This is a genomic window from Thermomonas sp. (assembly GCF_035369645.1).
GTDB lineage: Bacteria > Pseudomonadota > Gammaproteobacteria > Xanthomonadales > Xanthomonadaceae > Thermomonas.
This window is the reverse complement of sequence record NZ_DAOOUM010000014.1, coordinates 1,300-47,191: the sequence shown is the minus strand read 5'-3', so window position 1 is coordinate 47,191 and position 45,892 is coordinate 1,300. Positions and strand designations below refer to the sequence as shown.

General features: G+C 61.6%; 37 protein-coding genes and 4 pseudogenes. 18 read left to right on the top strand and 23 right to left on the bottom strand.

The window, feature by feature from the left end; translation table 11 throughout:
• The 7 genes and pseudogenes from gltB to PK789_RS04365 form a co-directional block, all read right to left on the bottom strand.
• Positions 1–555: pseudogene (gene gltB / locus PK789_RS04395) on the bottom strand (glutamate synthase large subunit); the annotation flags it as partial.
• 177 nt (positions 556–732) lie between these two features.
• Entirely contained in the window at positions 733–1,284 is a 552-nt protein-coding gene (tsaC, locus tag PK789_RS04390; RefSeq protein ID WP_324307282.1) for an L-threonylcarbamoyladenylate synthase type 1 TsaC, read from the bottom strand.
• Between the two features lie 4 nt (positions 1,285–1,288).
• Positions 1,289–3,835: a DNA topoisomerase I gene (locus PK789_RS04385; protein ID WP_324307280.1), complete on the bottom strand. Its 2,547-nt coding sequence runs from the start codon at positions 3,833–3,835 to the stop codon at positions 1,289–1,291.
• A gap of 142 nt (positions 3,836–3,977) precedes the next feature.
• Entirely contained in the window at positions 3,978–4,850 is an 873-nt protein-coding gene (locus PK789_RS04380; RefSeq protein WP_324307278.1) for an RDD family protein, read from the bottom strand.
• A 22-nt stretch (positions 4,851–4,872) separates the two neighbouring features.
• Positions 4,873–5,364 (bottom strand): DUF494 family protein, encoded by a 492-nt coding sequence (locus tag PK789_RS04375; protein ID WP_324307277.1) that lies wholly within the window; start codon positions 5,362–5,364, stop codon positions 4,873–4,875.
• 49 nt (positions 5,365–5,413) lie between these two features.
• A complete protein-coding gene (dprA, locus tag PK789_RS04370) occupies positions 5,414–6,544 on the bottom strand; it encodes a DNA-processing protein DprA (RefSeq protein ID WP_324307275.1) in 1,131 nt (376 codons plus the stop codon).
• 76 nt (positions 6,545–6,620) lie between these two features.
• Entirely contained in the window at positions 6,621–7,784 is a 1,164-nt protein-coding gene (locus PK789_RS04365) for a LysM peptidoglycan-binding domain-containing protein (protein WP_324307287.1), read from the bottom strand.
• 177 nt (positions 7,785–7,961) lie between these two features.
• On the opposite strand from PK789_RS04365, the gene def reads away from it, so the two are divergent.
• The 5 genes from def to PK789_RS04340 are packed head-to-tail and all read left to right on the top strand — an operon-like array spanning position 7,962 to position 13,183.
• A complete protein-coding gene (def, locus tag PK789_RS04360; RefSeq protein ID WP_324307274.1) occupies positions 7,962–8,474 on the top strand; it encodes a peptide deformylase in 513 nt (170 codons plus the stop codon).
• Positions 8,475–8,478: 4 nt separating this feature from the next.
• The gene (fmt, locus tag PK789_RS04355) at positions 8,479–9,396 is read left to right on the top strand and encodes a methionyl-tRNA formyltransferase (RefSeq protein WP_324307272.1); all 918 of its coding nucleotides are present in this window, start codon (positions 8,479–8,481) and stop codon (positions 9,394–9,396) included.
• On the top strand, positions 9,393–10,676 hold the full coding sequence (gene rsmB, locus PK789_RS04350; RefSeq protein WP_324307271.1) for a 16S rRNA (cytosine(967)-C(5))-methyltransferase RsmB: 1,284 nt from the start codon (positions 9,393–9,395) through the stop codon (positions 10,674–10,676). The genes fmt and rsmB overlap by 4 nt, the downstream gene beginning before the upstream one ends.
• Before the next feature lie 23 nt (positions 10,677–10,699).
• A complete protein-coding gene (locus PK789_RS04345) occupies positions 10,700–12,427 on the top strand; it encodes an ArnT family glycosyltransferase (protein WP_324307270.1) in 1,728 nt (575 codons plus the stop codon).
• 3 nt (positions 12,428–12,430) lie between these two features.
• On the top strand, positions 12,431–13,183 hold the full coding sequence (locus PK789_RS04340; protein WP_324307269.1) for a glycosyltransferase family 25 protein: 753 nt from the start codon (positions 12,431–12,433) through the stop codon (positions 13,181–13,183).
• Positions 13,184–13,229: 46 nt separating this feature from the next.
• On the opposite strand, the gene PK789_RS04335 is transcribed toward PK789_RS04340, so the two are convergent.
• From PK789_RS04335 to ttcA, 4 genes are read right to left on the bottom strand one after another with little or no spacing between them, the layout of a single operon-like run.
• Positions 13,230–14,000, bottom strand: a complete 771-nt coding sequence (locus tag PK789_RS04335) for a glycosyltransferase family 2 protein (protein ID WP_324307267.1) — start codon at positions 13,998–14,000, stop codon at positions 13,230–13,232.
• A gap of 24 nt (positions 14,001–14,024) precedes the next feature.
• Positions 14,025–14,945 carry a lauroyl acyltransferase gene (locus tag PK789_RS04330; RefSeq protein WP_324307266.1) on the bottom strand — a complete coding sequence of 307 codons (921 nt, stop codon included), beginning with the start codon at positions 14,943–14,945 and terminating at the stop codon, positions 14,025–14,027.
• Between the two features lie 34 nt (positions 14,946–14,979).
• Complete coding sequence (locus tag PK789_RS04325; protein ID WP_324307264.1) at positions 14,980–15,882, bottom strand: recombination-associated protein RdgC; 903 nt, start codon at positions 15,880–15,882, stop codon at positions 14,980–14,982.
• A gap of 46 nt (positions 15,883–15,928) precedes the next feature.
• On the bottom strand, positions 15,929–16,873 hold the full coding sequence (ttcA, locus tag PK789_RS04320; protein ID WP_503011895.1) for a tRNA 2-thiocytidine(32) synthetase TtcA: 945 nt from the start codon (positions 16,871–16,873) through the stop codon (positions 15,929–15,931).
• A 43-nt stretch (positions 16,874–16,916) separates the two neighbouring features.
• Between ttcA and PK789_RS04315 the strand changes: the two genes are divergently transcribed.
• Together PK789_RS04315 and PK789_RS04310 are read left to right on the top strand one after the other, a co-directional pair.
• A complete protein-coding gene (locus PK789_RS04315) occupies positions 16,917–17,135 on the top strand; it encodes a YdcH family protein (protein ID WP_324307260.1) in 219 nt (72 codons plus the stop codon).
• A gap of 83 nt (positions 17,136–17,218) precedes the next feature.
• Positions 17,219–18,886 carry an RCC1 domain-containing protein gene (locus tag PK789_RS04310; protein ID WP_324307259.1) on the top strand — a complete coding sequence of 556 codons (1,668 nt, stop codon included), beginning with the start codon at positions 17,219–17,221 and terminating at the stop codon, positions 18,884–18,886.
• Between the two features lie 57 nt (positions 18,887–18,943).
• Here the strand turns inward: PK789_RS04310 and plsB are convergent, their stop codons facing one another.
• The 5 genes and pseudogenes from plsB to PK789_RS04285 all read right to left on the bottom strand — a co-directional run bounded on the left by plsB (position 18,944) and on the right by PK789_RS04285 (position 26,315).
• A complete protein-coding gene (plsB, locus tag PK789_RS04305) occupies positions 18,944–21,676 on the bottom strand; it encodes a glycerol-3-phosphate 1-O-acyltransferase PlsB (protein ID WP_503011894.1) in 2,733 nt (910 codons plus the stop codon).
• A gap of 229 nt (positions 21,677–21,905) precedes the next feature.
• Positions 21,906–22,274 (bottom strand): annotated as a pseudogene (locus PK789_RS04300) (TonB-dependent receptor plug domain-containing protein); the annotation flags it as partial.
• Positions 22,275–22,284: 10 nt separating this feature from the next.
• Entirely contained in the window at positions 22,285–23,211 is a 927-nt protein-coding gene (locus PK789_RS04295) for a hypothetical protein (protein WP_324307255.1), read from the bottom strand.
• 203 nt (positions 23,212–23,414) lie between these two features.
• The gene (locus PK789_RS04290; protein WP_324307254.1) at positions 23,415–24,248 is read right to left on the bottom strand and encodes a DUF2608 domain-containing protein; all 834 of its coding nucleotides are present in this window, start codon (positions 24,246–24,248) and stop codon (positions 23,415–23,417) included.
• 57 nt (positions 24,249–24,305) lie between these two features.
• Positions 24,306–26,315 carry a UvrD-helicase domain-containing protein gene (locus PK789_RS04285; protein WP_324307253.1) on the bottom strand — a complete coding sequence of 670 codons (2,010 nt, stop codon included), beginning with the start codon at positions 26,313–26,315 and terminating at the stop codon, positions 24,306–24,308.
• A gap of 61 nt (positions 26,316–26,376) precedes the next feature.
• On the opposite strand from PK789_RS04285, the gene PK789_RS04280 reads away from it, so the two are divergent.
• A complete protein-coding gene (locus tag PK789_RS04280) occupies positions 26,377–26,997 on the top strand; it encodes a thymidine kinase (protein ID WP_324307252.1) in 621 nt (206 codons plus the stop codon).
• Here the strand turns inward: PK789_RS04280 and PK789_RS04275 are convergent.
• The 3 genes from PK789_RS04275 to mutM form a co-directional block, all read right to left on the bottom strand.
• Positions 26,936–29,794 (bottom strand): serine/threonine-protein kinase, encoded by a 2,859-nt coding sequence (locus PK789_RS04275; RefSeq protein ID WP_324307250.1) that lies wholly within the window; start codon positions 29,792–29,794, stop codon positions 26,936–26,938. The genes PK789_RS04280 and PK789_RS04275 overlap by 62 nt on opposite strands.
• Positions 29,795–29,822: 28 nt before the next feature.
• Positions 29,823–30,404 carry an ECF-type sigma factor gene (locus PK789_RS04270; protein ID WP_324307249.1) on the bottom strand — a complete coding sequence of 194 codons (582 nt, stop codon included), beginning with the start codon at positions 30,402–30,404 and terminating at the stop codon, positions 29,823–29,825.
• Positions 30,405–30,467: 63 nt separating this feature from the next.
• Positions 30,468–31,280, bottom strand: a complete 813-nt coding sequence (gene mutM / locus PK789_RS04265; protein ID WP_324307248.1) for a bifunctional DNA-formamidopyrimidine glycosylase/DNA-(apurinic or apyrimidinic site) lyase — start codon at positions 31,278–31,280, stop codon at positions 30,468–30,470.
• A 93-nt stretch (positions 31,281–31,373) separates the two neighbouring features.
• Between mutM and PK789_RS04260 the strand changes: the two genes are divergently transcribed.
• The 4 genes from PK789_RS04260 to aceE all read left to right on the top strand — a co-directional run bounded on the left by PK789_RS04260 (position 31,374) and on the right by aceE (position 36,371).
• Entirely contained in the window at positions 31,374–32,573 is a 1,200-nt protein-coding gene (locus PK789_RS04260; protein WP_503011893.1) for a DesA family fatty acid desaturase, read from the top strand.
• Entirely contained in the window at positions 32,570–32,905 is a 336-nt protein-coding gene (locus PK789_RS04255; protein WP_324307247.1) for an EF-hand domain-containing protein, read from the top strand. The genes PK789_RS04260 and PK789_RS04255 overlap by 4 nt, the downstream gene beginning before the upstream one ends.
• A 68-nt stretch (positions 32,906–32,973) precedes the next feature.
• Positions 32,974–33,522 (top strand): DUF2058 domain-containing protein, encoded by a 549-nt coding sequence (locus PK789_RS04250; protein ID WP_324307246.1) that lies wholly within the window; start codon positions 32,974–32,976, stop codon positions 33,520–33,522.
• 158 nt (positions 33,523–33,680) lie between these two features.
• Entirely contained in the window at positions 33,681–36,371 is a 2,691-nt protein-coding gene (aceE, locus tag PK789_RS04245) for a pyruvate dehydrogenase (acetyl-transferring), homodimeric type (protein WP_324307245.1), read from the top strand.
• Between the two features lie 64 nt (positions 36,372–36,435).
• Here aceE and aroB read toward each other — a convergent pair whose 3' ends face one another.
• Both aroB and PK789_RS04235 read right to left on the bottom strand, forming a co-directional pair.
• The gene (gene aroB / locus PK789_RS04240; RefSeq protein WP_324307243.1) at positions 36,436–37,530 is read right to left on the bottom strand and encodes a 3-dehydroquinate synthase; all 1,095 of its coding nucleotides are present in this window, start codon (positions 37,528–37,530) and stop codon (positions 36,436–36,438) included.
• Positions 37,527–38,060, bottom strand: a complete 534-nt coding sequence (locus PK789_RS04235) for a shikimate kinase (protein ID WP_324307242.1) — start codon at positions 38,058–38,060, stop codon at positions 37,527–37,529. The genes aroB and PK789_RS04235 overlap by 4 nt, the downstream gene beginning before the upstream one ends.
• Before the next feature lie 46 nt (positions 38,061–38,106).
• On the opposite strand from PK789_RS04235, the pseudogene pdxH reads away from it, so the two are divergent.
• Positions 38,107–38,712, top strand: a pseudogene (gene pdxH / locus PK789_RS04230) (pyridoxamine 5'-phosphate oxidase); the annotation flags it as partial.
• A 3-nt stretch (positions 38,713–38,715) separates the two neighbouring features.
• Positions 38,716–38,970: pseudogene (locus PK789_RS04225) on the top strand (ABC transporter substrate-binding protein); the annotation flags it as partial.
• A 17-nt stretch (positions 38,971–38,987) separates the two neighbouring features.
• Here PK789_RS04225 and proC read toward each other — a convergent pair.
• Positions 38,988–39,806, bottom strand: coding sequence for a pyrroline-5-carboxylate reductase (gene proC, locus PK789_RS04220; protein ID WP_324307240.1), 819 nt, complete (start codon positions 39,804–39,806; stop codon positions 38,988–38,990).
• Positions 39,803–40,468 carry a YggS family pyridoxal phosphate-dependent enzyme gene (locus PK789_RS04215; protein WP_324307238.1) on the bottom strand — a complete coding sequence of 222 codons (666 nt, stop codon included), beginning with the start codon at positions 40,466–40,468 and terminating at the stop codon, positions 39,803–39,805. The genes proC and PK789_RS04215 overlap by 4 nt, the downstream gene beginning before the upstream one ends.
• 161 nt (positions 40,469–40,629) lie before the next feature.
• Here PK789_RS04215 and PK789_RS04210 point away from each other — a divergent pair, with 161 nt between their 5' ends.
• The 4 genes from PK789_RS04210 to PK789_RS04195 all read left to right on the top strand — a co-directional run.
• Positions 40,630–41,667 carry a type IV pilus twitching motility protein PilT gene (locus PK789_RS04210; RefSeq protein WP_324307285.1) on the top strand — a complete coding sequence of 346 codons (1,038 nt, stop codon included), beginning with the start codon at positions 40,630–40,632 and terminating at the stop codon, positions 41,665–41,667.
• Positions 41,668–41,691: 24 nt separating this feature from the next.
• The gene (locus PK789_RS04205) at positions 41,692–42,822 is read left to right on the top strand and encodes a PilT/PilU family type 4a pilus ATPase (RefSeq protein WP_324307237.1); all 1,131 of its coding nucleotides are present in this window, start codon (positions 41,692–41,694) and stop codon (positions 42,820–42,822) included.
• Positions 42,823–42,990: 168 nt separating this feature from the next.
• On the top strand, positions 42,991–44,109 hold the full coding sequence (locus PK789_RS04200) for an efflux RND transporter periplasmic adaptor subunit (RefSeq protein ID WP_324307236.1): 1,119 nt from the start codon (positions 42,991–42,993) through the stop codon (positions 44,107–44,109).
• Positions 44,110–44,112: 3 nt separating this feature from the next.
• A partial coding sequence (locus PK789_RS04195) for an efflux RND transporter permease subunit (RefSeq protein WP_324307234.1) occupies positions 44,113–45,892 on the top strand: 1,780 nt, incomplete at its 3' end.

Below are 45,892 nucleotides of genomic sequence, written 5' to 3'. Positions count from 1 at the left end.
CGACGTGATGTAGAACTCGGGGTACTCGCGCAAACGTTGCTCGCAGTGTTTGCGCGCCAGAAACAGCGCGCGTTCGAATGCCTGCGCGTCGGCGCCATCGCTTGCTACAAACACTTGTTCGATGCGCGGACACGTGGCCCTGGCGAGGGCGCCACACACTGCGGTATCCACCGGCACTGTGCGCCAACCGGCCACCTGCACGCCACTTCGCACAAGCGCGGCTTCCAGCGCTTCGCGGCACTGCGCAGCAGCCACGGCTGCTTGCGGCAAAAACACATTGCCCGCCGCAAACTGCGCGCTCTGCAAGGCGATGCCGGCCTCTTCGGCCAATGTGCGCACGAAATTTTGCGCGCCGTGCAGCAACACCCCGCAGCCATCGCCCGACAAGCCATCGGCGGCCACACCACCACGATGCGCCATCCGTGAGAGTGCTGCCAACGCACCTTCGACAATCGCCCGTGACGGTTTGCCATCGACCTGTGCAATCAGGCCAAAACCGCAAGAATCATGTTCGCTGGCAGGGTCATACAAACCCCGAGTCGGGCTGCGCCGCATCGTAGTGTCCAAAGTGATTGAAAGTGGAGAACACCGCGCGCCAACAATCCCGGTTTGACGCAGTGCACAACCCGACTAAAGCACACTTTGTGCGCCGCAGCAAGGGGTCGGCAAAGAAATTTTTTGTTGCGCTTGAAACTGCCTCAATGGCCCGCAAACACAAGACCGTCGCGGGTTTCAGCGCAGCGTGCTGCCACTGCGCGCATCACGAATGGTGCTGGGTTGCTGGCGGCCTAGGGTTTCACCATCGCACACTGCATCGACACCGGTCACGATGCGCGGATCGAGTTCGGCGCGGCTGCGCGGCGAGGGTTCGCTGGCGATATTGGCGCTGGTGGACACCAGTGCGCCACCGAAGCCATCGCAAAGTGCACGCACCAGCGGGTGCGCCGTCACGCGCACGGCGATGCCGTCGTGATGGCCTGTGATCCAGCGCGGCGCAGTGGCGGATGCCGGCATGATCCACGTATTGGGCCCCGGCCAGCTGGCACGGACCTGCGCAAGCTGTGCTTGGCGCAATGGCGATGTCTCGATGAACGGCGCCAACTGGGCTTCATCGCTGGCAATCAGGATCAAGCCTTTGGCCACATCGCGCTGCTTGAGCGCCAGCAATCGCAAGACCGCCGCTTCGTTGCGCGGATCGCAGCCCAAGCCCCACACGCCCTCGGTGGGGTAGGCAATCAAGCCGCCTTGTTGCAGCAAGGCGGTGCTTTGCGCAAGCGTGAGCATGGGCTTAGAACGGTGCGTCCTCGCGTGCGGCTTTTTTCACCACGCGCTTTTTACCGGTTTCCACTTTGGTGGCGGTCAGCAAGGATTTTGCGGCCTCATGGGGCGCCACGGCGGGTTTCGTCACCTTTTTTGCGGCTTTTCTTGCCGGTGCTTTTTTAGCGGCGGCTTTCTTTACGGCCTTCTCAGCGGGTGCTTTTTTCACCGTGGTTTTCTTCGCGGCAGATTTCTTGGCTGTCTTCTTGGCACCAAAGCCCTTGCGTACCGGCTTGCCGGTGTCCCCCAAAAATTGCAGTGCCTCTTCCAGGCTCAGTGATGACGGCTCGCGGTCTTTGGGGATTTTGCCATTGAGCACGCCATCGGACAGATACGGCCCAAAGCGGCCATTGAGCACCTGCACATCATGCCCATCCCACTGCTTGATGATGCGGTTACGGGCGATTTCTTCTTTTTCTTCGATCAGGAAAATCGCGCGTGCCAAATCGATGGCGTAGGGGTCATCGTCCTTGGTCAGCGAGGCATAGGTGCTGCCGCGCTTGGCAAACGGGCCGAAGCGGCCAATACCCACGCTGATCGCTTCACCATTGGTGTCTGCGCCCAGCTGACGCGGCATTTCAAATAATTTCAGCGCCTCGGGCAGGGTGATGCTGTAAATACTTTGGCCGGGGCGCAAGGAAGCAAAACGCGGCTTTTCTTCGTCTTCCACCGTGCCGATTTGCACCAGCGGGCCGAACTTGCCGATGCGCGCGCTCAGTGGTCGGCCACTGTCCGGGTCCGCGCCCAGCACCCGCACACTGCCGGCATCGGCCTTGTCCAAACTGGCTTTTTTATCGTCCACCAATTCTTTGAACGGCCCCCAGAATTTCTCCATCAAGGGGATCCAGTGTTCTTCACCACGGCTGACTGCATCCAACTCGTCTTCCAGATTGGCGGTGAAGTCGTAATCGACATATTTGGGGAAGTGGTTGGACAAGAATTTGCTCACCGCACGGCCAATATCGGTGGGCTTGAAGGCGCGTCCTTCCAGCAGCACGTACTGCTTGCCCAGCAAGGTCTGGATGATGGCCGCATAGGTGGAAGGACGACCGATGCCAAACTCTTCCAGCGCTTTCACCAGTGCCGCTTCGGTAAAGCGCGGCGGTGGTTGTGTGAAATGTTGATCGGCATGGATACGGTCCAGCGGCACGTTGTCGCCCAGCTTCATCAGCGGCAATTTGCGGCCTTCATCCTCGTCATCCTTACTTTTACTGTCTTTGCCTTCTTCATACACCGCCAGAAAACCGGGCACGACCACGGTGGTGCCGCTGGCGCGGAAGGCGTGTGCATTACCAGCGGCCAGTTCTACGCTGACGGTGTTGAGGGTGGCCGGAATCATCTGGCAGGCAACGCTGCGTTTCCAAATGAGTTCATAGAGCTTGCGCTCGTCATCGCTCAAAAACCGCGCCACTTGCGCCGGGGTGCGCAGCGCCGAAGTGGGGCGCACGGCTTCGTGCGCTTCCTGCGCGTTCTTGGCTTTGGTCTGGTAGAAATTGGGTTTGTCAGGCAGTGCGTCGGTACCAAAATCGCGTGCAATCACGTCGCGGATTTCCGCCAAGGCGTCCTGCGACAGGCTCACCGAGTCGGTACGCATATAGCTGATCAAGCCGACGCTGCCTTCATCGCCCAAGGCCACGCCTTCATATAATTTTTGCGCCACCTGCATGGTCTTGCGGGTGGTGAAGCCCAGCTTGCGCGAGGCCTCCTGCTGCAAGGTGGAGGTGGTGAACGGTGGCGACGGCCGGCGCTTGCGCTCTTTGCTGGTGACATCGGTGACATGCAGTTTGCCGGCGGCGGCCTGCTGGATGCGCAGCCGTGCCGCCTCGGCAGTCTTGCCATCGGTGATGGTGAATTGTTCAAATTTTTTACCATCCAATTTAACCAGCTTGGCGGTAAAGGTTTGCGATGGATGCGCGCACTCGGCTTCCACCGACCAGTATTCTTGCGCGACGAAGGCTTCGATTTCCTCTTCGCGCTCCACGATCATGCGCAGCGCTGGCGACTGCACGCGCCCGGCCGACAGCCCGGCCTTGATCTTGCGCCACAGCACCGGCGACAGATTGAAGCCCACCAGATAGTCCAACGCGCGCCGCGCCTGCTGCGCATCCACCAAGTCCGAGGCGATATCACGCGGCTGGGTCATCGCCTCCTTGATCGCCCGCGGAGTGATTTCGGTAAACACCACGCGCTGCAAGCTCTTGCCTTGCAGCAGGTTGCGCTGTTTCAGAATCTCGGCGATATGCCAGCTGATCGCCTCCCCTTCGCGGTCCGGGTCGGTGGCCAGAAACAAGTGGTCGGCGGATTTAGCGGCTTTGGCAATCGCATCGACATGGCGCTCGTTTTTCTCGATGGTCTCGTAACGCATCGCAAACCCATGCTCGGGATCCACCGCACCTTCCTTCGGCACCAGGTCGCGCACATGGCCATAACTGGCGAGGACGGTGAAGTCCTTGCCGAGATATTTATTGATCGTCTTGGCCTTGGCGGGCGATTCGACGATAAGCAGATTTTTGGCCATGACAGAGCGGGTTTCCGGTAATGCGGTGAGGCCGAAGCACGGCCGATGAAGATGCCAACGCCCGGAGCAAGGGCCCCGGGCGCTATTTATAGTGGAATCATGAATGCATGGCCCGTGTCAAGCGCCGTGCGCCGCAGTACGTTCAGTGCCAGCCCTTGGCGGCCATGAATATTGCGGCGGTAATTGCCAACATGGCGATGACAGCGAGCAACCCAAAAAGGACCAAGACGATGATGGTCAGCGTCCCCAGCTCCCGGTGCTGGCGTTCTGGATACGGGGTAAATGCCCATTTATCCACCACGACGGTGTCGCACAACATGTCGTGCAGGGCGCGCTTGCGTTCGGTGAAGCCAGCCATGGCAAATCCAATACCGAGCGGCAACGAACTGACAATCAGCGCGAAATAGCGGCCCACGCCGCGCATAAAACTGATCCGCTCGCCATTTTCTCGCACCACCTTGATCCCGATCGCCATCTTGCCCAACGTGGCCATCGTGCTGGAGGCGTGCATCCATGCAAAATAGGTCACCCCAAGCACAAGACCCAGCACATTGGCGACGCCTTGAATCAGCAGAAGGCCGCTTGCGTTTGCGCTACTGTTGCCGGTACCAAGCAGCAGCATCCCCAGCACCGCACCGATGGTGCCGCCAATAATTGCACCGACGATGCCAACGAGGATGGCGTCAATCGCGTAGGCCGCCACCCGCTTCCAAAACCCGGCGTACACCACCTCGCCGCCGTTGACGATGGGCGCCTCGCCCAGCACGGCTGCGGTGGGGGGCAGATAGGGTGAAGGGTCTGTGGTGACCGCCTGCATGGGGGGCACCGGCGGCGGTGGGTCACGCAGGCCTAATTCCTCGAAGCTGCGCTGCAATGGCTGCCAACCATCCAAGCCGGCACGCCAGACCAAGGTGTCGTGGGTGATGGCACCCGATTGAAACAACGCTTGCAGCTGCGTTGCAGGAACGGGGCCGATTTGCTCGGAGCCTCCGCCCGCGTAATACCAATCTGTCATGTATTCCCCCGTGGGTTAAGTTTCAGTGTAGCGGCTCGGGGTCATCTAAATACATCTGGGTTTCCATCCACGCATAGGCCGCTTCGCTGCCGGGCTGATTGAACAGCACCAATAACACCACCCATTTCAAATCATCCAAATCCAGGGTGTCTTGATCCAGCGCCATCGCCCGATCCAGCACCAATTCACGCTGGTTGGCATCCAACACGCTGTGCTGTTCCAGGAGCAGTAAAAATCCACGGGCATTCACGTCTAACTTGGCCAGTTCGGCGCCGTGAAACACCCGAATTGGTCCACGCAGGGGGATGGGTTGGGCGGCGGGGCGCTGGCTGGCCAACACGTCCAGCCAGTCGAATGCGCGATGCACTTCATCGGCCGAGAAGCCAGCGTCGATCAATTCACCCAGCAAGGTGCTGTCCTGCGTCCCTGGATCATTACCGGGCACCAACGCGATGTCGTTGGCGAAATAGTGCTCGAACAGGTACAGCAGGACGTCCAGAATGCTTTCTTTCATGCCCCTCTGCCTGCGCCGCATGGGCGCGGTTGCTGCGATGCACTGGTCTTTAGCCACCTATCCGGCAGTAGCGACCGTGTTCCGCCGCCACATGCCCTTCCAGTTCCAGCGTGAGCAGCATGGCTGACAGTTCGGCCACCGTCAATCCGGTGCGCTCCTCCAGTGCATCCATACCGGTTGGGTCATGACCCAGCGCCTGCCACAACCGGTTGTAGTTGGTTTGGGCCAGAAGTGGGGATTGCGCGGGAGCTACGGATGGCAGTGGCGATGCGCACAGTTCACCTTGCAAGGCGCGGGCGAGGTCCAGGACGAGGGGAGTCAGGGCGTCGATAACCTCCTGCGGCGTCTCTACCAGCGTGGCACCTTCGCGAATCAGCCGGTGGCAGCCGCGCACCATCGGGTTATGAATCGAGCCGGGCACCGCGAATACCTCGCGCCCAGCATCGATGGCTTGATGGGCAGTAATCAGCGCACCGGAACGCAGCGCAGCCTCGATCACCAAGGTGCCCAGACTCAATCCCGCCAAAATGCGGTTGCGGCTGGGGAAGTGCTGGCGCAGCGGGCCGGTACCGGGGGGATGCTCGGACACCACCGCACCGGTGGCCGCGATGCGCTCCAGCAGCGTCTGGTGGCGCGCAGGGTAGGCGATATCCGGGCCCGTACCCAACACCGCAACGGTGACCCCGCCCGCCTCCAGCGTGGCACTGTGGGCAGCGGCGTCGATCCCGGCAGCCAGCCCACTGGCGATGCAGAGCCCGGCCTTGGCCAGCTGCCGCGCAAACTGCCCAGCATTGGTGCAGCCGCCGGCGGTGGCAGTCCGGCTACCGACAATGGCAACCGCAGGCCGCCACAACTGGGCCGGGTCGCCAGCCACGAACAACATCGCGGGCGGCGAGGCGATGCGCCGCAACAGTGGGGGGTACTCGGCATCGCGCCAGCCCAACAGATGGTGTCCCGGCGCTTGTAGCCACTCCGCCGCATTGCGCAGCGCCGCCGCATCCGGTGTGCGGATGGCATTGCAGACCGGTGCGGTTAGGCCGTGGCTGGCCCAATCGCGTGCGCCAGCGACCACGGCCGCCTGCGCGGTGCCATGCGAGTCCAGTAGGCGGCGCAGCCCGGAGGTAGGTGCGCCGCTGAGCAGCAGGCGCAGGAGGGGCTCATGTTCGCAAGGATATGACATGCCTTCAGCATCGCGCACAAACAACAACGGCACCCTCAGGTGCCGTTGCGGTATTGGGTCAGAAAACCCTGAAAAATCAGTAGGTGGCGTCTGGGTGTTTGAGTTCGTAGCCGGTGTGCACCGGCTTGACGCTGCTCATCACCAGCGCATAGCTGACGTTGTCAAACGTGCGGAACACCATTGCATGGCCGGCAAACTCATCCGGCACGCGGACACTTTTACCACCCGGACGGAAATCTTCATCCCGATCCAAGCCGCTCGCAACTTTGTCGGAAACCGCCTTGCCGCGCTTCCACAGCGAGAACACGGTGCCGTTGTCGATGCCTTCGCGGGCGCCGCCGGAAATGGCGATAACGTCACGGGTGCCGCCAAATTTATCGTGATCGGCCACTGCCATCACCGTCACCCGGCCATATTTGGCCTGCTGCTTGGGTGGGTGAGGGAAGAACTGCAGGTCGTAGGGTTGCGCTTCGACCGGAATCAGACGATCGCCTACCCGCACATCGCGACCCTCGGCATCCAGTAGCAGGGTGGTGGCCTTCACTCCTTCCACTTCGCCACGAGTCACTGTGCCTGCGGTCTGGGTCATCAACTCATAGCCCAGGAAGTCACTGCTGGTGCTGGCGTAAGCGCCATTGCTCCACAGGCTGTCGTCCAAGCCGGTACGGCCACGGGCATCCAAGTCCTGACTTTGGAACACGTCGCAGCAGGCGTCGGAGCGTTCTGCCATGCGGAAGCGCTTTTCAGGGCGGACCACCAGATAGCGCTGCCCCGCCGGTGCGCCTTCCAGGCCACGTACATAGGCCACTTGGCCACGTGCGGCGCGCAGACGGCCGTCTTCCAAGCTCACCACGTAGGGCAAGTTGGCGATGTCGGACACAATGCGCAGATCTTTCAGGAACGGCTCGATCTCGGCCAGCGGCACCGCGTTGACCGGGCTTTCGGTGCGCGCACCAGGTTGGACGGCAACGCGATCCAGATAGGCCAAGCTGACCACATCACCCGGGTAAATCAGGTGCGGGTTTTTGATCTGCGGATTGGCCTGCCAAATTTCTGGCCATAACCACGGCTTCTTCAAGAAGCGCGCAGAAATATCCCACAGCGTGTCGCCACGCTTGACGACGTAGCTGTCTGGATGGTCGCTGCGCATTTGTGCGGCAGCCGCATATGTGGCCACCGTCAGCAACGCTGCGGCAAGCATGGTGCGTAACCCGCGCGAACGCGGCACATTAAAACGCATCAGGTTGGAAACCCGTTCAAGCATGGTCGCTATCTCCCCGCAGCCCTTGGCAAAATCCCCTGTAGCCCGCTCAATATAGCTCACAACCCAAGGCGTCTGGCAAGCAATGATGCAGGTTTGACCAGATATAATCGATTGTCGATAGCCAAACAGGCTGTCAAATCTCGGATTTTTGCCATGGCCTTGCTCCCGATTCTTGAATTTCCAGACCCGCGATTGCGCACCAAGGCCGCCGAAGTTTCGGCGGTGGAACTGGCCGCCCCGGCGATGCAGGCGCTGTTCGATGACATGTTCGAAACCATGTACGCAGCCCCGGGCATTGGTCTTGCCGCCAGTCAGGTGGATGTTCACCAGCGCTTCATGGTGATTGACGTGACCGAGGACAAAAGCCAGCCGCTGGTATTCGTGAACCCACGTATCAGCGCACGTGATGGCGAGCAGGTGTATCAGGAAGGCTGCCTGTCAGTGCCGGGGATTTATGCCGATGTCACCCGTAGCAATAGCATCACGGTGGAGGCGCTGGATCGCCACGGACAAGCGTTTTCGCTAACGGCCGATGGTGTGTTGGCGGTGTGCGTACAGCATGAAATGGATCACTTGGACGGCAAATTGTTTGTCGATTACCTGTCCCCGCTCAAACGTGAGATGGTGCGCAAGAAGTTGCTGAAGGCCAAGCGCAGCGCGGCCTGAACCCATGCGTATCGTGTTTGCCGGCACCCCCGAATTCGCCGTGCCCTGCCTGCGCGCCGCCGCATTGCGTGGCGAAGTGGTAGGGGTCTATACCCAGCCTGATCGCCCCGCCGGGCGTGGACGCGGGCTGACGCCTTCGCCGGTCAAACTGGAAGCGGTGCAGCGCGGCATCCCCGTGTTTCAGCCAGACAATTTCCGCAGCGCCGAAGCCAAGGCGAGCTTGCGCGCACTGCAACCCGATGTGATGGTTGTGGTGGCGTATGGCCTGCTGCTGCCGCAGTCGGTGCTGGACATCCCGGTGCATGGCTGCTGGAACGTGCACGCCTCGCTGCTGCCGCGCTGGCGCGGTGCGGCGCCCATCCAGCGCGCGATTGCAGCCGGCGACCGTCAAACTGGCGTTTGTTTGATGCAGATGGAGAAAGGCTTGGACACCGGCCCGGTGCTGCTGTCACAAGCCATCGACATTGGCCCGGAAGAGACCGGCGGCCAGCTGCACGACCGCCTGGCCGATCTTGGCGCGCGTGTGCTGGCCGACGCACTGGGCTTGTTGCGTGCCACCTTGCTGCTGCCGCCGCAGTCGCAGCCTAGTGCGGGCGTGGTGTATGCGCACAAATTGGACAAGGCCGAGGCCAAGTTGGATTGGGCGCAGCCGGCCGCCGTGCTGGCCAACAAGGTGCGTGCGTTCAACCCGTGGCCGGTGGCCGAGGCGCAACTGGCGGGTGAGCGTGTGCGGATTTACGCGGCCACAGCACTTGCCACAGCGCATACCGCCAGCCCCGGACAAGTGCTCGACGCCAGCCGCGCCGGCATCGACATCGCCTGCGGGCAAGGTGTGCTGCGGCTACTACGGTTACAGCGCGAAGGTGGCAAGCCGATCACCGCGCAGGATTACCTGAACGCCCGCCACAACCTGCTGGCATGACCGCCGCAATCACTAGCCGGGTCACGGCCACCCATGTGCTGCAAGATGTCTTGCATCGCGGGCGATCGCTGAAGGCCGCACTCGGCAGCGCCTTGCCAACACTGCCCGATGCGCGTGATCGGGCCTTGGTCGAGGCCATCGTGATGACCGCATTGCGCCAGCGCGCGGCTTTTGATGCGGCCTTGGCGCACTGGCTGCAAAAGCCGCTTGGCGCACGTGATCACGACCTGCATGCGTTGCTGCTGGTTGGGTTTGCGCAACTGGCGCTGGGCCTGCCCGCGCACGCGGCGCTGGCGGAAACCGTGGAGGCTGCACGCGCGCTGAAGCGCACGCATCAGGCAGGCATGGTCAATGCATTGCTGCGACGTGCCACCCGCGAGGCGTTTCCGGTGGTATCGGCGGAAGCGACATGGCCGGCATGGTTGGCGCAACAAGTCCGCAGCGATTGGCCGCAACAGGCGGATGCAATTTTTGCCGCCAGTGCCGATATGCCGCCGTTGTGGCTGCGGGTCAACCGGCGCTGGATCTTGCGCGATGATTATTGGGACTTGCTGCGCGAAGCGGGGATCGAGGCTGCCGCCGACCCGGACTTGGCCGATGCGCTGCGTCTGAATGTCGCCGTGCCGGTGCAGCAGTTGCCGGGGTTTGACGCCGGGCTGGTGTCGGTGCAAGACGCTGCCGCACAGGCCATCGCGGATGCGCTGGCACCTGCACCAGGCGGCCGGGTGCTAGATGCCTGCGCCGCCCCCGGCGGCAAGGCCGCGCACCTGGCCGAACGCGATGCGTCTTTGCACATCACGGCGCTGGATGTGGATGCCCGCCGCGTGCGCCGCATGCAAGACAGTTTCGCCCGCCTGCGCCTGACAATCGACACCCGTACCGCCGATGCGCAGCAGCCGCAGACGTGGTGGGATGGGCAGGCGTTCGATGCCATCCTGATCGACGCCCCATGCAGTGCCAGTGGCATCGTGCGGCGGCAGCCGGATGTGTTGCTGCACCGTCGCCCCGCCGACATCACGGCGCTGACCAAGGTGCAGGCCGCATTATTGGAGGCGCTGTGGCCCTTGCTCGCGCCCGGTGGCACCTTGGTGTATGCCACCTGTTCGATTTTGCGCGCCGAAAATGCCACGCAAATCGAGGCGTTTCTTGCCCGCCACGCCGACGCGCAGTTGATCCCACTGGCGTATCGCTTCGGCCACGACACTGGCGCAGGGCATCAGCGGTTACCCGGAGACGCTGGCAGAGACGGCTTTTTTTGCGCACGATTGCGCAAATCCTAACGGCATCGCACGTCCGCATCCGTATGACCCACACCCGTCGCGACCTCTGGTTGTTTTGGCTGTTTGCCTGCTTGGTTCTTGTCACCGGGCTGGGCTTGCGTGACCCGTGGCCAGCCGATGAGCCGCGTTTTGTACTGGTGGCCAAACAGATGTTGGAAAGTGGCGACTGGCTATTTCCACATCGTGGCAGCGAGCTGTATTCAGACAAACCACCGCTGTTCATGTGGATGCAAGCGGGTTTGTGGTGGCTGACCGGCGAAATGCGCATCGCATTTTTGCTGCCCTCATTGCTGGCGGCATTGGGCACGCTGTGGTGCGTGGTGGACCTAGGCAAGCGGCTGTGGACGCCACGGGTCGGCGTGTATGCCGGCTGGGCGGTGCTGCTGACTTTGCAGTTCACATGGCAGGCCAAGAAAGCGCAGATCGACCCGTTGGTGGTGTTCTGGATCACCCTGTCTTGCTACGGCTTGTTGCGGCATGTCCTGCATGGGCCGAACTGGCGCATGTGGGCGCTGGGCTGGGCGGCGGCAGGCTTGGGTACCATCACCAAGGGGGTGGGCGTCATCGCGCTACTCATGCTGATACCTGCCGGGATGGCATCGCTGCGCGGCTGGCCCGATGTGCGCGTGCACGCACGTAACCCAAAATTCTGGCTTGGCCCGCTGGCGTTTCTGGCGGCGTGCGGGGTGTGGCTGGTGCCGATGTTGGTGGCCGCGGCGGGTCATGGTGGCGCGGACTACCGCGCGTATGTCGATGATATTTTGCTGCGGCAAACCGTCACCCGCTATGCCAATTCCTGGCATCACGGGCAGCCGTGGTGGTACTTCATCGAGGTGATGCTCACGGCGTGGTTGCCCACCGTGCTGGTATTGCCATGGGCAATCCCGGCGTGGCGACGTCGCCTGCAACGACGCGACCCACGCTATCTGCTGCCGCTGGCATGGGTGCTCCTGGTGCTTGTGTTTTTCAGCATCCCGTCGGGCAAGCGCGATATGTACATCCTGCCTGCGCTGCCGATGTTGGCGTTGGCATTGGCGCCGTTATTGCCCGGTTTACTGCGCAACATCAAGGTGCAGCGCGTGCTGCTGGGCTTTGTCTGGGCGTTGGCATTGGCGGCATTGGCGGCGGGGCTGACGATGTTGTTGAGTGATCCCGGGTTTGAGCTGAAATTCATGCAAGGCCGCGACCCGGGCGTGTCGCAGGGTTTGGCATGGATGTTCATGGCATGTGGCGGCATTGGGCTGGCGGCGGCGCTGTGGTGTGGTCGTCGCCGTGCGCCGCAGGCATTGGCCGCGCAGTTGGTTGCGTTGTGGGTGTTGTATTCGCTGATTGCCGCGCCACTGCTCAATGATGGCTCGTCCTCACGCGGCTTGATGCGGCATGTTGGGCAGACTATCGGCCCGCATGCGCAATTGGGCTTGGTCGGCTGGCGCGAACAACAACTGTTGATGGCCGACCGACCTGCTGCTGATTTTGGTTTCAAGCGCGAACCTGCCGACCAGTTTGCTGCGGGTCTGCGCTGGCAACACGCCAGCCCAGCCACACGTTGGCTATTGGTGGAAGAGGGCGACGGCTTGCCGGCCTGCATCGACAAAACCCAAGCGCGGGATATGGATATCGCCAATGGCCGACGGTGGTGGTTGGTGGCGGCGGGTGCCACACGCAATTGCAATCGCCAAACGACACATCAAGCGGCAAATGCACAGTTGCAATCAAGCGAATCGCGCACGACGCGCGCACAAGACGATTGACGTATGACCCCCCCAGTTTTGCACATCATCAACTTGCCCCGATCCACCGATCGGCGTGCCTCGATTGCAGATCAAGTCGCAAAGCTTGATCTTCCTTTTGTTTTTTTTGATGCCATCGATGGGCATGTGCCGCATCCTCTGTTTGCGAATATCGATCTAAACCAGCGTCTCGCACAGAAGGGGCGTCCATTTCGGCCCGGTGAGATGGGTTGCTGGGCCAGCCACTACCTACTTTGGCAGCATTGCGTGGAAGGTGGCGTGCCGATCATCGTGCTTGAAGACGACATCGTTCTAGATCCACGCTTGCCGGAGGTATTGCAGGCACTGCCCGCACTGCCCGAGGACGTGGGCTATTTCCGCCTGCACGCCGCGGATTGCCCAAGCACGCCGTGGCGACGCTTTGGTGATTTTGTATTGCATCGCTACTGGCGCAGCCCGATGTGTGCATTCGGTTATTACCTTGCGCCCTCCGCCGCGCAGCGCTTGTTACAGCATGCAAAAAACTGGGTGCTCCCGGTTGACGATTACATGGATCTAGCGTGGCTGCATGGGGTGGAATGTTTGGGCTTGAAGCCGGCGGTGGTGTCCTGCGAGGAGGTGTTTGATTCCACCATCCGCGCCGGTGGCAAGCAGAAAGCGACGGTTGGTGCGGCGGGGCGGATGGGGCGCGAAATCCGTCGGGCTTGGCTCGACCTGCGCTGGCAACTGCACAATGCGCCCGCACGTTTGTGGGGACGTGGACGCAACCCGGTTTAGCAGCGCGCAACGCGTGATGTTTGCCATCGGCAAAATTGCGATTGCCTCACAATAAACGGTATTTCAACGCCGCATACTTGGCGTGCAACCAATGGAAATGCCAAGCCTTGGGCCCATCCAAGAGTCCACCGCGCAGCAGTAGGTTTTTCAGCAGGTAAGCCAAGGCCGCCAGTGCGCCACGCCCGGTGTGGTGCTTGCGTCCGCGTGCCCGTTGCTGGTCGGCCCAGAGCTGCGCGTAGCGTTGCAATTTTTTCCAGTATTCGTCGGCGCTGCGTGCGGTGTCGTGCTCCACGCGGATACGGCAACGCAGCACGCGCTGCCCACGGACATCCAGGTATTCGTGCACGGCTTGCGGTGCATAGCGCAGTTGTGGCCGGAACAACCGCTCGACGGGTTCCTGCGCGAAGCTTCCAAAGCGCATCGCGCATCCTAAAAAATGCGTTCTGCGCAATAGCTGCCAAACATCGGCACGCGCCAGCTGCGCATCGGCAAACAGGCTGCGTAGCTCCGTTTGTGCTGACGACGGTAACCATTCATCGGCGTCCAATAGCAACACCCAAGGTTGTGTGGCCTGCGCAATGGCGGCATTTTTTTGTGCGGCAAACCCAAGCCATGGCTGGTCGATGACGGTGGCACCCAAGGCGCGCGCAATCGAGACCGTATCGTCGGTGGAGCCTGAATCCAGCACCACCACCTGCGTACACACCGACAGCAGTGAGCCGACGCAACGGGCAATGCGGTCGCCTTCGTTGAAGGTGATGACGACACCCGACAGCGGCAAGCGCTGATTGGTATTGGTGGCATCGAAATTAGTCATGCGCCAACACGCAGGTTGCAAACATCATGGGGAGGCATCCCAATACGGGTTTTCTTCGCCACTGCCGTCAGGCCGCTGGCTGTAGCGTTTGTACGTCCATTGGTATTGCGCAAAATCGCGCTGCGCCACCGCCTCCACGCCGGCGTTGAGTGCGGCAACCGCGCGCTGGGGGTCGGCATCGGCAATACCTGCGGGGGCAGGCGCAATATGCAAGGCAAAGCGCGGTGCGCCGTTGCCGGGCAGGCGCTGGCACCAGCACAGCAACACTTGCGCGCCACTGCGGTTGGCCAGCCGCCCCAACAGGGTCATGGTCAGTGCTTGTCTGCCGAAAAATGGCGCGAATTCGCCCTCGCCGGCCTTGGGTTGTTGATCCGGCAAAATGCCCACCACACCGCCTTTTTGCAGGCGTTTTAGTAGGGTGCGTACGCCAGAAGCCTCGGCGCGCACTTGCTCGACTTCACCGGTCACATTGGCGCGCACGCGGCGCAGAAAAGCTTCGCCAATGGCCGATTCCGGCGGCCGGTACAAAATGGCCAGTGGCGTTTTTTTCGCCAGCCACTGATTGAGCAATTCCCAGTTGCCCATATGCGGCGCAGCCACGATCAGGCCGCGCGGGTCGGCCAGTGCGGTATCGAATAAAGCTTCACCGTGGATCGCCACGATATCGGCCAAATTGCGTGGTGATGGGCGTGTCCACAGGCGCAGTGTTTCAAATGCTTGCCGCGCAGTGGCGCGCAAGATGGCATGCAGCAAGCATGTGCGCGCGTGGTCGTCCAAATCGCCACGGATCAATTCCAGGTTGCGGCGTGCGACCCGTGCCTCGCGCGCGTTGCGGGCCACCCACAGCCGCGCAAGCGCATCGGCAAGCGCGCGCAACAGCGGCCACGGCAACCGCGCCACGCTCCAGGCAAGGGCGTATAGCAAGGTGGCGGCGAGGTTGGTCATGCCGCGATTGTAGGCGCTGACCACCGCACCTAACTCACTCCGCCTTGCTGAGTTTGAAGGCCGCTTCCAGCACCGTAAACAGGCGTTTGAATTCACCGGCCATCAGTGCAAAGCGGGCATTCAATTCCGCCACGATGTCATCGCCATCGCTGGCTTCCAACTGATCCACCGCGCCATCGAGTAATTTGAATTTACGCACGATCAAATCTTCGCCGATGACAAAACTGACATGGTCATCTAGCACCAATGCCAAGCGCGTGGCTTGTTTGCCGGCTTCCAAATGTTTGCGGATTTCATCACCCGACAATTCCATGCGCTGAATTTTCACCACCGCACCGGTGTCGGTGGGGTCACGCAATTCGCATTCGTCGCCCAAGCTCAGGCCGTCGGGCATGGGGTCGCCAGCAATCCAGCCGGTAAGAATGGCGCGCGGGGCCACTTCGGCATTCAACGGCAACGCCGGAAAGCTGCCCAGTGCGCGGCGCACTTCCGACACCACGCTTTCGCCACTCTTGCGCGAGGAGGTGTCCACCGCGATCACACCCAACTGGGTGTCCATCAGCGCATCGGTGCGCACCGGGCGCACGAAGGCACGCGGCAGCAGCTCGGTAATCAACTCGTCCTTGAGCCGCTTGCGGGTGCGGCCACCGGGTTTGCGGCCTTCTTTTTCTTCTATCGATGCCAACTTTTTTTGCAGCAGATCATTGACCACTGCGCCGGGTAGCAATTTATCTTCGCCGCCGATGGCCAGCCACAACGCCGCGTCTTGCCGTTGGCAGAACTGGTCGCCGTGTTGGCCCAACGGGGTGATGAAGCCGCGCGAGGACAATTCCAGCGGGCCCACTGGTTTGAGTGCGCATTCGGCCAGTTGGCTTTCAAGGTCAGACACATCGAGTGAGGAGGGAAACCGGAACAGCGTGAGGTTGCGAAAAAACATCAAAAATCCTTGATGAGAAACGTGCAGGCGCAAAGGCAGTGACGGGTCAGCCTTTCAAAATATCCAACCCGTCGTGGTTGCGAATGGGGCGCGCGGGGAGCGCCAGGGGGGTGTGTTCGGCCGGCGCGCCGGCCAGCCACGCATGCGCATCGGGCAACGCCGCGTCGCCACGTTGGCCCAAGGTGCGAAAGTCGAACAACGCCGTGTCGCTCAATTGCGAGGGGCGAATATCACCCAGCGCGCGCGCCATGGTTTCAATGCGGCCGGGGCTGTCTTTTTCCCACTGCGCCAGCATTTTTTTCACCTGCTTGCGTTGCAGATTCTCCTGCGAGCCGCACAAGTTGCAGGGGATGATCGGGAAGCCTTTGGCCTCGGCATACGCCTCGATGTCGGCCTCGCGCACATAGGCCAGCGGGCGAATCACCACATGCTTGCCGTCATCGGACAGCAGCTTGGGTGGCATGCCACTGAGTTTGGCGTGGAAAAATAAATTCAGAAAAAACGTGTTGACCAAATCATCGCGGTGATGGCCCAGCGCAATTTTGGTGTAGCCATGTGTTTGCGCATAGGTGTACAGCGCGCCACGGCGCAGCCGCGAGCACAACGAGCACATGGTCTTGCCTTCCGGAATCACCCGGCTGACCACCGAATAGGTGTCTTGTTCGATGATATGGAAGTCCACACCGATTGACTTCAGGTAGTCGGGCAGGACGTGCTCGGGAAAGCCGGGTTGCTTTTGATCCAGATTGACCGCGGTGATGCTGAAACGCACCGGCGCTTTTTTCTGCAATTGCAGCAGCACATCCAGCAAGGTGTAGCTGTCCTTGCCGCCGGACAGGCACACCATCACCTTGTCGCCGTCTTCGATCATGCCGAAATCAGCAATCGCGCGGCCCACCTGATGGCGCAGGCGCTTGGCCAGTTTGTCGGCTTCGTGCTTGTGGCGGGGCGGGGCGGCGGTGGGGGCGTCGAGGCTGTGCATACCTGCCATTTTACCCGTCACACGCGACCAGCCGGCGCGTTATGCTCACACCATGAGCCAGCCCCTGCACCCTGCCGAAATGTCCCGCCTCGCCCAGCGCATGGCCGTGCTGCGGCAGGAGCACCGCGATCTGGATGCGGCCATCGCACGCTTGCAGGCGGATATACGCGCCGACGAGTTGATGCTTAAACGCTTCAAAAAACGCAAATTGCTACTGAAAGACCAGATCGCGTGGATCGAGAATGCGCTGATTCCGGATCAACCGGCGTAGGTCTAGGGTTGTCCGCTATCCCCCCCAAACCGCGCTAAGGATGGGACTGCCGATGCGGTGTCGGCACTGCGAAGGGGTGTGCGATGAAGGCTTTATGGTGTGGATGGTTCGTCTTGCTGGCGGGCCTGTGGTCGGGCGCTGCGCTGGCACAAACCAGTTCGGGTGCCATTCCCGACGGGCGTGGGCGGGTGGTGGCGTTGGCAGCGGGTGGCAACCATAGCTGCGCAATTGGCCAGGATGGTTCGGTGGCGTGCTGGGGCAGCAATGGGGCCGGGGAAAGCACGCCGCCAACAAAAGGGGCATTCACGGCGGTGTCGGTGGGCGCGTACCACAGCTGTGGCCTGCGTTCGGATGGTGTTGCCGTGTGTTGGGGTGACAACAGTTACGGACAATTGATGGTGCCTGCAAACACGCGATTCGTGGCGCTTGCCTCCGGCAATGTGCACGTCTGTGGCCTGCGTGCCAGCGGCGCGGTTGCTTGCTGGGGGCGCAATGTCGCCGGCGAAACCCAACCGCCAAAGCAACTGTTCGTGGCATTGACCGCAGGCGCCGAGCATACCTGTGGCTTGCGTGCCGATGGCGTCGCGCAGTGCTGGGGGTCGAACACCAATGGCGGCACCACGGTGCCCGCCAATGAGCAATTCATTCAAGTGACTGCCGGGTCTTTTCATACCTGCGGTGTGCGTGCAAACGGCAGTGCGGTGTGCTGGGGCAATGGGCTTGCGGCCAGCGTTCCCGCAGGGTCGGCGTTGACTGCACTGGCGGCCGGGGACGTGCATACCTGTGGCTTGAGTGTGAATGGCGGCGTGACTTGCGGCGGCGGCAACAGCAATGGCCAATCCAGCCCGCCGCTATCAAAGGCAAACCGCTATAGCGCGGTGACGGCCGGCTACCAGCACACCTGTGCATTGACCGTGGATGGCCGTGCTGTGTGTTGGGGCGACAACACCTACGGCCAACGCAATGCGCCGCGTGGCCCGTTCGGCATGGGCACCGTGGCTGCGGGTTACGCGCACGCCTGCGATCTGGATGCCGATGGCAGCTTGGTTTGCTCCGGCAGCAACAGCAGCGGCGAAGCCTCCCCACCTGCCGGCAGCTTTGCCGACGTGGGCGCGGGTGGTAGTTTCAGCTGCGCGCGCAGTGCGACCGGCACGCTCTCGTGCTGGGGCTTCAATGATGTCAACCGCGCCAGCCCGCCGAGCGGTCAGTACGCCGACATGCGCGTTGGCAGCCTGGGTGGCTGTGCCCTGACGGGTGCCGGTGGATATGGTTGCTGGGGCTTGAACAACTACGGGCAAACCACGCCGACGCTGCTGCCGTTCAGAACCGGCATGTATTACCGCCAGCTCAGCCGGGGGTCGTTCCACGGCTGCGGCATCGTCAACGATGGTAGCGCGCGCTGCTGGGGTTACAGCGGTACGGGCGCCACTACGGTGCCGAGTGGCAGTTGGCTTGCCTTGGGTGAAGGTGACCAGTTCAGCTGCGGCCTGCGATCTAACGGCACCTTGGCTTGCTGGGGTGGTGCGATGACGGCCACGGCGGTGCCCACCGGCGGGTTCAAGGCACTGTCGGTCGGGGAACAACACGCCTGTGCGATTCGCGATAGTGGTGAGTTGGCCTGCTGGGGCAGCAACGCCCACGGGCAGGCCACACCGCCGGCGGGACGCTACGTGCACGTCAGCGCGTCCTACACGCAAACTTGCGCCGTCGGTGATGACGGTACCCGCACCTGCTGGGGTGGTGCCCCCTGATTGTGCGGCCGTGTGTGCAAGCGCACAGACGGGGCTGCGGCCCCGTTTGTGTGTGTTTCAGTCGGCAGTGCTGTTATCCGTCACGGCGGGTTGCTCGCCCGTCGTGCGCCCGGTATCCGGGCTGATTTTTTCAATCGTGGCGCGCAGTTCGCGGCCCAGCACCACGCGGGCATCTTTGGCCCAGGCGTTCAGGCGTTCATCGAACATCAATTTGCTGGTGTCGGGGTTGGGCCAGACCAGTTTCAGCTCGCGCAATTGCTGGATGAAGCTGCGAAATAGCGACTTGTCGAAAAACTCCGGCGCGGCCGGTGCGTACAGCAACGAGAGGCGCTGCGCGGTGAGTTGGCAGAGGCTTTCCAGTTCACCGGCACCGAGCACGCCGGGACCGTTTTTTACCAGGATGGCAATGGCGATGTAGTAGCGTTCAAAGGCTTGCTGCAAGGTGTGGCCGAGCGCGCGCAGGCGGAACACTTCGTCGGTCTGGCCGGCATTGCGCTGCAAGATGCCGCCGTCGTCGTCACTGACTTGTTCCAGCAAACCTTCGCGCACAAACACTTCAATCGTGCGGTCGATACGCTGTGCAAAGGTGTCGGCATCCCACGGCAAAAACAACTCCGCCTGCAAGAACGGGTACAGGCTGCGGCCGATCTGTTGCAATTGTTTGCGACCCATGCGGCGGTTGTTCTGGAAGCACACCGCGATCCACGACGATGCGGTGAACAAATGCAGCACGTTATTGCGGAAGTAAGACAGCAACACCGCGTTATCGCCGCTGACGCCCAGCACGTCCCCGAGCGGGTGGGTGGTGCGCTCGATCAAGCCGATCTCTTCACCGTGCGCGATGATGTGTTCCGGCGTGTGCGGTGTCACCGTCACCCAGTGCGAATACGGCACCTCTGCCAACAAGGTTTTTGACAGCGCGATTTGCGCACGCAGGTCGGCTTCGCCCATCGCGTGCTTGGGCGTGGATAGCAATGCCAATGCCAGCAGGTTGATCGGGTTGACGTCGGCGGCGCGGTTGACATGGGTTTGAATTTTTTGCGCCAGCGCGTCCACCGTGCGCGAAAACCACACCGGCTTTTCATCGTCGCCCACCGGTTGGCCATCCCATTCCGGCGCATGCGTGGCGAGGATGTCACGCAGTTGAATGCGCTCACCAAAATTCACCACCACTTGCCCGTAATTGCTGCGCAGCACCTTGGGAATACCGGTGAGCAATTGCCAGATGGATTCTTTTTCTTTCGGCTTGCCAGACAGCTCATCCAGATAGCTGCGGCCTTCCATCAGTTTTTCGTAGCCGATGTAGACCGGCTGGAACAGCATCGGCCGGGTCGGTTGGCGCAGGTAGGCGCGCACGGTCATCGCCAGCGAGCCGCCCTTGGGTTGCAGCAGGCGGCCGGTGCGCGAGCGCCCGCCTTCGATGAAGTATTCGATCGAATAGCCACCGGCCACCAGCTGCGCCATGTATTCACGGAACACCGCCGAATACAGCGCATTGCCCTTGAAGCTGCGTCGCGCAAAGAACGCGCCACCTTTGCGTAAAACGCTGCCCACCACCGGCAAATTGAGATTGATGCCGGCAAAAATATGCGGTGCCACCACCCCGTGGCTATACAGCAGATAGCTGAGCAGCAGGTAGTCCATGTGACTGCGATGGCTGGGCACGTACACCACTTCGTGGCCCGGTGCTTCTTGCTTGAATTGATCTAGGTGATGCACCAACACGCCACGGTAAATCCGGTTCCACACCGAGGTCAGCATGAAGCTCAGTGAGCGCACCACCGTGTTGGAGTAGTCGGCGGCGATTTCCCAGAAATACGCATTGGCTTTTTTCCAGGCTTCTTCCGGTTTGCTGTTATCGCGCCGCGCTTGGTCGGCAATGGCGTCTTTGACCAGCGGTGCCGACAGCACTTGCTCGGCCAGCATGCGGCGGGTGGACAAGTCCGGCCCAATGACCACCTCGCGCACCCGACGGAAGTGGGTGCGCAGCACGCGCGAGACTTTGCGCACGGCGCGTTCCGGCGGTAAGTCCTCGGCCAAGGTCTCGCGGATCGACATTGGTGCGGCAAATTGCACCAGGGTGTCGCGGCCATTGAGCAGGATGGCCAGCAAGCGCCGGAAGCGGCCCACCATCGTCCAGTTTTCCGAAAACAGCACGGAAAACCAACCACTACTGCGCTTGGGGGCCTGGCCTACAAAAATCGATACCGGAACCAATTGCACATCCAGCGTCGCATTGCGTTGATGCGCTTGTAGCAACCGCGCCAACGAACCGGAGTGCGTCTTGTGTTCGGCTCCGGGCAGCAGGCCCAGTGCATTCACATGGCGTCGTGAGAGCGCTACATAGGCGCGCTTGCGCCCCAGCGGGTCGCCGGCGATAGGTTGCAGAGGCGGCGGCAGCCCAGCTTGCCGACAGGCGCGCTGCAAAATCAACGCATTGGACAGGCCGTAGTCTTCCAGCACATAGCAAATCGGCCGCGGATCTGCCGCGACCGCAGCATCGCTTTCGATGTCCAAAGTCAGCCATGGATCCAACACGGCTCCCAGCATCCGCGCCCATAGCGGCGCACGCGCGTTGCTGGTGCGCGCCGTTGGCAATGTGGTGCTGGGTGCGGCGGTCGCGGTCTCGGCATGACCGGACGTTACAAATTCCGGCACGGGTAGCGGCGCGGCATCACTGGCGGCGGTCGTCACGGCGTCACCACCCGTCGCGGGCAGAGTGCCGTCGGCAGGAGGTGGGTCGAACAGGCTGGCCTGTGGGGGTGTCTGGCGGTTAGGCATCGTTGCCATTATGGCCGAGCGGCGGGCGACGGGGGCGAATGCCGGCGACCGGGTGGTGTTGCAGTGCTGAGAAGGCGATCACGTTTTTGCGGTGATATGCGGCAAACCCAAACCGACTGCTGTTGGCAACAATAAAAAAAGCCGCCCCGAAGGGCGGCCCTGATGCTGCGGTGTTGACGTGTTGCGATCAGAACTTCTGGGTGTACTTGACGTACCAGAAGCGGCCAATGTCAAAACCACCGTAGGCACCCACCGTGGTCCAGTTGTCGGTGGGGTGCAGGGGGCCGCGCGGATATTGGGCGAACCCACGGGCGGTGGCACCCACGCCATCCTCCTTGCGGTATTCACCGGAAACTACGATCGAGCCACGGTCGTTACCCATCCCCCAGACCACGTCGCCCTTCTTGATCGCACCGTCGCCCTGGCCGTATTGACCGTAATACACGCTGGCCATCGCGCCTTCAAAATTCTGCCGGGTGATGACGTTGATCACGCCAGCGATGGCGTCCGAGCCATAGATCGACGAGGCACCGTCTTTCAGCACTTCAATGCGCTCCACCGCCGAGGCCGGGATGGTGGAGATATCGGCCAAGCCACTGGTGGTAATGAATTATGTGCTAGCGCACATTCAGCTGGCTTGCCGGGAGCGACCTTTCCGCCCGTGCGACGTAATCGGTCAGGTACCAGTAGCCGTCGATGCGGGTGGCGGGCAGCAGCGCGTCGATGCGGTGACCGGCCAGGGTATAGCGCAGGCGCAGCTGAGCTTGGTCGCCGGTTTGCTGCGCCAGACTGACGTGCAGGCTGCGTAGGGCCGCGTCGATGTCGAGGCCGTATTGCTGGCGCAGTTGGGCCAGCAAGGTGGCGAGGAAGGGTGATAGCCGGTTCAGGCTTTGGGTCATCCCCAGCTGGGTGAAGGCGGCGTCGCCCAGTTTGCCGTTGATGCCGCTGCGCACGGCGGCGGCGGCAACGATGGGGAAGAACCGTTGCGCACGCTTGGGGTCGGCCAGTGGCGCTTGCAGGGCCCACGCACCCACGGCGGCCATGGCTTGCCGGGTGTGTTCACGTTCGGCGGGGCTGCTGTCGGGGTCGGTTTGTACGTATTCGCCGCCAAATACCAGCAGTGTGCGGATGGCTTGGTCGATATCGGCATCGGCCCCGGCAAATTGGTTGCGAAACGTGGCCAGCAAGACCTTGTCGGCATTCGGCACTTGCAAGGCGGCCAACATGCGCGGGATGCGGGCATCCAGGGGCAGCTCGTCCAGTGGCCAGCGGCTATGGCCGTTGCGCCATGCTTGCTCCAATTCGGCGTGCAGCGCTGGCGGTACCGCCAGTTGCGCAAACCCGGCACCGTCGCGTGCCAGCAGGCGGTCGCGCAGCAGGTACACCGCGTCCACCGGGCGGGTGGCGAAAGTCGTGCGACGGGGGGGGTCCGCCAGCGGGGCATGCGGCTTTGCGCTGTTGGGCTGGCAGGCGCTCAGCAGTAGGGTCAGGCCGCAGGCCAGCGCGTAGGAGCAGCGACGAAGGGGGAGGAAACCTGACGGCATACGGGGGAGTGTCGGCGGCGATGCCTGCGGGTGCAAGTTGGCAGGCAAAGAAAAAGGAGGCCCGGGGCCTCCTCAAGAACCGGCAGGGCCGGTATGGACGACGGTTGTGGCATCACTCCGGCGTGCACCGGACGCAGAAATGTTACTTGCATGTTAAATTTAATGCAATAGGGTGTATTTAATGCGCAACCATTTGATTTTTATCAATAACTACAGCTTCCGTGTTCCATCGCCTGCAAGCGTTGCGGATAGGTGCTGGCCAGCAATTGCCGCCATGCCTGCCAGCCGCTGCGCCCGGCAGTGGCGTCGGCATCGCTGATGGTTTTGTCGACGCGGGTGTAGTGCAGGCCGAGGTACGAAATATGGGCGTCACGCAGGGCTGCACGCATGGCATCGATGTTTTTCTGGCCATCATCCACCAGCAGTACGCGGTCGTAGTGCAGGCGCAGGCGTTGCAGCAATGCGCGCAGCATCACGCCTTTGTCTTGCCCCGAGGTCATGAACACGCCTTGGTCGTAACTGACGTGAACGGGCTTGGCCGCCGCATTTGCTCGGGCATCCCAACTGCTACCTTCGGTTTGTGTGCTGAGCATCTGCGGCAGTGCGTAGCCGGCATCACGCAAGGTGCGTAAGGTGCCGCCGCGGTATAACGGGTTGCGCGAGGTCAGCAGCAGTTTGTCCGAGGCAATGGCATTGATCAGTGCCGGGCCATCGGGCTGGGTGGGGTGTTGGCTGGCGGCTTCGTAATTGAGTGCAATCACATCAAACAGGCAGGGCACTTTGCCCGGGTCGTCCTTGGGTAGGTGCTTTTGCCATTCGTACCATTTGTCGCTGCCAAAAAAGCCGTCGGAGGTCAGCAAGGTGTCGTCGATATCCAGCACCAGCAAGCTGCGCGCGTGGGATTCGGCCAGGGCCGGAGCGATGGCGGCAAGGCTGTCGATTTCGCGCACATCCGATGCCGCCATATGGGTGCGCGGCGCAGTGTTGGCGCAGGCGCTGAGGAGGGCAACGAACACAAGTGGCAATAAACGGCGCATGGCGAGGCTCATCGACAACGGGCGCTCAGTTTACTCGGCGCAGGTGACGGTTTCTGTTCAATCTGCCAGCAGGGCGCGGATATTGGCCAAGCTGGCGCTGCGCCGCTCGGCTTTTTGTGCGGCATCGGCCACCGGGTCGGCACCGTCGCGCTGCAATTCGCCAGCGGGGAGTTCATCGATAAAGCGGCTGGGTTGTAGGCGCAATTTATCGCCCCAGCGTTGTGCCTCTTTGGCGTGCGACAACCACAGGCGTTCTTTGGCGCGGGTGATGCCGACATAGAACAGGCGGCGCTCTTCATCGAGGCGGCCCTCTTCCAGACTGGCCTCGTGCGGCAGGTTGCCGTCTTCCACGCCGACGATAAACACGAAGCGAAACTCCAGCCCCTTTGCCGCGTGCATGCTCATCAAGCGCACCTGATTGCCGGCATCGCCTTTGTCGGCATGGCTGAGCAGCGCCAGCGCCGCCGCCAATTCGCCGGGGCCGGAGGTCTTGGGGCCGTCAAACCAATCGGCCAGCTCATCCAGGTTGCGCCGCCGCGATTGAAACTGCGCGGCGTCTTTGCAACTGGCCTGCAAGGCGGCCAGCAGGCCGGAGCGCTCATTGAGCCTGCGTACCAATTCGGCAGGTGACAGGCGGTGGGCGTCTTGGCGCAGGTCATGCAAGATGCTGGAAAACCCCTGCAAGGCATTGGCGGCGCGTGCGGGGAGTTGCTTGGCCAAGGTGATCGACTCACCGGCTCGCGACAAAGGCAGGTGCGCGTGTGCGGCCAGCTCGCCCAACTTGGCCAAGGTGCCGGCACCCACGCCGCGATTGGGCGACTGCACCGCGCGCAAAAATGCAGCGTCATCGTCGGGGTTGGCCAGCAGGCGCAGCCACGCCAACGCGTCCTTGACTTCGCCGCGATCCAAAAACGCAGTGCCACCACTCAAGTGATAGGGAATGCGCAACAGTTGCAGGGCTTTTTCCAGGGCGCGGCTTTGGTGATTGCCACGGAACAAAATGCAGCAGTCGGCCCATGGCGGTGCGCCATTGGGTGGGGTGAATTTTTGTCCGATAAATTGCAGCTCGGCGGCAACTTTGTCGGCCTCGTGCGCGGCGTCGCGGCATTCCCATACGCGGATGCGCTCGCCATCGGCAGCTTCGCTCCACAGCGTTTTGGGGTGCGCGTGCGGGTTGTTGGCAATCAGTGCATTGGCAGCGCGCAACACGCGGTTGGAGCAGCGGTAATTTTGTTCCAGCTTGACGATTTTGAGCGCCGGGTAATCCGTGCCCAGCGAGAGCAAATTATCCGGATTGGCCCCGCGCCAGGCGTAGATGCTCTGGTCATCATCGCCCACGCAGGTGAACTGGCCTGCGTCACCGGCAATGGCTTTCAGCAGGCGATATTGCGCATCGTTGGTGTCTTGGCATTCGTCCACCAACAGATAGCCGATACGCTCGCGCCATGCGGCGCAGACCTCGGCATCGGTTTCCAGCAATTGCACCGGCAGCCGGATCAAATCATCAAAATCCACCGCGTTGAAGGCAGTCAGGCGTTGCTGGTAACGCGCATACAAGGCAGCGGCTTCACGCTCGCGGGTGCTGCCTGCGGCGGCGCTGGCTTGCTCGGGCGACAGGCCGGCGTTTTTGGCGCGGCTGATGAGTTGCTTGGCGGCATCGATGACATCGGGCTTGCTGCCCGGCGGCAGCAAATCTTTCAGTTGCGCGGCCGAGTCATCGGCATCAAAAATCGAAAACCCACGCCGCAGCCCCAGCTTGGCGTGGTCAATCTGCAGGATCTTCAAGCCCAGCGCATGGAAGGTGGACACCGTCAATTCTTGCGCGGCGTCGCCCTTGATGCGTTTGCCCACGCGCTCGCGCATTTCGCGCGCGGATTTGTTGGTGAAGGTGATTGCGGCGATGCGCTTGGCCGGGTAGCGGCCAGACTGGATCAGATGCGCGATCTTTTCGATGATGACCCGGGTCTTGCCACTGCCGGCACCGGCCAGCACCAGCAGCGGGCCTTCGGTGTGCAACACCGCTTGCCGTTGTGGGGGGTTGAGGCCGTGGAGATGCGCATGTTGCATGCTGCCATTGTCGAAGCTGGCGGGCCTGCGTGCCAGCCTTGTGCGCCGGTAGAATCCGTGCATGGCCAAACTCTATTTCTACTATTCCGCGATGAACGCGGGCAAGACCACCACCTTGCTGCAAAGCGCGCACAACTACCGCGAGCGCGGCATGCGGGTGGCGATCTTGACCCCGCATCTGGATGACCGGGTGGCGACGGGTACGGTGGCCTCGCGGATTGGTTTGCGCGCGCAGGGGCTGGCGTTTTCACGCGATGCTGATTTGCAGCAGGTGGTGGAAGACGACATCCGCGATAACGGGCCATTGCATTGCGTGCTGGTGGATGAGGCGCAATTTTTGAGCAAATCGCAGGTCTGGCAGCTCAGTGAAGTGGTGGATGCGCTGCGCATCCCGGTGTTGTGCTACGGCTTGCGCACAGATTTTCGCGGGGAATTGTTCGAAGGCAGCCAGTATTTGCTGGCGTGGGCCGATGAGTTTTCCGAAATCAAAACCATTTGCCACAGCGGCAAGAAAGCCATCATGAACGTGCGCATTGATGCGCAGGGGCGCGCCGTACAGGACGGGCCGCAGGTGGAAATTGGCGGCAACGAGCGCTATGTGTCGGTGTCGCGTGCCGAGTTCAAGAAGGTGATGCGTGGCGAGGGACTGATCGAGCCGTTGCAGGTGCCGTTGCCGTTGTGAGTGGCTTGCCGCAGGTGTTGCGAATGTGCTGCACCTCACGCGGGACCGCACCACCTTCGGGTGCCAATAACTGCATCTCGGCAAGTACGGCATCCAGTGCCAAACGCGATAGTTGCGGTTGCTGCGGGCAGCGAATTTGTGCGGCATAAGCGCGTGCCAGCCATACCGCTTTGCGTTGTTCCATATTGCCGTTGTGCAGCTGCCCCAACTGGTCGAGCCGCGCCAGCGCGCCGGCTTGGCCTTGGCGTGCCAGCAAACGAGCCAAGGCCACGTCGGTACGGCGGGTGTGGGAGTGGTCGGGGCCATAGCCGGCGCGGGTCAGGCGCACTGCAGTTTCCAGCTCGCTGCGTGCTAGGTCGGTGTTGCCGAGGGCAGCCAGAATTTCACCGGTCAGGCGTTTGCTATCGCCGACCAACGCATGTTGCGCACCAAACTGCCGTATCCGCAGGCTTGTGGATTCGCGCACCGCTGTCAGCGCTTGGTGCTCGTGGCCAGCATCGTGCAAGATCATGGCTAGGTTGAACAAGCCGGCAGAGGTGAGTCCGTCATTGCCAGATTTGCGCCAAGCATCCACCGCTTGTTGCTGAAAGCGCATCGCACGCGCCAGGTCGCCGCGTTCCCACGCCACGATAGCCAAGCTGTTGTAAGCGCGGGCCATATCCGGATGGTTGGCATCCAGGCGTGTACGCATCCACGCTGTTGTATCCAGAAAAATGGTCTCGGCTTCATTGAAGCGGCCCAAATCCACATACAGCGCCGCCAGTTGGCGGTTGGCATCAATCGCGGTGCGATGGTTGGGGCCGTGCAAATCTTGCGCCAATTTCAGTGATTGTTTGCAGTCGCGCACGGCCGCATCCACGGCATCGGTATTGCGCTCCAGTGCGCACATGGCGCGCAGCATGTCGATGGCTTCGGGGTGGTGGTCGCCGGCTTTTTGGCGCAGGCGATCCAAGCCGGTGGCGATGGTGCGCAGGGCTTGCTCAGGGTTGCCGGCATCGGCTTGCAAGGTGGCCATATCGAGGGTGGTTTCGGCGACCCCGCTTTCGTCGCCCTGTTTGCGGCGCAGATCCAGTGCGCGGGTAAACAGCCGCTTGGCTGCATCGGCTTGATTCACATCGCGCAGGCAGCGCCCAAGCTGGGTGTAATACGCGGCAGCCTGTTGTGGCAGGCGAGTTTGCTCGGTATCAACCTGCGTACTCAATGGCTGCATTTGCGCCATACACCGCGTCGGGTTGCCCAATTGGCGCTGCACATTGCCACGCAAGGTGGCCGACTCCAGGCGCAGGCTGAACGGCGCATCTGGCAGGTGTGTCAGCAAATTGGCTTGCCGTTGCAGCAATTCATCGGCTTCACGATAGTCGCCTAGACTCAGCCGCAGTTGTGCAACCACACCGTATAGCTCGGCGCGTGCCTGCGGTTGTCGCGCTAGGCTGTGTTCGCCACGCAAAATGCCCATGTCCAGCAGGCTGCGCAGGTCGATCGGGGTGTTCGGCGAGCTGCTGGCATCTTGGAATAATTCGGCGATGAAACGTTGCATCGCTTGTGCGCGGGTTGCCTCGTGCAGGGCGCGCTGTGCCTGCCATGCGACCACGCCAAGTGCGGTGGTCAGCACCAATAAAATGGTCGAGCCTGCGGCAATCGACCAGCGATGGCGCTGCATGTATTTGCGTAGCCGATAGCCCATGCTTTCGCCGCGTGCCTGCACCGGGCGGCCACGTAAAAAGCACAGTAAATCCTGCGACAACGCTTCGGCCGATACATAACGCTGATTGGGCTGCTTGGCCAGTGCTTTCAGGACGATGTTATCTAAGTCCCCCGATAGCATCTTGGCGAGCCGGCGCGGGGTGTAGGGCTTGATCTGCAATGGATCGGCGAGGGTCGCAGCCTGCGATGGGCGCAAGGGGGCGCCTTCCAAGATCGCCTCTTCCCATTCGGCATCGGTTTGGCGCTTGAGCCGATACGGTTTGCTGCCAGTCAGCAGCTCGTACAAGATCACGCCTAACGAATACACATCGGTCATGGTGGTGACCGGCTCGCCGCGAATTTGCTCGGGTGCGGCGTAGTGCAGGGTGAACGCGCGCACGCCGGTGCGAGTTTGTTCTACCGGTAATGGACTGACATCCAGCAGCTTGGCGATACCAAAATCGAGCAGACGCACATGCCCGTCGGGGGTGACCAGAATATTGGAAGGCTTTAAATCACGATGCACGATGAGGTTGGCATGCGCATGGCTGACCGCATCGCAAATTTGCCGGAATAAATCCAGGCGCGCGGCGATGTCCAGTTGCCGCGCCTGGCACCAACTGGTGATCGGCTCACCATCCACGTATTCCAACGCCAGATACGGTTGCCCGCCTTGATCAACGCCGGCATCCAACAGGCGTGCGATGAACGGGTGCGCAAACCGCGCCAGTATTTCACGCTCGCGGTCAAAGCGCTGGCGCAGGCTGGAATCGACCAGGCCGGAGCGCAACAACTTCAGCGCCACTTTGCGCTCGTACAGGCCATCGGCACGTGCAGCCAACCATACCTGGCCCATGCCGCCTTCGCCCAGCACGCGCTCAAGCCGGTACGGGCCAAAGCGCGCACCGGGCACCACGCCGGCCGGTAGTTGCATCACCGGCGTGTTCAGGAATTCGGCATCGTCGGCTTCAAGCAGCAACAGACGTTCAAGTTCGGCGGCCAGTTGCGGGTCTTCGCAGCGCAGCACTTGCAGGTGCTCGGCGCGTTGGTCGGCAGGCAGCTCCAGCAGGGCATCCAGCAGTGGCGACAGGCGTTGCCAACGCGCGAGATCCATGCCGGCAACCGCCTCCCTGACCTTGCGGTCAGACCGACGGGGTCTCCTGCAACGAGGCCAGCAGGAACATCCGCGCTTTCTGCCAGTCGCGGCGCACGCTGCGCTCGGAACGCTGCATCAAGGCGGCGATTTCCAGTTCCGACAACCCGGCGAAATAGCGCAGCTCCACCACCTGAGTTAGGCGCGGATCCACCGCCGTCAGCCGGGTCAGTGCGGTATCCAGACCCAACATGTCCTCGTCCAAACGCAGCCCGCCTTCGATGTCATCGGGCAAGTCGGTCACCCGGTGCAAGTCGCCGCCGCGCTTTTGCGCCAAGCGCTGGCGTGCGTAATCCACAATGACAGAGCGCATCGCCGATGCGGCATACGCGAAGAAGTGCGCGCGATCGTCAAATTGCGCGCTGCCACTGCCGCGCCCGATCAGTTTGAGGTAGGCCTCGTGGACCAAGGCGGTGGCATCCAGCGTATGTCCATGCTGCTGCCCTGCCAGTTGGCGGCGGGCCATGCCATGCAGTTCCTGGTACAGCGTGGCCAGCACGCGATCCAGTGCATCTCGGTCGCCATCGCGGGCGGCATCCAGCAACACAGTGATGTCACCTGCAACAGTCATTGCGGTCAACAGAGGGCGGGGGAGCCGCCAGCATAGCGAATGCCGGCGGCGCTTGCGCAGCGATCAACGCTGGCAGTGCCCGCACCACACGCTGGCGCGCTGGCCGATGTTGGCGTGTTTCAGCGCACGCCCGCAGCGCGGGCATGGCGCACCGGCGCGCCCATAAACCTGTAATTCCTGTACGAAATAACCGGGCGCACCTTCCGGAGTCATGAAGTCCCGCAGGGTAGTGCCGCCACGGTCGATGGCGTGTTGCAGCACTTGTTTGGCGGCCATCGCCAGTGCCGCATAGCGTTCGCGGCTGATTTTGCCGGCCGCGCGCAGTGGCGAGATGCCAGCCATGAACAATGCTTCGGCGGCGTAGATATTGCCCACCCCCACGACTACTGCCTGATCCATCAGGAAGGTTTTGACTGCACTGCTGCGACCTCGGCTGCGTGCAAACAGATAGTCGCCATCGAAGCCCGCTTCTAGGGGCTCGGGGCCAAGCCCCGCCAGCAGCGAATGGGTTTGCCCCGGCGCTTGCCAGAGCAGGCAACCAAACCGGCGCGGATCGTGAAATCGCAACAGCTGACCATTGTCCAGCGCGATGTCCACATGGTCATGCGGCCGCAGCGGGGTGTTGGGCGGCAGTACCCGCAAGTTGCCGCTCATACCCAAATGCAGCAAAGCACTGCCGGCGTCGGTATCGAATAATAAATACTTTGCGCGCCGGCGAATGCTGCGGATTGGTTGGCCGGGCAACAGCTGCGAGACCTCACGCGGGATCGGCCAACGCAAATCCGGCCGCCGCAGCACCACCGCCGTCACCCGGCGGCCCTCGACATGCGGGGCCAACCCCCGGCGGGTGGTTTCAACTTCGGGCAGTTCAGGCATGTGGGGATTGTGCCTGTGCTTGAAATTCAGGGGAATGCTGGCTGGCGTGGCATGATATTGCCATTGCCTGACGCACCTGTGACCAAGCCACCCATGTCCGTGTTCCTCGATTTTATTGCCGGCGGCCTACTGCAACTGAGTTGGCTGGAAATGTTGTTGTACTTGCTGGTGGTCACCCAGATCACCATTTTTACGGTGACCTTGTATCTGCACCGTAGCCAAGCGCATCGCGGGGTGGATTTCCATCCGGTCATCGCGCATTTTTTCCGTTTCTGGAGTTGGCTGACCACCTCGATGCTGACCCGTGAGTGGACGGCGATCCATCGCAAACATCACGCCAAATGCGAGACCGAGGACGATCCGCATAGCCCGATGATCAAGGGCATCGGCACGGTGTTCTGGCGTGGTGGCGACCTATACCGCGAGGCGCGGCTGGACCGCGCCTGCATCGAGCAATACGGCAAGGGCTGCCCGGACGACAGGGTGGAACGCAAGCTCTACACGCGCTTCCCCAATCTGGGCGTGCAACTGTTGCTGCTGGTCAGTTTTGTGCTGTTTGGTGCCAAAGGGGTGGCGGCATGGGCGATCCAGATGGCGTGGATCCCGTTTTGGGCCGCCGGCGTCATCAATGGTTTGGGCCACTGGTGGGGCTATCGCAATTTTGAAACCACCGACACCGCCACCAATCTGACCCCGTGGGCGGTGTGGATTGGTGGCGAAGAATTGCACAACAATCATCATGCTTTTCCGTCTTCGGCGCGGTTTGCGATGCGGCGTTTTGAATTTGATATCGGCTGGGCCGCCATCGGTGTGCTGCAAGCCCTGCGCCTGGCAAAAGTGTTGCGGGTGGCGCCCAAGCTCAACCTGCGGCCCAACATCAACACACCCGACGCAGAAACCCTGAAAGCCTTGGTGGCGCACCGCTTCCAAGCGATGACCGATTACCAACGCAATGTATTGAAGCCGGCCCTGCGCGAAGAAGCCGCAGCGGCAGGCGCAAAATTGCGTGGGTTGTTGCCGCGCAAATTGCGTAAGGGCTTGGCCGATGATGGCCGTTGGCTGAAGCCCGACGCGCGTGCGCAGCTGCAAGATTGGGTAGCTAGCCGCCCGCGCATCCAAGCTCTGGTCGACCATCGCCGGCGTTTGGTCGAGGTGTTGGAAAGCCGCAGCCATGACGCCACAGAAAAATTGAAGCGCCTGCAAGCATGGTGCAGCGAGGCCGAAGCCAGCGGCGTGCGCGCACTGCAAGACTACGCCGCACGTTTGCGCGGCTATGCGCTGTTGCCGGCATGAGGCGCGCGTTTGCACTGGCGGTGCTTGCCGGCGGGCTTTCGCTGGCGGCAGCTGCGCAAGTGCAGCGCAGCAGTGATTATCTGTCGAAGATGGACAGCGACCACGACGGGCGTGTGTCCTTGCTCGAATATCAAGACTGGTTGAGCTATGCCTTTGATGGCATGGATCGCAACCACGATGGCGTGTTGTCGGCCGATGAGCAGCCCGCTGGCAAGGGCAAGCCCATCACCCGCGCGGCCTACCGCGCGCAACTGGCCGAACGGTTTCACAAGCAAGACGTGAACCACGATGGGTTCTTGAGCGCCAAAGAGCTGGCCGCGCCACCGCAATAGCTGCGGCATCATCGTGGTCAGACGTAAAATGGCCACGACTTTCGCAACCCTCTGTAGCGACGTGCAGCATGGCCAAGCCCAACCCATTGCAACAACAACTTCTCAAGGCAGGTTTGGTCAAAAAATCCAAAGTCGCTGAAGTCGCACGCGAGCAGCATGTGGCGCACCACGCCAAAGCGACAAAAACACCCAGTGAGATTCAACAAGAGGCAGAGCGCGCCCGCGCCGAGAAAACCGACCGCGACCGCGCGCTGCAAGCCGAACGCAAAGCCCATGCCCGCAATGCCGAACTGCGTGCGCAGGCACGGCAAATCATCGAAGACAAAAAACAACCGCGCACCGGCGAGCTGGAATACCGCTTCAGTACCGGCGACGCCATCCGCACATTGCGAGTCAACGAGGATCTGCGCAAAAAGCTGGCCGCCGGCGTGCTGGTGATCGTGCAATTGGGTGAGCGCTTCGAGCTACTGCCGCGCGCCGCCGCCGACAAGGTGCGCGAGCGCGCGCCAGAGTGGATCGTGCTAGATCACGGCACCAGCACCGCGCCTGCCGCCAGCCATTCCGAAGACGATGCGTATTACGCGCAGTTTGTGGTGCCGGATGATTTGATCTGGTGAGCGTTGTGTCGCGCGTAAATGACGGGCGGGGGAGTGGCAAATTTTTAGAAAAATGAAATACCCGGGTAATTATTGATTTGGGTTGCAGTGCAGCATCCATCTGCCACGCAGGCTTGCTAGACTGGCGTTTCAACCGACTGTCCGGAATGGAGCGCGCGATGAATTGGCTCAATGAAATGCTGCAAAACGACCCCGATCCGCAAGAATCGCGGGAGTGGATCGAGTCGATGAAAGCGGTCATCGACCACGACGGCCCGCAGCGCGCGCACCAATTGCTGGAAGGCATGGTGGAAATGACCCGGCGTGCCGGGACGCATATGCCGTTTTCGCCCACCACGGCGTATATCAACACCATTCCTGCGCACCTAGAGCCGCAAATGCCGGGTGATGCGCACTTGGAATGGCGCTTGCGTTCAATCATCCGCTGGAACGCGATGGCGATGGTGGTGCGCGCCAATCGCAAGCCGGGTTCGCTGGGTGGGCATATCGCCAGTTTTGCCAGTTCGGCAACGTTGTACGACGTCGGTTTCAACCACTTCTGGCGTGCGCCTTCCGAACACCACCCGGGGGATTTGCTGTACATCCAAGGCCACAGTTCGCCGGGCATTTACTCGCGCGCTTTCTTGGAAGGCCGGATCAATGCAGACCAGCTGGAAAACTTCCGGATGGAAGTCGATGGCCGCGGCATTTCCAGCTACCCGCACCCGTGGCTGATGCCTGATTTCTGGCAGACCCCCACCGTTAGCATGGGCTTGGGCCCTCTGGCCGCGATCTATCAGGCGCGCAGCTGGAAATATTTGGAAGCCCGCGGATTGGTGCCAAAGTCCGACCGCAAGGTTTGGTGTTTCTTGGGCGATGGCGAAACCGACGAGCCCGAATCGCTGGGTGCCATTGGCGTGGCTGGCCGCGAAGGGTTGGATAACCTAGTGTTTGTGATCAACTGCAATTTGCAGCGGTTAGATGGGCCGGTGCGCGGCAACGGCAAAATCATTCAGGATTTGGAAGGTCAGTTCCGGGGTGCCGGCTGGAATGTCATCAAGACCATTTGGGGCAGCTATTGGGATCCGTTGCTGGCCAAGGACACCGATGGCCTGTTGCGCAAAGTGATGATGGATACCGTGGATGGCGAGTATCAAAACTGCAAGGCATTTGGTGGTGCCTATACGCGCGAGCATTTCTTCGGCAAAACGCCGCAAACCTTGGCAATGGTGTCCAGCCTGTCGGATGACGATATCTGGCGTTTGAACCGCGGTGGCCACGACCCGCACAAGGTGTATGCCGCCTATGACGCCGCCAGCAAGACCGTGGGGCAGCCGACCGTCATTTTGGCCAAGACCGTGAAGGGCTACGGCATGGGCAGTGCCGGTGAGGCACTGAACCCCACCCACCAAACCAAGAAGCTGGACAACGACGCAGTACGCGCCTTCCGCGACCGTTTCCAATTGCCGATCAGTGATGAGCAGTTGAAGGATGGCGCGGTGCCGTTCTACAAACCGGACGACAAGTCGCCGGAAATGGACTACATGCGCGAACGTCGCGCTGCGCTGGGCGGGCATTTGCCGCAGCGCCGGCAAAAGGCCAGCCAAGCGTTGGAGGTGCCGCCGTTGGCGACCTTCGAACGCCTGCTCAAATCCACCGGCGAGCGCGAAATCAGCACCACCATGGCCTTCGTGCAGATGTTCAACATCATCCTGCGCGACAAACAGGTCGGCCCACGTTGCGTACCGATCGTGGCCGACGAGGCGCGCACTTTTGGTATGGAAGGTTTGTTCCGCCAGCTCGGCATCTATGCGCCGCAAGGCCAGAAATACAAGCCGGTGGATGCCGACCAATTGATGTTCTATCGCGAGGATGCCGCCGGCCAAGTGTTGGAAGAAGGCATCACCGAGGCCGGCGCATTCGCCAGCTGGATGGCGCTGGCGACCGCCTATAGCAGCAGCAATTTGCAGATGCTGCCGTTCTACATCTATTACTCGATGTTTGGCTTCCAGCGCATCGGCGACTTTGCGTGGCAGGCCGGTGACATGCGCGCGCGCGGCTTCGTGCTAGGCGGCACGGCTGGCCGCACCACCCTCAATGGCGAAGGTTTGCAGCACGAAGACGGGCATTCGCATGTGCAAAGTGCGCTGATTCCCAATGTGCGTAGTTACGACCCGACCTTTGCCTACGAGGTCATCACCATCATGCAATACGGTATGCAGCGCATGCTGGCCGAGCAGCATGACGAGTACTTCTACGTCACCTTGATGAATGAAAACTACACCCACCCGGAGATGCCGGAAGGCAGTGCCGAGGGGATCATCAGGGGCATGTATTTGTTGCAGGATGCGGGCAAGGGCAAAAAGACCGATTTGCGCGTGCAGTTGTTGGGTAGCGGCACCATCTTGCGTGAGGTGATTGCTGCCGCCGACTTGCTGGACAAGGATTTTGGCATCAAGGCGGATATCTGGTCGTGCCCCAGCTTTACGGAACTGGCACGCGACGGTGCCGATGCCGAACGCTGGAACCGCTTCCACCCGGAAGCCAAGACGCCGCGCAAGGCGTGGGTGACCCAATTGCTGGAAGGTCGCCAAGGGCCGGCGATTTGCGCCACCGACTATGTACGCACGTTTGCCAATCAGATTCGCGAGTATGTACCCATGCGCTACAGCGTGTTGGGTACCGACGGCTATGGCCGCAGCGATACCCGCGAAAACCTGCGCCGCCATTTCGAGGTGGACCGCTGGCATGTGGCGCAAGCCGCCGTGGCGGCATTGGCTGCCGAAGGCAAGCTGACGGCCAAGGATGTGGCGCGTGCAATCAAGCTGTACAAGCTGGATACCGAGAAAGCCAACCCGTTGCTTGCGTAAATGACGCGGTAACGCATTCCCGCAGCCGCCGGCAAGTGCCGCGGCTGCGGGGTATCGGCAGGCTTCAGCTGCGCAAGGCTTGTAGCACCGCCGCTTCCGGCACATCGGCCACCACTTGGGCACTGCCGGGGCCTTGCCACAGGATGAAGCGCAGGCCACTGGCTTGTGCTTTTTTGTCCAAGCGCATGCGCGCCAGCAGGGCATCAGGCACCAGCCCGGTGGGCATGTCTACCGGCAAATCAAAACGCTGCAGCAGGTCACGCAACGCATCTGCAGATGCACTCGTGGCCATGCCCAGGACGCTGGATAGGCGTGCTGCCAGCACCATCCCAACGGCCACCGCTTCGCCATGGTTGAAGCCGTGGGCATAGCCTTGTTCGGCTTCGATCGCATGCGCAAAGGTATGCCCGAAGTTGAGCAGTGCGCGGTCGCCGTGCTCAAATGGGTCGCGTTCGGTAATCGCGGCCTTGTGCGTGCAGCTGCGGGCGATGGCCTCCGCCAGGCTGGCATCGTCATCGGCAAGCAATGCATCGCAGTGTGCAGCCAGCCACTGCAGGAAATCGGCATCCACAATCGCGCCGTATTTGATGACCTCGGCAAGCCCCGCGCGCAATTCGCGCGGTGGCAGCGTGCGCAGGGTGGTGGTGTCGGCAATCACGGCGCGCGGTGGATGAAACGCGCCCACCAGATTCTTGCCTTGTGGCATATCCACGGCGGTCTTGCCACCCACGGAAGAATCCACCATCGCCAGCAAGCTGGTGGGCAATTGCACCACATCAATGCCGCGCATCCAGCACGCGCCGGCAAACCCGGCCATATCACCAATGACGCCGCCACCTAGTGCATAGATGCAGGCATCGCGGGTGGCACCCAAGTTGGCAAGCACGTCGATCACGCCGGCAAAATTGGTCAGGGTTTTCTCTGCTTCACCGGCGTCGATGACGTGGCGGGCGATGCGCAATTCTGGCTGTGCAGCACGCAATGCGGCCTCCACCCGTTTTGCATACAACGGTGCCACATTGGCATCGCTGACGATCAGTGCATGGCGGCCACGCAGGGTGGCCGTGAGCAGGTTGCCGTCATCCAACAAGCCGGGGCCAATATGGATGCGATAAGGTGCCGCTCCGCGCACATCAACTTGGTGTTGCAACACGCTCATGCGCAGGATTCCTGAAGGGAGTGAAGATGCCGCAGCACGTCCGCGGCAAGTTGGTCGGGTGTCTGCGTGCTGGTGTCGATCGTGCAAGTGGCAAGCTGCCGATACAACGGTTCGCGTTGCGCTTGTAGTGCGGCAAGCCGTTGTGCCGGCGCTTCTGTGGTCAGCAGGGGGCGGTTGCTGTCGCCAGCGATGCGTCGCAATTGCGCGTCTGCCGAGACATGCAGATACACCACGGCAGCCGCCGTCTGGATTGCAGCGCGATTGTCCGCACACAGCACCGCGCCACCGCCAGTGGCAATCACCGAAGGTGCGCTGGTCAGCGCCGCAGCCAAGGCAAGCGATTCGCGCTGGCGAAAGCCGGCCTCGCCTTCGGCAGTAAAAATGGCCGGAATCGACATCCCGGCTGCCGCTACGATGTCGGCATCCACGTCCACAAAAGGCAGTTGCAGGCGCGTGGCCAAGACGCGGCCCAGCGTGCTTTTGCCGCTGCCCATGGGGCCGATCAAGACGATGTGGCGGCGGTTTTGCATTGCAGCATGCTAACAGCCAGATGCGCAGGTTTCGCGGACGCGCGACAATAGTGGTATGCACACGCTACCGAATGACATCCTGACCACCTTCAATACGTTGTTTGCCGAGGCGCAGGCCGCCGGCGAGCCGGATCGCACCGCGATGACCGTGGCCAGCGTGGATGCGCAGGGCCGCCCGTCGGCGCGCATCGTGTTGCTGAAACACCATGACGCGCAAGGGTTTGTGTTCTATACCCATTTGGATGGGCGCAAAGGCCACGAATTGCAGGCGCATCCACAGGCCGCATTGCTGTTTTATTGGCCGCGCGTGCGCAATGGTGTGCAGGTGCGTTTGGAGGGTGCGGTGGAGATCGTATCGGTGGCTGAGGCCGATGCCTATTTCGCCAGCCGCCCGCGTGGCAGCCAGCTGGGCGCGTGGGCTTCGCAGCAGTCGCAGACACTGGATGCGCGGGAGACATTTGATGCGCGTTTGGCGCAAGTCGAAGCCGAGTTTGCGGGGCGCGATGTGCCGCGCCCGCCGCGCTGGAGTGGGTTTCGGCTGCGTCCACACGCGGTCGAGTTTTGGTATGCCGCAAGCTATCGTCTGCACCAGCGCCACCTGCACGAATGCGATGCCGATGGCACGTGGTCGCAACGGATGTTGTACCCGTAATGGGCACAGGCCCGCATTCTTGAGGATGCCGACGAGGTGATCCGGCACGCACCCGACATTATGCTGGGCTCGTGGTGCGGTAAAAAATTTCGCCCTGAAAATGTCGCCGCCCGGCCCGGCTGGGATGCCATCCCGGCGGTACGCGACGGGCAATTATTCGAGATCAAATCGCCGATCATTTTGCAACCAGGGCCTGCCGCCTTGACCGACGGGGTGGCCGAAATCGCAGCAATCATTCAGCGCTGGGATCAGCGTTGAAGCGCGAACGTGCGGATTCAATCATTGGCAGCAGATAATGCCGCCCCACGCACGCGGGCGGCGTGGATGGCGGCATCCACCAACGTGCGCAAGCCGCCGGTTTCGAAGGTGTCGATTGCCGCTTGCGTGGTGCCGCCGGGCGAGGTGACGCGGCGACGCAGTTCGGCGGCATCCACCTCCGCTTCGGTCAGCATGCGTGCCGCGCCCAGTACGGTTTGCAGGACCAGCGTGCGTGCGGCATCGGCAGGCAGACCTTGCTGGATACCGGCGGCGATCATGCTTTCGGCCAGCAAAAAAACATAGGCCGGGCCGCTGCCCGACACCGCGGTCACCGCGTCCATCAAGGCTTCATCGGCAAGCCACACGGTTTGACCGGCGGCGGCCAGCAAGCTGTCAGCAAACGCGCGCTCTTGCGCATCCACGCGCGCGCTGGCGTACAGGCCGGTCACACCCGCGCCCAGCAGGGCCGGCGTATTGGGCATTGTGCGCACGATTTTGCTATTGCCGCCCAGCCAGCGTTCCAGTTGCGCGGTGGTGATGCCGGCAGCAATCGAGATCACCAATGGTTGACTGGCTTGCGCCTGCGTGGCCAGTGCCGCGCAAACATCACGCAGCACTTGTGGTTTGGTGGCCAGTACCCACGTCTGTGCGCCGGCCGTGGCCTGTGCGCCATCGGCAAACACGGTCACACCAAAGTCTGCGGCCAAGGCCTCGCGCAGGGCGGCAACCGGCTCGGCAACGTGGATGCTGGCCGGCGTGTGGCCTTGGGCAATCAGGCCGCCAATCAAGCTGCGTGCCATATTGCCGCCGCCGATGAAGGCGATGTGGTTGTTCATGCGGGGGTTCCTTGCTTGGGCGCGCGCGGGCCAAACAGTGCGCTGCCGATGCGCACCATGGTCGCACCTTCTGTAATGGCTTCAACAAAATCTTCGCTCATACCCATCGATAACGTATCGATGTGCGGATATTGCACCGCCAGTGTGTCGAACAATGCGGCCATATCCGCGAATGCGTGACGGCGGCGCGGCATGTCCGGGACGGGTGCGGGGATCGCCATCAGCCCGCGCAAGCGCAGCCGTGGCGCGGCGGCAATTGCGGCGGCCAATGCCCCGATCTCTTGCGGATGACAGCCCGATTTGCTGGCTTCGTCGTCGATATTGACCTGTATCAGGACATCGAGTGGCGGCAGGGTGTCGGCACGATGCTGCGCCAGTGCCGCCACCAGTTTGCTGCGATCGACGGTTTGCACCCAGTCAAATGCATTCGCCGCCAGCGCCGCTTTGTTGGACTGCAAATGCCCAATCAAATGCCATTCCAGACCCAATCCGCGCAACGCCTGTATTTTTGGCAAGGCTTCTTGCACGTAGTTCTCACCAAACGCGCGTTGCCCAGCGCGCGCCATATCGGCAATGGCGTTGGCGTCGCGGGTCTTGGAAACCGCCAACAGGCGTACTGTTGGCCTGCCGGGGCGGCGGCTTGCGTTTTCGATCAAGGACATGGCCGAATGCAAGGCCGCTTCTGTCGTTGCAATGGGATCTGGCACGGTGGTGGTTGTACGTGGGCCGGGGTGGCGCTCATACTGCCTGCGGGGCGCGGGCCGTGCCAGCAGTAGTTGGGGTGCAGGCCGGCAATCAATTCACTTTGGGTTGGGGAGTACGCATGGATATCGCTGAACTTCTGGCATTCTCGGTCAAGAACAAGGCCTCGGATTTACACCTGTCGGCAGGCCTGCCGCCGATGATTCGCGTGGATGGCGATGTCCGGCGCATCAATATTCCGGCGCTGGATCACAAACAAGTGCACGCGCTGGTGTACGACATCATGTCCGACAAGCAGCGGCGTGACTTTGAAGAATTTCTGGAAGTCGATTTCAGTTTTGAAATCCCCAGCTTGGCGCGTTTCCGTGTCAATGCCTTCAACCAGAACCGTGGCGCCGGTGCGGTGTTCCGTACCATTCCCTCGGAAGTGTTGACGCTGGAAGACTTGGGCTGCCCGCGCGTCTTCAAGGAATTGATCGAGCAACCACAGGGCTTGATCTTGGTGACCGGGCCCACAGGCTCGGGTAAGTCCACCACGCTGGCGGCGATGATCGACCACATCAACAAAAATGAGTACGGGCATATTTTGTCGGTGGAAGACCCGATCGAGTTTGTCCACACCTCGCAAAAATGCTTGATCAACCAGCGCGAAGTGCACCGCGATACCCACGGCTTCAACGAGGCGCTGCGCAGCGCCCTGCGCGAAGACCCCGACATCATTCTGGTGGGCGAATTGCGCGACTTGGAAACCATCCGGCTGGCATTGACCGCTGCGGAAACCGGGCACTTGGTGTTTGCCACCTTGCATACCAGCTCGGCCGCCAAGACCATCGACCGCATCATCGACGTGTTCCCTGCGGGTGAAAAACCGATGGTGCGCTCGATGCTGTCGGAAAGCTTGCGCGCGGTGATTTCGCAGGCCTTGTTGAAGAAAGTCGGCGGCGGCCGCACTGCTGCACACGAAATCATGGTGGGCACCCCGGCCATCCGTAACCTGATCCGCGAGGACAAGGTGGCGCAGATGTATTCGTCCATCCAGACCGGGCAAAACGCGGGGATGCAGACCCTGGACCAAAACCTGCAAGAATTGGTCAAGCGCGGCATGGTTAGCCGTCAGCAGGCACGTGAATACGCCAAGGACAAGCGGTTGTTCGAGTAAGTCTTGAGCCCGCAGGAGAGCCCCATGAGCAGCATTGATTTCACCTCGTTCCTCAAACTGATGGCGCACCAGAAGGCGTCGGACTTGTTCATCACCGCCGGGATGCCGGCATCGATGAAGGTCAATGGTCGCATCAGCCCGATCACCCAAAGCCCGCTGACGCCGCAACAGTCGCGTGATTTGGTGCTCAACGTGATGACGCCGCAGCAGCGTGAGGAATTCGAAAAAACCCACGAGTGCAATTTCGCCATCGGTGTGGCCGGGGTCGGGCGCTTCCGCGTCAGTTGTTTCTATCAGCGCAATCAAGTCGGCATGGTGTTGCGTCGGATCGAAACACGCATTCCCACGGTGGAAGAACTCAGCCTGCCACCGGTCATCAAAACGCTGTCGATGACCAAACGCGGCTTGATCATTTTCGTGGGGGCGACCGGTACCGGTAAGTCCACATCCTTGGCGGCGATGATCGGCTATCGCAATGCCAATTCCACCGGGCACATCATCACGATTGAAGACCCCATCGAATTTGTGCACAAGCACGACGGCTGCATCATCACCCAGCGCGAAGTTGGCATCGACACCGATAGCTGGGAGAACGCGCTGAAAAATACGCTGCGGCAAGCCCCCGACGTCATCATGATCGGCGAGGTGCGCACCCGCGAGGGCATGGATCACGCCATCGCATTTGCTGAAACGGGGCACTTGGTGTTGTGCACGCTGCACGCCAACAATGCCAATCAGGCGATGGACCGCATCATCAACTTCTTCCCCGAGGAGCGCCGCAGCCAATTGCTGATGGATTTGTCGCTGAACCTCAAGGGTGTGGTGGCGCAGCAGTTGGTGCCCACTCCCGATGGTAAGGCGCGCCGAGTGGCGATGGAAATTTTGCTGGGCACGCCACTGGTGCAAGACTACATCCGTGATGGCGAGATCCACAAGCTGAAGGAAGTGATGAAGGAGTCCGTGCAAATGGGCATGAAAACCTTCGATCAAAGCCTGTTCGAGCTGTATCAAGCTGGCGAAATCAGCTATGAAGATGCGTTGCGTTTTGCTGACTCCAGTAATGAGGTGCGCCTGCGCATCAAGCTGGCACAAGGTGGCGATGCCCGCACCTTGGCACAGGGCTTGGACGGGGTGGAAGTGGCCGAGGCACGTTAAGGCGTCGCGAACACGCGCCTTGGGGGGGCACACCGAGGCGTTGAAGACGCTTTGATACTGCCGGTATCCCCGCCTGCACGGGGATGCCGGTGTGTTTGGCGTTGTCCTAAGCATTCTCAAAGCTTGGTTCGCCACACTGGCGGCATCCGTAAATTTCACGATGTCGCCATGCCGCACCTGTGTCTTGTTTCTGCCCGCCGTATCGCCCTGTTGAGCCCCCTCGTATTGAGCTTGCTGGCCTGTGGCGGCAAGCCTGAGGCGGGTAGTGAGGACAGCAGCCCCAAAGCCGATGCGCAGGGCCGCATCGTGCTGACCGAGGCGCAGCTGAAAAATCTCGGCATCACCCAAGTTGCTGCCACAGCCGCCACGGTGGTACCGATCACCGGCCTGCCTGCGCATATCACCGCCCCCTTGGCGGCCAGCACCGAGGTCACCGTGCCCTATGCCGGCGTGGTGACCCAAGTGTTGGTTGATGAAGGCAGTCAGGTACAACGTGGGCAGCCGATGCTGCGCGTGCAAAGCCGCGAATTGGTGACACTGCAAGCCGAATTGGCGCGCGCACGCGCCGAGGCGGGTGTAGCGCAACAGCAAGCCCAGCGCGATGCAGTATTGTTCAAGGAAGGCCTGATTGCGCAAGCGCGCACGCAAGAAAGCGGTGCGCGTGCGGCCATTGCCCGAGCCAGCGTGGCGCAGGCCAATCTGCAATTGACGCAGCTTCGCCCCAGCACGCGTGGGGCGCCGGGGGAGTTTGAATTGCTGGCCCCGCAGGCGGGGCGGGTATTGCATCGCGCGGTGAAGCCCGGGCAAGCCTTGGATGCCTTGGCATCTGCCTTCACGCTGGTGACCGGGGAGAGTCTGGATGTCGAATTCAACATCCCGCTGGCGCTGCGCGATGCGGTGCAGCCGGGGCTTGCGGTGGAATTACCGGCGGGTGCGCGTGCCAAGGTGATGGCGGTGGGTGGCGATGCCGATGCGGGCGCGCAAGGCCTGCGTGTGCGTGCGCAGGTGCAAGCAGCCAGTGCGCTGCTACCGGGGCAGCAATTGGAAGCCAGCCTGCATTTGCCGGCACCCACCGCAGCGGTGACGGTGCCGGCTTCGGCCCTGCTACAACAAGGTGAGCGTCACGTGCTGTATGTGCGCCAAGGGCAGGCATGGCATGGCGTGGTGGTGCACTTGCTGGGCGGTGATGCACGCAGCGCCGTAGTCGTGGGCGAGGGCGTGCACGCCGGGGTCAATGTCGCGGCCAGTGGCGGCAACCTGCTCAAGACCTTGGCACCGGTGGAGTAAGCCATGCTCAACCGTTTGATCGCGTTTTCTTTGCAGCAACGTTTATTGGTATTGCTGGCCGTGCTGGCGCTGGCCGGTGCCGGTTTGCAGGCGTATCTGCAATTGCCCATCGACGCCTACCCCGACATCTCGCCGACGCAGGTGAAGATGATCTTGAAAGCACCCGGCATGACCCCGGAAGAGGTGGAAAGCCGGGTGGTGGCACCACTGGAAATGGAGCTCTTGGGTGTCCCCAATGCGGTGATGCTGCGCTCCACAGCGAAGTATGCAATCGCCGATATCACCTTGGATTTCAAGGAAGGCACGGATATCTATTGGGCGCGGCAGCAAGTGAATGAGCGCTATGCCGGTGTGGCCACGACGCTGCCGGCCAGTGTCGAAGGTGGTTTGGCACCGATTACAACACCGCTTTCCGATGTATTGATGTTCACCATCGAGGGCGCGGGGTTGAGTTTGCAAGACAAGCGCAGCTTGTTGGACTGGACGGTGCGCCCGGCGCTGCGCGCCTTGCCGGGTGTGGCCGATGTGAATGTGCTGGGCGGGCAGGCAAAAAGTTTTGTGGTGGTGCCAGACCGCGCCCGCTTGCTGGCCAATGGCTTGCATTTCAGTGACCTGGTGCAAGCCTTGGAGCGCAACAATCGCAACGATGGTGCCGGGCGCATCAACGCCGGTGAAAACGCCGTGGTGGTGCGGGTGGAAGGCGCGCTGCAAACTGCGGACGACATCGGCAATGTGGTGGTAAAAGCCGGCATGCCGCCACTGCGGATCAAAGATTTGGCCACGGTGCGCATCGACGCCATGACCCGCTACGGCGCGGTGACGCGCGATGGCCAGCACGAAGCAGTGGAAGGGATTGTGGTGGCCCTGCGGGGTGCTGATGCCTCGCAACTGGTGCATGCCGCCGTCGCCAAATTGCAAAGTCTGCAAGCGAGCTTGCCGCCAGGGGTGAAGGTGGTGCCGTTCTACAACCGCAGCAGCCTGATCGAGCGCGCGGTGGCCACCGTACAAGATGCTTTGCTGGAAGCCACCGTGCTGGTGGTGGTCTTGCTGTTGTTGTTCCTGGGTGAGTTGCGTGCTGCCTTGGTGGTGGCGTTGATGCTGCCGTTCGCCGCGCTCTACACGTTTCTGCTGATGCGCTGGACCGGGCAGAGCGCCAACCTGATGAGTCTAGGTGGCCTTGCGATTGCCATCGGCATGTTGGTGGATGCGGCGGTGGTGGTGGTGGAAAACACCGTCACCCGATTAGAGCCGGATGCTGGCAGCGCGCATTTGCCGCGCCTGCACCGGGTGTATGCGGCCACCCGCGAAGTGGCCACACCGGTGGCCGCAGGGATGCTGATCATTGCACTCACCTTCTTGCCACTGCTTACCTTGGAGGGTTTGGAAGGTAAATTATTTGCACCCGTGGCGATGACCATTGTGTTTGCCTTGGGCGCATCGCTGCTGTTGTCGCTGACCTTGGTGCCGGTGTTGGCATCACTGCTGCTCAAGCCGCATGCCCATCACGAGCCGTGGCTGATGCGGCACGTGGGGCGGGTGTATCGGCCGGTCTTGAATGCGGTGTTGGCCAAGCCCAAACGGGCATTGATCCCTGCGGGCATCGCCTTGCTATTGGGCGCTGTGGGCTATCTGAGCGTAGGCAAAAGCTTTATGCCAACGATGGATGAGGGCGACATCTTGGTGCAGCTGGCCAAGTCGCCGGCAATTTCTCTGCAACGCTCGCTGGAATTGGATCTGGCAGTGGAGCGTGCGATCAAAGCCAAAGTGCCGGAAGTGGCGCACA

Coding starts and splice junctions, on each gene's coding strand:
- PK789_RS04310 (WP_324307259.1), top strand. CDS start 17,219: ATGAAGGCTTTATGGTGTGGATGGTTCGTCTTGCTGGCGGGCCTGTGG.
- PK789_RS04380 (WP_324307278.1), bottom strand. CDS start 4,850: ATGACAGATTGGTATTACGCGGGCGGAGGCTCCGAGCAAATCGGCCCC.
- PK789_RS04315 (WP_324307260.1), top strand. CDS start 16,917: ATGAGCCAGCCCCTGCACCCTGCCGAAATGTCCCGCCTCGCCCAGCGC.
- PK789_RS04275 (WP_324307250.1), bottom strand. CDS start 29,794: ATGGATCTCGCGCGTTGGCAACGCCTGTCGCCACTGCTGGATGCCCTG.
- PK789_RS04260 (WP_503011893.1), top strand. CDS start 31,374: ATGTCCGTGTTCCTCGATTTTATTGCCGGCGGCCTACTGCAACTGAGT.
- PK789_RS04290 (WP_324307254.1), bottom strand. CDS start 24,248: ATGCGCCGTTTATTGCCACTTGTGTTCGTTGCCCTCCTCAGCGCCTGC.
- PK789_RS04255 (WP_324307247.1), top strand. CDS start 32,570: ATGAGGCGCGCGTTTGCACTGGCGGTGCTTGCCGGCGGGCTTTCGCTG.
- mutM (WP_324307248.1), bottom strand. CDS start 31,280: ATGCCTGAACTGCCCGAAGTTGAAACCACCCGCCGGGGGTTGGCCCCG.
- PK789_RS04285 (WP_324307253.1), bottom strand. CDS start 26,315: ATGCAACATGCGCATCTCCACGGCCTCAACCCCCCACAACGGCAAGCG.
- fmt (WP_324307272.1), top strand. CDS start 8,479: ATGCGTATCGTGTTTGCCGGCACCCCCGAATTCGCCGTGCCCTGCCTG.
- plsB (WP_503011894.1), bottom strand. CDS start 21,676: ATGGCAACGATGCCTAACCGCCAGACACCCCCACAGGCCAGCCTGTTC.
- PK789_RS04325 (WP_324307264.1), bottom strand. CDS start 15,882: ATGTTTTTTCGCAACCTCACGCTGTTCCGGTTTCCCTCCTCACTCGAT.
- PK789_RS04330 (WP_324307266.1), bottom strand. CDS start 14,945: ATGACCAACCTCGCCGCCACCTTGCTATACGCCCTTGCCTGGAGCGTG.
- PK789_RS04295 (WP_324307255.1), bottom strand. CDS start 23,211: ATGCCGTCAGGTTTCCTCCCCCTTCGTCGCTGCTCCTACGCGCTGGCC.
- PK789_RS04210 (WP_324307285.1), top strand. CDS start 40,630: ATGGATATCGCTGAACTTCTGGCATTCTCGGTCAAGAACAAGGCCTCG.
- ttcA (WP_503011895.1), bottom strand. CDS start 16,873: ATGGCAGGTATGCACAGCCTCGACGCCCCCACCGCCGCCCCGCCCCGC.
- aceE (WP_324307245.1), top strand. CDS start 33,681: ATGAATTGGCTCAATGAAATGCTGCAAAACGACCCCGATCCGCAAGAA.
- PK789_RS04385 (WP_324307280.1), bottom strand. CDS start 3,835: ATGGCCAAAAATCTGCTTATCGTCGAATCGCCCGCCAAGGCCAAGACG.
- aroB (WP_324307243.1), bottom strand. CDS start 37,530: ATGAGCGTGTTGCAACACCAAGTTGATGTGCGCGGAGCGGCACCTTAT.
- rsmB (WP_324307271.1), top strand. CDS start 9,393: ATGACCGCCGCAATCACTAGCCGGGTCACGGCCACCCATGTGCTGCAA.
- PK789_RS04340 (WP_324307269.1), top strand. CDS start 12,431: ATGACCCCCCCAGTTTTGCACATCATCAACTTGCCCCGATCCACCGAT.
- proC (WP_324307240.1), bottom strand. CDS start 39,806: ATGAACAACCACATCGCCTTCATCGGCGGCGGCAATATGGCACGCAGC.
- PK789_RS04235 (WP_324307242.1), bottom strand. CDS start 38,060: ATGCAAAACCGCCGCCACATCGTCTTGATCGGCCCCATGGGCAGCGGC.
- PK789_RS04270 (WP_324307249.1), bottom strand. CDS start 30,404: ATGACTGTTGCAGGTGACATCACTGTGTTGCTGGATGCCGCCCGCGAT.
- PK789_RS04215 (WP_324307238.1), bottom strand. CDS start 40,468: ATGTCCTTGATCGAAAACGCAAGCCGCCGCCCCGGCAGGCCAACAGTA.
- PK789_RS04335 (WP_324307267.1), bottom strand. CDS start 14,000: ATGACTAATTTCGATGCCACCAATACCAATCAGCGCTTGCCGCTGTCG.
- PK789_RS04205 (WP_324307237.1), top strand. CDS start 41,692: ATGAGCAGCATTGATTTCACCTCGTTCCTCAAACTGATGGCGCACCAG.
- tsaC (WP_324307282.1), bottom strand. CDS start 1,284: ATGCTCACGCTTGCGCAAAGCACCGCCTTGCTGCAACAAGGCGGCTTG.
- dprA (WP_324307275.1), bottom strand. CDS start 6,544: ATGTCATATCCTTGCGAACATGAGCCCCTCCTGCGCCTGCTGCTCAGC.
- PK789_RS04365 (WP_324307287.1), bottom strand. CDS start 7,784: ATGCGTTTTAATGTGCCGCGTTCGCGCGGGTTACGCACCATGCTTGCC.
- PK789_RS04280 (WP_324307252.1), top strand. CDS start 26,377: ATGGCCAAACTCTATTTCTACTATTCCGCGATGAACGCGGGCAAGACC.
- PK789_RS04375 (WP_324307277.1), bottom strand. CDS start 5,364: ATGAAAGAAAGCATTCTGGACGTCCTGCTGTACCTGTTCGAGCACTAT.
- PK789_RS04250 (WP_324307246.1), top strand. CDS start 32,974: ATGGCCAAGCCCAACCCATTGCAACAACAACTTCTCAAGGCAGGTTTG.
- PK789_RS04200 (WP_324307236.1), top strand. CDS start 42,991: ATGCCGCACCTGTGTCTTGTTTCTGCCCGCCGTATCGCCCTGTTGAGC.
- def (WP_324307274.1), top strand. CDS start 7,962: ATGGCCTTGCTCCCGATTCTTGAATTTCCAGACCCGCGATTGCGCACC.
- PK789_RS04345 (WP_324307270.1), top strand. CDS start 10,700: ATGACCCACACCCGTCGCGACCTCTGGTTGTTTTGGCTGTTTGCCTGC.